Below are 57,671 nucleotides of genomic sequence, written 5' to 3' on the forward strand. Positions count from 1 at the left end.
TACGTCGTCGTAACAGACGACGCGGTCGACGCTGTCGCCGTAGTCCGGACACGGAGGGAACTCGCCGTCCATCTTTCCGTTTCCGTTTCCGTTTCCATCTCCCCCGTCCGTTCTGTTCGGTCCGTCTGCGGAGGCTGTCCCTGGCGTTTCGTCCAGACAACCGGCGACGACCCCGAGACTCGCCGCGCCGAGTCCGAGCACGCGGCGGCGGGTAACTCGTTGCATAGTGTCGCGAATGCAACCCGTCTTGAAGAGGACACGGATAACTGAAAGAACGATTTAACTGTCGCGGTTTCGCGCCCGGTTCCGGCCAGCGCCAGGATCGAAAATCTCCCGTCGGTTCCGGTGCTGTACTCGAAGCGAAGCGAGGCCAGCGAGTTCGTCGTCGCCGATTAGTCGACGATGACGACCGCCGACTCGGTCTCGATCATGTCGCCCTCACCGGAGTAGGTGCGCTCGAGTTCAACGTCGAACAGGTCGCTCTCGAGTTCTTCGCCGGCGACGCGGAGCACGTCGGCGTCGCGGTCGATCTCGTACTCGCCGCTCTCGATGCCGGCGTCGATGTCGCCGACCTTCGAGCCGAACTTCGGGCCGAGCGTCGAGTAGTCGAGGTCGATCGAGGCGACTTCCGTGGTGACCTCGGGCTCCTCCTCGAGCACCGTGAGATCGCGGACGTGCATCACGTTCTGGATGGCGTCCGCGAAGCCGTCGATTGGGCCGTAGACGGCGACGGATTCGAGGTCGGCGTTGAGCGGCAACTGGTGCTCGCTCTTGTAGCGCCGGAGCGCACCGATGACCTCTATCGCGGTTTCGCCGGCCGTGAGGTCGGCCTCGTAGCCTTGCGGGGCGGGCCACTCGCGGGTGTGGATGCTGTCGAGGTCCGTTGCGGACCCGTCCGCATAGACTGCTTGCCAGATCTCCTCCGTCACGTGCGGCAGGAACGGTGCCCAGAGTTCGAGGAACGTCCGGTGGGCTGTCCGCAGCGCGTACTGCGTCGAGGGGTTGTCCTCGCGGCCCTTCGCGATCTCGAGGTAGTCATCGCAGAAGGTGTTCCAGAAGAACGTGCGCAGGCGGTCGCGCGCCTTGGCGAACTCGTAGTCCTCGAACTGCGCGGTGAGTTCGTCGACCGCGTCGTCGAGTTCGGCGAGCAGCCAGCGGTCGATCGGCTCGAGTTCAGCTGGCTCCTCCAGGTCGGTGGGCGCGAGCGTGTCGACGAGTTTCGAGGCGTTCCAGAGCTTGCGAAGGAGTTTTTCGCCCGCGACGATGTCCTGTGTTTGGTAGGGAAAGTCGTCCCCGACGGCGGCGCTCGCCGCCCAGAAGCGCACGGCATCCACCGGGTACTCCGCGAGGACCTCGTCGGGCGCGACGATGTTCCCTTTGGATTTGGACATCTTTTCGCGGTTTTCGTCCAAGATGTGGCCGTTGATCATCGTCGCGTCGAAGGGCACCTCGCCGGTGTGCTCGTAGCACTTAACGACCGTGTGGAACAGCCAGAACGAGATGATGTCGTGACCTTGCGGGCGTAGATCGAACGGGTAGAGTTCCGGCTTGTCCATCGTGAGCGCCTCCGCGTCGGCGTCCCAGTCCCAGCCGGCATTGATGAGCGGCGTCAGCGAGGAGGTCGCCCACGTGTCGAAGACGTCGTCCTCGGGGACGAACTCGTCGTGGCCGCATTCGGGACAGGCGTCGACCGGCGGCTCGTCGGAAAGCGGGTCGACCGGGAGATCTTCCTTCGCGGCCATGATCTCGTGGTCGCACTCGGCGCAGTACCAGACCGGGAACGGAATCCCCGAGTCGCGCTGGCGCGAGATGAGCCAGTCCCACTCCAAGCCCTCGATCCAGTGCTTGTAGCGGGTGAACATCTTCTCGGGGTACCAGTCCATCTCCCGGCCGGCCTCCAGGTACTCCTCCTTGTGATCCAGAATCTCGACGTACCACTGCTTGGAGACGCGGAACTCGACGGGCGTGTCACAGCGCTCGTGGACGCCGACGGCGTGGGTGATCTCCCAGCGGTCGCGCAGGTACCCGTCGTCGTCTAAATCCTCGACGATGGCCTCGCGCGCTTCTTCCGTCGAGAGGCCCTCGTAGTCGCCCGCCAGGTCGGTCATCGTCGCCGACTCGTCGATGGCGACGCGAAGCGGCAGGTCGTGGGCCTGGTACCACTCGATGTCGTTCTGGTCGCCGAAGGTACAGCACATGACGACGCCGCTTCCCTTCTCCATGTCGACGCGGTCGTCCTCGATGATCGGCACCTCGTGGCCGAAGATCGGCACGCGAGCCGTCTCGCCGACGAGTTCCTGATTGTCCTCGTCGTCCGGGTGGACGAAGACGGCGACGCAGGCCGGAATGAGTTCGGGTCGCGTCGTGGAGATGATGAACTCGTCGCGGTCCGCACCGTCACCGACGACGTCGAACGCGATGTCGTTGAAGTGCGAGTGGCGCTCGTCGTCTTCCATCTCGACCTGGGAAATCGCCGTCTCACACTCCGGGCACCAGATCGCGGGGGCTTTCTTGCGGTACTCCCGCTCCTTCTCGTAGAGGTCGAGGAAGGACAACTGGGAGATGCGCTGGACGCGCGGTTCGATCGTCTTGTACGTGTTCGACCAGTCGATCGAGCAACCGAGTCCCTGCATCTTCTCGGTGAACTCGGCCTCGTACTCCGTACAGACCTCGCGGCAGAGTTCTTGGAACTCGCGGCGCTCGTAGTCTTGGTGGCGGATGTCGAGTTCTTTCTCGGTCAGGCGCTCGCTCGCGATCCCGTTGTCGTCGTAGCCGAAGGGAAACAGCACGTCGCCGTCCGCCATCCGCTGGAATCGGGCGGCGAAGTCCTGCAGCGTCGAGCCGTAGAGGTGGCCCATGTGTAGACTGCCGGAGACCGTCGGCGGCGGCGTGTCGATCGCGTAGACGGTGTTCGGATCGCGTTTCGGGTCGCTCTCGTAGGCGTAGATCTTCTCGTCGACCCAGCGGTCTTGCCAGCGTGATTCGACCGTTTCGGGGTCGTAGCCGCCCTCGAGCGACGGCTCGTCGTCTTCGTCCGTCCGTGCGTCCATACTCATGCTCTCACCGCCCGAACCGGGCGTCGGCCGTGCGTCGTCGTGGTGTCGAAGGTGTGCGTACTCATTGCTGAAACCGGTCGTTGCTCGGTGAATACTGGTCGCCGACAATACATCCGTCGAAACGGGGCAGGGATGCGGGGCTACGGGGCCCCTACGAAAATCGCCTCTCGCGGGCCGGCGACCGCGTCGGCCGCGGCCGCGACGATAACGGACATACGTGGCTGTATTCGGGGGAACGGTGTTAGGTGTTTCGTCACTCGATCACTCCTCGGGGGGTGTCGCCTCGGTGTCGCCGGCCACGTGCTCGTCTCCGTTTCGTCCGTCCGCGCTCCCCTCCCCGGCCGCCCGATCCGCGCTCTCGTCGGCCGTCTCGAGGTCGACGACCGCCCGCGAGTCGGTCACGTACCGCAGATCGCCCTCCAGGTAGCCGGCTAACCGCTCGAGCAGTCCGCCGGACCCGTCCCGACCGTCCGCGTCGGCGACCACGATCCGGTCGTGGCTCGTCGGATCGTGGTCGCCCTGCATGACGACGGTGAATAGCTCCCGTGGGGTGACCGGCTCGCCGGCCTCGAGCCGCGAGACGACGCCTGCCAGCGAACTCTCGACTGTCGTTTCGATGTCGAAGCTGACGTCGACCGAGACCCGTTCGCCGCTCTCGGCGGCGAGGTACTCCTCGCTGCTTCTGACCGCCGGCTCGAGGACGGTCTCGAAGGTGGCTCCTGACTCCTCGAGGCCGAGGTAGGCGAACGCGAGCATCGCCCGGAGGCCGTCTCGGAGCGCCCCGTCGGTCGCCACCCCCTCGAACACCTGCCGCCGATCCTTCTCGGCCAGTGTGTGCAAGAATAGGTCGAAGTCGAGCACCGCGGCGCGAATCCGGCGTCGGATCCGGGCCTCGGCGTTTCGCTTCGACTGGTCGTGGCTCATCTCCCGTTCGCCAAGCAGGTAGGCGCGGTCCGCGGGGCTCAAGACGCCGCGGTCGCGGTCGATGTCGGTGTTCATAATTGGAAATGGATTATACAACATCGATTTTCATCCGAATCATTATCAGCGGTCCGGTCCGAGCCGCTGACACCGATGAGCGTGATCGACGAATGAGCGGCGATATCGCCGACAGATATGCGGACTGGATCGTCTCGAACGGTCGACTCGTCGTCGTGCTCGTGTTCCTCCTGACCGCCGTCGTCGCCGCCGGCGCGGCGATCGGTGACCCCGGAGACGGCGGGATCGGCCAGTTCGAGACCGACTCCGAGGAAAACGGGGCACTCAAGGAGATCGAGTCGACCTACGGCACCGACGACGCCGTCGTCGCCCAACTCGTGGTCCGCGACGAGGGCGGCGACGCCCTCACCCGCGACTCGCTGCTCGAGGGACTGCGACTCCAGCAGGACGTTCGCGAGGACGAGGAGCTGAACGCGACGCTCGAGGAGCAGGGGTTCGTCGGTCTCGAGAACGTCATTGGGACGGCCGCGGTCTTCGAGGACCGGGCCGCCGAGGCGGACGGCCCGCCCGATACGAGCGAGCCAACGCTCGAGGAGCAACTCACGGCCCTCGAGTCGCGCTCGGACGAGGAAGTCGAGGCGCTGCTCGCGGACGCGCTCGATCCCGAGCGCGACGCGGGCCGGCAGGGGCAGTCGGCGGGCTCGGAGGAAGCGGACCCCTACGAGTTCCTTCCGACCGACTACGAACCGGGCGCGACCGACGCGGATGCTCGCATCACGCTCCTCTTCCAGGTCGACGACGGCGGCCCGGATGAGGAGCCACGGGCGGCTTACGACGCGCAGGTCGAGATCGCCGAGCAGGTCGACGAGCGCTTCGAGGACGCCTTCCTCTTCGGTGAGGGCGTCACCGACGACGCGTCGTCGAACGCCGTCGGGGACAGCTTCGTGATCATCACGCCCGTTGCGCTCGTCCTCGTGCTGGGCGTCCTCGCGTTCACCTACCGGGACGTCGTCGACATCCTGCTTGCTCTCGTCGGGATCGGCGTCGTCATGGCGTGGCTCGCCGGCGTACAGGGCTGGCTCGAGATTCCCTTCAGCCAGCTGCTGATCGCCGTCCCGTTCCTGCTGATCGGGCTGAGCATCGACTACGCGCTCCACGTCGTCATGCGGTATCGGGAGGCCAGAGCCGGTGTCATCGAAGGGGGCGAGACGTCGGAACGGCCGGCAAGTGGGACCGCAGCGGGTGGCGCGGTCGGATCGCGAGCCGGCATGACGGTCGGCCTCGCCGGCGTCTCGCTCGCGCTCGGGGCCGCCACGGTTTCGACGGGCGTCGGCTTCCTCTCGAACGTCGTCAGCCCGCTTGGAGCGGTCCGGGACTTCGCGGTACTCAGCGCGAGCGGCATTCTCGCGACGTTCGTCGCCTTTGCCGTCCTCGTTCCGGCGTTGAAGGTCGAGGTCGACGAACTGCTCGAGTCCCGGTTCGGCCGAAATCGAGCGAAGCGGCCGTTCGGATCGAAGACGGGCCTCTCCAATCGGGTCCTCTCGCGGGTAGCCGCGGTTCCGCGTCGGGCGTCGCTCGCGGTCGTCCTCGTCGCCCTCCTGCTGGCCGGCGCCGGCGCCTACGGCGCGACGGGGATCGACACCGAATTCAACCAGGCGGATTTCCTCCCCGAGGACGCGCCCGACTGGGCCAAGTCCCTGCCGGAGCCGCTGGCGCCCGATACGTACACGATCAGCGACGACGCCGCGTACCTCGGCGAGAACTTCGCCGAGCGCGGCGAGGGGAGTCAGAGTCAGATTCTGATACGCGGAGACGTCACCGATCCCGACGCGCTCGCCGCGATGGCCGAAGCCGGTAGCGGCGTCTCCGAGGACGACGCGATCGTTCTCCGGCCGGACGGCGAGGCCGCCATCGAGGGACCGTCGACGGTGATCCGCGAGGTTTCCGACGACAACGAGACCGTCGCGGCCGCCCTCGAGGAGCGCGATACGGACGGCGACGACCTTCCCGACGAGGACGTCGCTGGCTTCTACGACGTCCTGTTCGACGTCGCGCCAGACCGCGCGGGCGAGGTGCTCTATCGGGCCGACGGCGTCGAAAACGCGACCGGGACCGCAGACGGCGGGGCCGACTCGTACTCGTCGGCCCGCCTGCTCGTGAGCGTCCAGGGCGACGCTCCCGCGCAGTCGATCGCCGACGACAGCCGCGATATCGCCGCGATGGTCGACGACGCGCCGTCAGTGTCGGCCGTCGCAACTGGCGGGCCGGTGATCACGGCGGTCGTTCAGGATGCGCTGCTCGAGACGCTCGTCGAGGCCTTCGTCATCACGCTGGCGGTCATTCTGGTCTTCCTGACGGCGTTCTACTGGATCCGCCACCGGTCGCTCTCGCTGGGCGCAGTGACGCTGGCACCCGTCGTCGCCGCGCTCGCGTGGCTGCTCGGGACGATGGCGCTGCTCGACCTCCCGTTCAACAGCGAGACGGCGGTCATCACGACCCTCGCGATTGGGCTCGGCGTCGACTACAGCATCCACGTCGGTGAGCGGTTCGTCGCGGAGCGAAATGAACGGAAGTCGCTCGAGGACGCCCTGACAGCGACGATCACCGGCACCGGCGGGGCGCTGCTGGGGAGCGCGGCGACGACGGCGGCGGGCTTTGGCGTCCTCGCGCTGGCGCTTGCCCCCTCGCTGCAACGGTTCGGACTGGTGACGGGGCTGAGCATCGTCTTCGCGTTCGTCGCCTGTCTCACCGTGCTTCCGTGTCTGCTCGCGCTCCGGGAACGACTGCTCGGTCGAGCGCCGTGACTGCGAGCGGAAATCGACCCGACCGCTACCGGGAGCCGTCGTCGGAGTGGGCCCGCACCCACAGTTCGCCGATCCGGGAGAGGCGCGTCCGATAGGACTTGCCGTGTTCCTCGCGCTCGATGTACCCCTTGCCGCCCGGCCCGAGTCGGTCGACGTTGTAGATGACCTTCGAGCGGAAGCTATCGGTGTACTCCTCGTTTAACTCGCGGGCCAGCGACTCCGCGAGTTCGGAGACGGAGTCGAACTCGCCGTCTTCGCCGAGTTTGTAGAGGATCAGTTCCTCGAACGGTTTGACGTTCGAAAAGGAGGTGACGGGAAGTTCGACGATGTGGCTGCCATCGATCTCCTTCGCGCCGATCGTCGTGCCGCGCTCGTCGAACTCCGAGAGGAGCGCACGGGCGCTTTCGAGACGGGTTGTAAGCCGGTCTGCACCGAGGTCGGTGGCGTCGCCCTCGGCATCGATCGTTTCGAGGAGGTCGATCTGCTCGCGCAGTTCCTCGGCGAGTTCGGTTTCGAGGTACTTCTCGGGGGCGGTGTAGTAGGTGTGGATCTGCTCGCGGTCGTCCTCCCGTTCGACCATCAGCGAGTTCGCGGCGGTCGCGAAGGCGAAGCTCACGGTCCGGGGCATCGCGGCGACGTTGACCCAGACCTCGTTGCCGCGGTCGAGTTCGGCGGTGATGCGGTTGTAGGCCTGTTCGAAGGCTTCGTCGTAGTCGTAGACGTCTTCGAGCACGAATCGCTCGGTTTCGGCCCCCAGAAGGCTCCGAAAGTCGGTTTCGAGTTTCTCCGAGAGGTGCCGGGAGTACTCGACGTTGGCCTCGCTGCCGACGGCTCCCTCGAGAAGGATGACGCTGTCGACGTCGATCTGATCGCGGACGAGCGGGGCGATCAGCCGGTCGTAGTCGAAGCCGACCGGGACGATGTGGGTTTGCATGGCCTCGACTTGGGCGGGTTCGCCCCTAACAGTATTGGTGTCCGGCGGAGCCACACTGGTGCGACGGAATCACGCTAGTGCGACAGGGCTATCCACATCGGACTAGTCGTCGGTGTGTTCTTCGGTGCCTTCGCCCCGGCTGAACTCGACGGTCCGAACGAGTTCGGAAATCGTCTCGCGGTCGCGTTCGGGAGCGGTCTCGACGGTCCCGCTTGCGACGGTGATCGATTCGAGCGGGAGGATGCCGCCGGCGACGCCGTAGCTCGTTTCGGTCGGCCAGACGGCGACGTTGGCTTCGGCGTCGAGGTGTGTGAGTCTGGTTCCGTCCGTCGCGTTGTCCGCGCTCTCGGACTCGATTTCGGTTTCGCCCCCGTCACCGCGTTCCCGGTCGCCCTGATCGCTCGCCGAGGCGGGGATCGGATAGGCCACGTCGAGGACGTACCAGCGGCCCGCCTTCCCGTTCGGGCCCTCGAACTCGAGCGTATCCCGGGTGCCGTCGACCGTGAGTCCCTCGTCCGTGAGGGTCTCGACGAACTGCGCTTTCGCCTTCGGCGCGGCTTTCGAGAGCGCGGCGTCGGGTGCGATGCCGACGGTCGACAGCGACGGGGAGATCGACAGATCGACGGCGAACAGCGATCGGAGCGGGATGTCGCTCGGACCGAGCGAGGCGGCGGGCGTCGTTTCAGCCGGCTCGTACAGCGTCGTCTCGGCGGTGATCGACGCCACCAGGACGGTGGTCTGTCCGGTTCGGGTGCCGAGCGGTCGCCAGCTTTCGGCAAGGGCTGCAGGGAGATCGGTTGGCATCGCCCGTGGATACGGGGGTGGGTCCTTTCGGTGTGTCGCTCTCGTCACTCCGCGCCGGTCTCGTTCCCGTCGAAGTACAGCGCGCGCCGTTCGGCCGCCGCCGGCGTCGTCACTAGCGACACCCCGACGGTCGCGCCCAGGCCGAGTGCCATACCGACGACGCCGGCCGTCCACCCCGCGTACGTGCCGGGAACGACCGTCGTAAAGTGACTCAGCAGGTAGAACGTCTGGCTGAGAAGGATTCCGGCGCCGATCCCCGCTCGCGTCGTCCGCCGCCAGTAGAGCGCGGCCAGCACCGGCAGTGCGAGCTGGGCGAAGCCGCTAAAGGCCGCGTCGCCGAGTTCGAACAGCGTCGCCGGGTTCACGAGGCTGACGAGGAACGCCGCCGTCGCGAAGACGACGACGCCGACGCGGGCGAGCAGATCCTCGCGGCGCTCGGACACGTCGCGCGAGCTGAACTCGGCGAGCGGGCGGTAGAGGTCCCGCGTGAAGTACGACGAGCCGGACAGCAACATCGAGTCCGAGGACGACATCATCGCGGCCATCGCGCCGGCGATGACCAGCGCGGCGAACCAGCCTGGGGTGAACTCGGTGAGAACGATAGGGAGGACGTTCCCGTCGGCCGGAACCGTCACGTCGAGGCCGTGCGCCCATGCGCCGATCATGAACGAGGGAACGAACAGGAGCACGCAGAGAATCGGCCAGAGCGCGAACGATCGTTTCAGAACGGTCCGCGACCCGGCGGCGAAAAAGCGCTGGTTGACCTGCGGGAACATGGCGACGCCGAAGCCGATCACGAGCGCCCTCGAAAGCATCCATTGGGGCGTGTAGTGATCGCTTCCGAGCGCGACGTGGGCGGCCGCCTCCGTTTCGAGTGCCGCTGTGGCGCTGGTCGGTCCGCCGATGGCGGTCAAGAGCCAGAGCATCGCGACCCAGGTGACGACGAGCATGAACGCACCCTGCAAGGTGTCGGTCCAGGCGATCCCGCGCATACCGGCGAGGACGACGTAGAGGATCATAAACGCCGTAATCAGCCCTGCGCCAGCCCAGTACGGTATCGCGCCGTCTGTCAGCGTTTCCAGGGCCGTGCCGGCACCGACTTGTTGCAGCATGACGTACGGAAAGAGCCAGAGCAGACTGACGGCCGCGATAAGGCCTCGAAGCAGTCCGGAGCCGAATCGGTCGCCGAGCATCTCGCCCAGCGTAACGTAGTCGTACTGCTGGCCGAGGAGCCACTGTTTGTAGCCGATGACGTACCAGAGAATGGCAAAGATGATGCCGTCCATCAGCCCCATGACCAGTATCCACTCCGGTCCTTCGTGGTAGGCGATGTTCGGGCCGGCGAAGAACGTAAACGCCGAGAGTAGCGTGGCGAAGGTCGTAGAGAGGAGAACGACCGTTCCGAGCGTTCGGCTCGCGAGGTAGAAGTCTGCTGCGGTTCGATCCGTCAGTCGGTACGCGCTGAGTCCGATCAGCAGCGCCAGCACGAGATAGCCGACGATGATCCCGAGTTGTGCCGACAGCGTCACGGTGACTCCCCCCGCCGTTCAGATTCGAGTTCAGCGCCGGTCGGTTTTGGTTTCGATTTCTGTTTTGAGTCCGGACCCGGATACGGTCCGGGTTCGATGCCGATACCGAGTCCCCACGCACGGCGGGCGAACTGCCGGAAGACGACCGACGCGAGTCCCATCCAGCCGACGTGCCACCAGAGCCACACGGGTAAGCCGGCGACGACGGTGCTGTTCCCCCACAGGAACCACGGAATTGCGAGCGCACAGAGGACGATGCCGACCGTGATCCAGCCGACGAGTTCGAGAGATCCCATACCCGCTGGTCGCAGCCTCACCGAGTAATAACTTTCCTTCGACAGCCGGTATTGAAGACAGATGGTCTTCGATACGGTAGGCCGGTTCCCTCTTGCGTTTTCTCGTAGGTAAAATCCCTCTTTCACGTAGGAAAAGGGGTATATGTGTCGGCGAGAGAATGAGAATACAACCGATATGGCCCGTCTGTTTCCACGCCGGAGCGAGACACCCGCCCAGGACGGGCAACCCCGAATCGTCGACCTCGAGGGCGAAGACGCTGACGCGGTGTTCAGCGCGCTGTCTTCGACGACGGCCCGCCAAATCTATTCCTGTCTCGATGGAGAGCCTGGAACGCCGAGTGATATCGCCGAAGCGATCGATTCGTCGATCCAGAACGTTCGCTACCACCTCGAGAACTTAGAGGATGCCGGTCTCGTCGAGGTAGTCGACACGTGGTACTCCTCGCGCGGCAACGAGATGAGCGTCTACGCCACGACCGACGGGCCGTTGATCGTGACGAGCGACGAGTCGACCGGTTCGCGGCTCAAAACGGCTCTCTCGCGCCTTGTCGGCGGAGTCGGCGCGCTCGCCGGCGGAAGCCTACTCGTTCAGTACGGCGTGGCTCGATGGGCCGGAGCATCGTCACCCGGCGGCCAGTCGGCACCGTTTTGGAGTTCGGACGATTCGGGGCCCTCGAATCAGGGCGATTCGACGGGGTCGGATCGGGAGGCCGGCGAACAGGGAAGTGGTAGCGGGGATGGATATCAGGCGGAGTCGACGAACGGTGATGCGGATACCGGCGTCGAAACTGATTCGAACAGTAGCGGCGCCGACGATGCGGACGTTGAGATCGCGGGGACCGACGGCGATCATTCAAACGGAACTACCGGTTCGAACGAAACGACCGACGCGGGCGACGGCGGTACCGGTACCGACGTCACTCCGAACGACTCGCACAACGCCACCGGCGCCGACGCGTCCGATCCGGGCGCGTCCCACGGCGACACCGGAGGCGGCGACGGGGTCATCGCTCACGTTCAAGACTTCGCGACCGATATCGTCGATCACGTGCAGGGGTTCGCAACCGACGTTATGGACCCCCTTCTGACGAACATGCCGCCGGGACTGCTCTTTTTCCTCGGCGGACTCACCGTCTTGCTCGCCGTCACGGCCTACTGGTACTGGTTCTCCCCCCGCCCCGTCCGCTGACCGGACGGCTCGGAATGATCGCCCCTCTGCCGATTCCGCACACAACCCCTCAGTTTATTCATATTTATGTGTGTTGATCGCCGACACGTCGGTCGATCCCCAACCGATCGAACAGCAGTTTCGCATGTCAACAGCTATTTGCCGCTCACGAACCAATTATTCAGTAAACCGGTCTCTGTACGCGTCTCTCGCGTCACCGCGCCCCACGCTGGGGCAGATCTCCCATGGAAGACACCTCGAAATACCTCATTCACGCGGACGTCACGGCTGACGGGGTCGTCGAGCGCAGCGACGTCGTCGGCGCTATCTTCGGGCAGACCGAAGGCCTGCTCGGCGACGAACTCGATCTGCGCGATCTCCGCCAATCGCAGAAAGTCGGCCGTATCGACGTTGAAATCACGAGCACGCAGGGCCAATCCCACGGCAACGTCACCATCGCGACGAGTCTGGACAAAGTCGAAACCGCGACGCTCGCCGCCTCGCTCGAAACGATCACTCGCGTCGGCCCCTGCCGGGCAACCCTCGACGTCAGCGAAATCGAAGACGTACGGGCAGCCAAACGCAAGGAAGTCGTCAACCGCGCGAAGGAACTGCTCCGGACCGGCTTCGACGACTCCGTCATGTCCTCCGAAGAAATCCTAACCGAGGTGCGCCAACACGTCCGCGTCGAAGACATCACCGAATACGAAGGCTTCCCCGCCGGTCCACGTGTCACCGACAGCGACGCCATCATTATCGTCGAAGGCCGTTCTGACGTCCTTACCTTGCTCAAGTACGGCGTCAAAAACGCCATCGCCGTCGAAGGCACGAACGTCCCCGACCCCATCGCCGACCTCACAACTCACCGCACCGTCACCGCGTTCCTCGACGGCGACCGCGGCGGCGACCTCATCCTCGAAGAACTCTCGCAGGTCGGCGACGTCGACTACGTCGCATTCGCCCCCTCGGGCACCTCCGTCGAAGAACTCGACCACCACCAACTGTTCGCCGCCCTCCGGAACAAGGTCCCGTATGATACCGTTTCAGGGCTCAACGAACCCCGAGAAGCCATCGCCGCAACCGACGGCAGTACGAGTCCCGCTCCCGCCCCCGGATCCGATACTGGCCCCGGTCTCAACGGCGAGTCTCCCGTCGAATCCCCCCGCGGTACTAATACTGCATCCACCGCCACCCCCGAAGACACTCCCCGCGCATCTGGAACTCCCTCGTCCGCAAAGGCGGACACCGGTGCCCAGAACACAACCGAGAACGCACTCGCTGAACCCACAACGGCTACCGACTCCTCGACGGCCGAGGACGATGCCGAAACGCACGGCAACGCCGACACAGCGTCCCCGCCCACCCCGAACGTACACACCCGCCAGCCCGACTCTGCGACGGCCGACGACCGGTCGCTCGAAACGGTATACGAACACGCAACGGCGATTATCCGCTCGGACACCGACCGCGTTCGGTTTCTCGATGCCGAGAACGAGACCATCGCGGAAACGGACGCGAGTTCAGTGGGAGACGAACTCGAGGAACTCGAGTCGGTCCCGACGACGGTCGTGTTAGATGGGATCCTCAGTCAGCAGGTACTCGATCTGGCGGCCGATCGAGGTGTCGATCGGATTATCGCGCGGTCGCTGGGGCAGTTTACGAAGCGACCGACGAGCGTACGGATTCACGCGATCGAAGACGTCGCGTCCGAACCGCCGGAGTAGGATCTCGGTGGCGGCTCTTTGGGTTGCGTACGTTCCATTCTATCGGAGACGAACGATGGATGGAGAGATCACGAGCCGGGCATATACGGCTCAACCCGCCGTGAAAGATCCACTTCGCGTCTTCCACCCGTCACCATCCGGTGTCGCTGTCGCAATCGAGTTCAGCGCTCGATGCCGACGGTCGTGGCGTGCGCTTGCAGGGCCGTCTCGGTGTCGACGGTGGCGGTGGCGCGGAACAGGCGGCTGCCGCGCTCGCGTTCGACGCGGACGTTCCGGAGCGAAGCGGCGTCCTCGCGGTCCGTTTCGAGCGCCGCTGCGACGGTGTCGGTCGATAGCTGTGACGGATCGGCGACGACGCCGTAGGTTGCCGTCGTTCGGTCGGCGGAGTGCACCGTCGCGGCGGTTCCGATGGCCTCGGCTGCATCGATAACGGCGAACAGTGCGTCCGTTTCGGACGCCCCGTTGAGTGCGTATTTGAGGAGGGCGCGAGTTCGGCTGTCGAGCGTGCCGGCACCGACGACATCTCCCGACAGCGTCCCTGCGAGTTCGTGGGCGGTTGTCCGGCGTGGGAGGGTCGTTGCCGTCGGTGTCGACGCGGTTGCCGACGCGGACGCCGTTGCTGTTGCCGACAGCGACGACTCGCCCGCACGACTCTCGAGGGCCGCGTCGACGTGCGTGAGGGCGGGCGACTGCGTTCTCGTTCCGGTCGCCGACCGCGCGTCGTAGCCGAGGACGACTGCACCGTCTGCGAGCGCGACGGCGAACTCGTCGTCGACGAACCGTTCGGCGGACCGAGAGGACGGCTGGCCGTCCCCGGACTCTGCAACGGCGGTGAACTCGCGGTCGGTCAGTTCCGCGCGGAGGGCGGATCGGGAGAGCGAGCCGGTGACGACGGCCGCGCCCGCAAGGGGGGTGGCACCTGCAACGGTCGCAGTACCGGTGGCGTGCTCGAGATCGGTGAGTGAGACGCCGTCAAGTCGCCGTTCGAGTTCGGCGATCAGCGGCCTGAGGTGGGTCGGAATGCGGGCGGCCTGGAGGGCGGTGCGGTTGGCACTGGCGGTAAGGGTCGTTCCGGCCGACGAACGGTCGGTTTGACCGGTCGCTTGTGAAGCGGTGCGCGTTGCGGGGCCGGTATTTGCGTTCGAACTAGTCTTTGCGGACGACTGCGTTCGGTCGCTGCCGGCGGCCTGGCCGATCAATGAGAGGCTGCCGAGGGCCGCGGTCGCGCGCCGAACGAATGCACGTCTCGATCCCATACCCGATGTCTCGACCGGACGTATATATACCGGGTGGCGTAGCTTCCGAGCGAGAAAATCCTGCCCATCTCGATTACGGCTCGTCGATCAGTACTGTGGACGGCTATCTCGTCACCAGACACGAGAACGGTGTCAGAACGGTATATTTATCAATTCAGTTACAGAGGTTTTAACTAGGTCGTCGAAATGGAAATCAAGCCAAAGGAGCTGTTTTCCGAGCCGAGCGGGTGGGAATCGGCTCGCATATCGCTTGGAACCGCACTCGCACTCGTTAGTATATACGCCTATTTCGAACTCCTGCATACTAGCGGATTAGTCGCTACGCTTGTGATCGCGTTCGCAGCGGGGCTGTCTGGGATCGCCGAACTGCTTCCGACGGACCAACGGTACGTAGCGAGCGCCTTACGGGTAACTGCAATCGGCATACTCGCGATTCTGGTGATACTGTCGCTACAGAGAGTGGTCTCGTAATAGCTGGGACGAGAGTCGGCAATACGCGGTTGAAGTTACCGGTGTCGTCGGCCCGAGGCCGGGCGGAACGATTCCGCCCGGAATATGGACGATCTTCTCGTCGCTGCCGTCTTCGGTGTGCTACGCGGCACCCGCCGATATCCCTCACCCGAGCACAGCGATCGGGATCACGAGCAGCGCACAGACGAGCGCACCGGTTAACGTCGCAAGGAAGTTAACGCCCTGATTGCCGAGAACCGCCCCTTCGAGGGTCGCTCCAAGCAGGCTGTCCACCGTCATTCCGGCGACGCCTGCTGCAACAATGATCACCGCACCGATGGGATCGACGACGGGAAAGAGGACGTAGCTCAGGCCGGCGACGATGGTCGCACCGAGGAACCCGGCAACTTCGCCCTGCCAGGTGACGCCGCCGTCGGTGCCGGGGTCGACGGGCTCGAGCGTCGTGATCAATCGTGGCGTCTCGAAGACGCTCCCGACCTCGCTCGAGAGCGTGTCGCTCATCGCGGTCGCGACGGAGCCGGCGAAGGCGAAGAGAAAGAGTTCGGCGTTGATCGACAGGAGGGCGGTTGAACTCGCGGCGTAGCCGAGGACGGCGGCGATGGCGACGGCGGCGTTGCCGAGGACGTTACCGCTGCCGCGAGCGCCGTTGTTCTCCTCGGCGACGCCGAGTTCTTCTTTTCGGGTGTAGCGGAACTTGGTCGAGAGGCCGCCGATGCCGAAGAAGGCGATGAGGACGACAAACCAGTTGTAGTCGCCGAGAACGACCGTCAACAGACCGAGGAGGATGCCGGTTATCATGCCGGCGATAGAGGCGGTATCGAGGGCGTAGGAGACGTAGCCGAGCGCGACGGTCACCGCGAGCGCGCCGAGGATTTCGATCGCTCCGAGTTCGGGTTCGAGTTCGGCGAGCAGCCAGAGCAGGAGGCCGACCGAGAGCATGACGACCGGGTCGTCGTAGATCAGGAAGGCGTCGCGAAGAAGGGCGGCGAGGAGCGCGCCGCTTGCGGCGAGAAAGAGGACGGTCGGGAGGCGGGACTCGACGGGGACGTTCGTCAGGGCGTAGACGGCGGCCTGGCCGGCGACGGCAGCGACGGTTGCGACCAGGCAGAATCCGGTGACGGCGGCGATTTCGTTGTCAGTGTTGGTGTCGGTGTCGGTGTCGGTCTCGCTGTCTATCTCTGTGCCCGTCGCCGTCCGAGCGCGGACGAGCCGCTCGGCGAGGTTGCCGTAGCCGACGAGGACGACGGTCCCAACGAAGACGGAAAGCGGCATCGACGACCCGACCGCCAGAAGGCCGAGGACGACGGCCGAAAGGACGAACGTGATGAGTCCGTAGAGGCGGCCGTCCTCGTAGTCGCCGGGGTAGGCAAGCGCCTCGAACGCCGGGCCGGTAACGTCGGTAACGAGAAAGGCACCGAGCAGAACGACGGCCGCGACGCCCGTTGCAATCGCCGGCCCGGCAAGCGGTACGGCAAGCGAGAGCGTACTGAGGGCCGCGAAGACGCCGGCTCGCCGAACGGGTGCTGTCACGATATCGGTGTCTTTCTGTGGCGGTTACTTGAAGGTTCCCGAACACGCTTCTTCCCGTATTTCACCGGCGACAGTTCCTGTTCCTGTGATCTGGGACGAGTGACGCCGTCAACCGGACCCGTAACCTGTATGGCATCTCACAAAGAAGCCGACGTGTGGGACTGTACGAACGGTATCTCGCCCGTCGAATTCGCCAGTACGATGCCGCTCCACCCGAGCACGTCGCGCTCGTCATCACCGAGCGGGACCTCCTCGAACGCGGTGCCTACGAAACGCTCGTCGACTTCTTCGAGTGGGCCTTCGAGTACGCCACTCGACTGACCGTCTACGTCAGCGTCCTCGACGCCGCGGCCGTCCCGGCGCTCCGTCGTGAACTCGAAACGATCGACGCCCCGCGCGACGTTGCGGTCCGCGGCCCCGACGACCGGACACCGGCCGATGCACCCATCCAGATCGGAATCGGTCTCGGCGGCAAACACGAGTTCACGAGCGCGGTCCGGACGCTCGCGGAACGCGTCGACGACGCTTCGCTCGAGCCGGAGGCGATCGATGACGAACGCGTCGAGAACCATCTGGTGTTTCCGTCGGAGCCGGATCTCGTGATCAAGACGGGTGCAGAGCGCCTCTCGGACTTTATGATCTGGCAGTCGGTGTACTCGGAGCTGTACTTTACGGACATCAATTGGCGGGACTTCCGCAAGCGGGATTTCCTGCGAGCGGTTCGGGAGTACTGCAATCGGTCGCGACGGTTCGGCCGGTGAGTCGTCGGACTGCGTCTCCGTATCTACTGGGGGTTGCTCGCCGGGCGGTCAGTACGCGTAATCGGACCGCGTCGAAACGGTCGAGTCACGGGTATCGTCGACGGGAGCGAGCAGGCTCTCTGCGCGCGGGTGATCGAACGCGACGACGGGGTCATCCATTCGTACGATACCCGAGCGTGCATCGTACTCGAGAATGCCGAAATCCTCGAGCTTCGGCAGAACAGTGTGGACGAGTTCGATCTCGATCGACTCGGGGGAGTCGTCGTCCCATCGGGCGAGCGTCTCGCTCAACCAGTCGACCGAAACGGGCGTTTCACACGCCGAGAGGACGTGGAGTGCGATACGAAGTCGGACGTTCGCGAGGAGCGTATAGGCCTCGTCGAGTGACACGTCCGTCAATCGTACGAACCGTTGGACGTCGACGGGAGCGCTGCGAGACGACATTCAGCTACTATTGTCATACTAATTAATAAAATACTTCTGGTTATATAGTTGACGTGTTATCGGTGGTCCATCGCTTCTCCGGCGATAGCTCCGGGGCGGACGGGCGAAACGATATCCGGATCAGTCAGCTGTCCGACTACTCGAATCGAGGCCGTCCCCATCCGTCCCGCTGGCGTCGTCCGATTCGCGAACGGCCGTCGCATCGATGTCGTCCTCGTGTGGGCGCTCGCCCGTCGGCAGCGAGTCGCGAAACCGGTTGACGATCGATTGAGCCTCGGTTAGTTCCGTCTCGCTGACGGCTCCGAGGAGAGCGAGCGCCCGTCGGGCTCGCGTGCGACGCCAGGATTCCGCGCGGTGTTCGTACGTCCGAATTCCGCGCAGGAAGTCCGCCTTCGAGAACTCGGGCCAGTAGGGCGTACAGAAAAAGACGGCCGCCTCGTTGCCGTTTGCGTGCCAAGGCAGGAAATTCGACGTGCGCTCGGCGCCGCCGGTGCGGATGATCAGGTCGACATCCCGGACCGGCTGATCGTACAGCCGTCGTTCGATGGTTTCGACATCGATCTCGTCGGGATCGAGCGCACCCGACTCGACATCGCGTGCGACACCTCGCGTCGCTTCTAGCAGTCGAGACCGACCGCCGTAGGCGAGGGCAATATTGAGGACGAACTGGTCGTAGCACTGTGTTTTGCCCTCGGCGTAGTCGACGGCGTCTCGTACCCGGTCGGGGAGCATCTCAGTTTCGCCGATGACGCGAATACAGACGTCGTTGTTGTGGACGCGGTCGGCATCGGCGAACTCGTACAGTTTGTCACAGAGGAGGTCGAACAGCGCCTCGTTTTCTTCGTCCGCCCGTTCGAAGTTCTCCGTCGAGAAGGTATACAGCGTCAGTTCTTCGACACCGATATCCTGGCACCACTCGAGCACTCGTTCGGTCGTCTCGGCACCGGCGCGGTGGCCGTCGTGGGCGTCTCCGCCGTTCTGTCGCGCATACCGTCGGTTGCCGTCCTGAATCACTGCGACGTGGGTCGGCGCACCGGCGATTTCACGCGAGAGCAATCGCTCGTAAACGGCATCGACGTGCTGACGGAACCACCGCTTCATCGGTTGACGAGACGGTATCGAGGATTATGTGTCTTGTGTGGTATTCTCCGACAGTGAGAGCCTGTCGCTCTGACACACGATCGACCGCAGGGAGTGTGCGGTATCGACCGAGTGGGCTGCAACTGAACCGTGACGGCTATCAGTCCGCACGTTCTCGAGTCGGCCAATGGCTAACGCGATCGACGACGATCTGTACCAGCGAACCAAGGCGCTGCTCGAACCGGGTGACGTTCGACTCAACGGCGCGATCGTTCACACCGAGTACGACGGCAGCGAGGACGTACAGATGATGCAGGCGACGATCGACGCGGGGGACATCATCGCCGAGCATTCCGGATACGATCCGCAGGACTGCTACGTCTACTCCGGCAACGACGACACGGACTTCTCCTCGAACCAGCACCAGGGGCTCACGCTGGAGGACGAGGCGTTCGTCTGGGAGTGCCAACAACTGCTCCGCGAGGGGAGTTTCGACATCGTCATCTACTACGAGGCGAGCGCCGACCACGAGGCGATTCTCGCGGATATCGAGGCGTTGGGCTTCGACGTGACCGGCGTCGAAGGCGAGTAGACGCGGATCGATCTCCGTTTCCAGTTATCGTACGGTACAATCAACATCGCAGACACTTTAGTGTCGTTCCGTTCTACCGTTGCGTATGGGTTCACACGTGAGCGGCGTCGGTTCCTGCATCATCGGTCTCGTCGTTTCGCTCCTCCACCTCTCACCGCCGTACGCAATCCAGCGGCTCGTCGACGGCACTTGATGGTTCCCGCAACTCGAACCGGTCGGCCAAACGCTCATCCTGTACAATTCGGTCGTCGGTGCCGCTACCTTCGTCCTCGGCGTCGTCGGCATCTTCGCGCTCGGCTACCGGGCCGGCGCTGAACTCGAGTTCAGCGCGGAATCTCGCCGGTTGGCACTGGTCGTCGGTCTCGGCGGACTGATCGGGTATGCGCTGCCGATTATCGCCCTAGTCGTCTTGTCGGTGGTCGACGGTGGAACGGCGTTGGGTGGGGTGAGCATGTCCTTATCTCTGTTGCAGATTACCGGGCAAACGATCGGATTCGGAATCCAGTCGGCGCTGATCGGCTTCGCCGGCGCGGCGTTCGCTCACTGGTCCGCGCACCCGGATCGGCACACGGCCGTCGACGTCTGAACTGGCTCCTTCCCGCCGCTCAGCGGTAGATATAAGTCACTACCCGTCAACAATTAGGACGGAAGCCATAACAGGGTACGAAAGTGCCCCGGATGGTGAAGACATCCGAGACGTGGCTTCCAATCGCGGCTGAAGCCATGATTGCGTACATTCTCACGGGATATAAACATCCCGCACGCCTGATGCATCGTCACAAACAGCGAGCAGCGGCGCTATTCACCGAGAGAACGGGACCAACGGGGTGGCAGTCGGTATGACCGACGAGTTCGCGTCGGATCGGTCGACCGCCGAAACGGACAGCGACCCGGGCAATAGTGTCGACCGAGACGACAGCGCCGGTTCGGACGGCCCACGGCGCTGTCCCCGCTGTGACACGCCCATCCTGCGGACCACCGTGATCGGCCCGACCGAGGCGATCGCCGGTCCCTGCGGCTGTCGCGTCGCCCCGCCGGTCCCCGACCGATCCGACTAAGCCACCGCGAGACGAGTTCACCGCGTCGCGGACTGCTCGCGGCGGTGAACTCGGGTCGCGGCGGCCAGCCGAGTTGTCGGCGGGTGTTCGAGACGACCACCACGATCGCCATCGAAACCACCGACACCACCGCCCAACTCGGCCCGCAATCGCGACGCGCGAACACGTGCCGAACGCCGCATCTGAACTCGACTTGAACTCGAACGCGAACGCAGGCTGTGCCCTCACTGTCGACAACGTAATGGACGGTGATTCTACCACTCGACGGAGCATCGAACCGACGTGAGCCGAAGGTATATGCGCCCCTGCCACAAATGTCAATAGTATGAATCTACCCGACCGGTTCCGCGACCTGCCGGCGTGGGCGGCGGTGCTCGCTTCCGTACTCGGGCTCGTGGTCGTCCTGACGGGGCTTTCGATGGTTCTCGGGATCGTGTTTGCGGGTATCGCCGTCGGGATGGAACTCGGGAGCCCCGCACTCGGCGTCCTCGCCGCACTGCTCGGTCTCGCCATCGTCGCCGTTCCGACCATCGCGGTCGTGCTGGCACTGAGAGGCGGTGAGGACGAACGCGAGGGCGGTCACGGTGCACGATATGATGACGCGTCCGACGATCGGGTTGCGACGCTCAGAGATCGATACACGGCCGGCGAAATCGATGACGAGACGTTCGAACAACGGGTTGATGAACTCCTTTCCGGCACGGATGCAACCGCCGCTGGGACCGAACGAGAGTCGAGCAAGCGTCGCAATCACGCCGCCGACCGTGCGGACGAGACGCGGACACCGGAACGAGAGCGGTAACTGAACCGGTACGAACACGTTCGCCAGCGGTCGTTCGATCACCCCGATTGGCTTATGCACCGCCAGTCGTGAGTACTCCATATGACATCCGACGTCGACCTCACGGACCGCGAACGGGCCGTCGTCAACGCCTTTCAGGGCGGCTTTCCCGTCGTCGAGCGGCCATTCGAACCCGCCGCAGCGGCCATGCGCGACCGCGGGGTCGACATCGACGCGACCGAACTCCTCGAAACGATTCGCGACCTGGACGACCGCGGCGTTCTCTCCCGGTTCGGCCCGCTGGTCAACGCCCAGGAGATCGGCGGCACGGCGACGCTCGTCGCGATGCACGCCCCCGAGGACCGGTTCGACGAGATCGTCGAGCGGGTCAACGACCACCGCGAGGTCGCGCACAACTACGAGCGCGAGCACCCGCACCTGAACGTCTGGTTCGTCGTCTCAGTCGCCGAGGAATCGCGTGTCGAGGAAGTGCTCGCCGCGATCGAGAACGAAACCGGACAGGAGACGTACAACCTCCCCAAACAGCACGAGTTCCGCGTCGAGGCGAAGTTCTACGTCGACGGTCCGCTCTCGCCGCACAGCGTCGGCGACTCGAGCGACGCCGGCATCGACTGCTCCGCGCTCGGCCCCGACGTGTCGATGACCGAGACGGCCGCGCTCTCCCCCGCGGCGCGCGACCTCGTCCTCGAGATTCAGGACGGCCTCCCGCTCACCGACACGCCGTACGCGGACGTGGCCGCCGCCATCGAGCAGGATCTCGAGTGGGTCCTCGAGACGACGAAGCGGTTCGAACGAGAGGGGAAGATTCGCCGCATCGGCGTCGTCCCCAACCACTACGCGCTCGGCTACACCGAGAACGGCATGACCGTCTGGAACGTCCCGGACGAACTCGTCCCCGAAGTAGGTCCCGAGATCGCCGGACTCCCCTTCGTCACCCACTGCTACGAACGCCCGCGCCACGAGGGCGTCTGGCCGTACAACTTCTTCGCGATGACCCACGGCCGCAGTGAAGCCGAGAGTCAGCGCCGTATCGAGCAGGTTCGCGAGACGATGGCCGAGTTCTGGGACGTGACCGACGAGGACTGGGACTCGCTGTTCTCGACGCAGATCCTGAAGAAGACCGGGATTCGGCTCGACGAACGCGCCGCGGCGAACACGCGCACGGAGTAACTGCACTCGATGATTCCGCTGCTTCACGACTTTACGGACGCGACGGTGCTCGTCTTCGGCGGCGGCCCCGTCGGCGCGCGGAAGGCGCGCCGGTTCGCTCGGGAAGCCGACGTGATCGTCGTCAGCCCCGCGTTCGCCGACGCGGATTTCGGCGGGGCACAGCGGTGTCGGGCCGCCCCTGACCCGGGCGACGTGGCGGACTGGATCGAGCGCGCGGCTCCCGCACTGACGGTCGCCGCGACCGACGACGAAACGGTCAACGACGCCGTCGTGGCGGCCGCGCGGGAGCGGGGCATTCTCGTCAACCGCGCGGACCGCGCCGGCGGCCGCGAGCCGGGCAGCGTCGTCGTCCCCGCGACCGTCCGCGAGGACCCCGTCGTCGTCTCCGTCGCGACCGGCGGAACCGCGCCCGCGCTCAGCAAGTACCTCCGCCAGGAACTCGAAGCGACGCTCGACGGCGCGGGCGCGATGGCGACGCTCTGCGGCGAGTTGCGGGCCGAACTCAAGGCTCGCGACGTGGCCCCGGCGCGGCGACGCGAACTCGTCACCGATGTCGTCAATTCTCCGGCCGTTTGGACAGCTTTACGTAACGCAGACCCAAAGACACGACAAGTGATCGAGGACGTGTTGGGCGAGAAGTTGCCATCTGCGGGTGATCGTTCGTGATGTCGGCCGGCGTCATCACCGCCGCCCGCGTCACCCACGGGAGCGGGAGCGTCGACGAACTTGCAGCGGCCAGTCCCGACAGTCAGCAGGACGCCGTCACCGACCTCGTCTCGGTCGACGGAATCGAGGAGGCCTACGTTCTCTCGACGTGCAACCGGGTCGAAGCCTACGTCGTCGGCACCGACGCCGCCGTCGGCCGTGCCGCACTCGCGGAACTTTTCTCCGGTATCGACGACGAGGCGCTCGTTCGTACCGACCACGACGAGAGCCTGCGCCACCTGCTCCGGGTCGCGGCCGGCCTCGAATCGGTCGTCCTCGGCGAGGACCAGATCATCGGCCAGGTCCGAACCGCCTACGAGGACGCCCGCGTCGCCGGCGGCATCGGCTCGATGCTCGAATCCGCCGTGACGAAGGCCATTCACGTCGGCGAACGCGCCCGGACCGAAACCGCGATCAACGAAGGCGTCGTCTCGCTCGGCTCCGCCGCGACGCGCCTCGCCGCCACCACGGTCTCGCTCGACGGCGCAACCGCACTCGTCGTCGGTGCCGGCGAGATGGGCCAACTCGCCGCCCGAAGCCTCGCAGATGCCGATATCGATGAACTCGTCATCGCAAACCGGACCGTCTCTCACGCCGACCACCTCGTTACCGAACTCGGCGACCGGACCGGCGCCGAAACGCGCGCCGTTCCGCTCGAATCCCTCGGTACCATCGCGACCCAGGCGGACGTGATCGTGACAGCGACCGGGAGCGACGAGCCGCTCCTCGAACGCCGGCACCTGGCTGGCGACCGGGACGCCATTACTCCGACCGACGCCGGGCGTGTCGTCGTCGACCTCGGCCAGCCCCGAGATGTCGCTCCCGCAACTGACACGCTCGAAACCATCACCGTCTACGATCTCGACGACCTCCAAACCGTTACCGAGGAAACACACGTCAAGCGGGCCGACGCCGCACGCGAAGTCGAGACCATGATCGACCGCGAGTTCGATCTGCTCTGCGACCAGTACAAACGGGCCCGCGCCGACGAGGTCATCGGTGCGATGTACGAGTCCGCAGCGCGAATCAAGGAACGCGAACTCAAGACGGCGATTTCACAGCTCGGGGACGATTCGCTGACGCCGGCACAGCGCGAGGTTATCGAGTCGATGGCGGATGCGCTGGTCAACCAGTTGCTTGCGCCCCCGACCAGAAGTTTGCGCGAGGCGGCGGCCGAGGACGACTGGAGCACGATCAATACGGCACTCCAGTTGTTCGATCCCGACTTCGGCGACGAGGAGGTGCCGTCGCTGTTCGAGAACGCACGGTCCGAAGAGCGCTCGGCGGTGCAGTTCGAGGCGACCGACGACGATTGATGTGTGGCCGGGGCATCGCGGAATCACAACGTCCCCACTGGTTTTCGGAGATCGAGTTCAATTGGGTGTCGGCATCTCGGTGTGCCCGGGATGGATCACGACGACGTGTCACGAAAACTCGCGTGGCACAATCATTATTTGATTGGCCTTCGTTCGGGCGACCATGGCTGATATCCTTTCAGACGAGGAAATCGAGGCACAGCTTCCTGCCGAGTGGGCTCAGGACGACGACGAGATCGTCCGTACGTACGAGTTCGACGACTACCTTCGGGGCGTCAATTTCGCGCAGATGGTCGGCGAAATCGCCGAATCGCAGTTCCACCATCCGGAGATCATCATCCGCTACTCCGAAGTTGAGATCCGGCTGACCTCCCACGAGGAAGGCGGCATTACGGACGACGACATCGAGATGGCGGAACTGATCGAGTCCGAGCGTAACGCCTGAACTCCTGCCAACGCTGTTTGGTTTGTGTCGTACGCGTGCGGTCGCTGGATCTCCGTACCTACCCTCCGTACCCGTATCTGTGTCTGTCCCTGCACCGATACCGAGACTCGAGAGCCGGATCTGGACCTGGACCTGGACCTGGATGAGCCGCCTGAACAGTTGAGTGGCTCCATCGTCTATCTAAACGCGATGCACGGCCAGTACGTCTTCACGGTTCGCGTTCGACTCGAACCCGCGCAGCCGGCTATCTCGCTCGAACCCGGCAGTGAAACGACGACGGTTACCGTCCGCCGTGCGGCACCCGAACCGGGAACCGATGGCTGGCGTTTCTTCCGCGACACGCTCTGGCGCGGCGAAGTTGCCGACGAGGCCCACGTCCGACGGCTCGCCGAAGACTGGCTCGATCTATCCGTTGAATCGGCCTCGTTCAGCGAACTGCGAGTCGATACGGCGTACTTCGACGCCATGAAATCGGCCATCGCGGCCGACCTCGACGCGTTCAACGCTGAGACGGTCTCCGAAGTGCTCTCGAAGTACCTCGGCTCGAGTATCAGAGTGCAGGACGCATAGCCGATCACGCTGTGGGATTCCGACCTGTCGACTGCCACCGTGTCGAATCGACGAGTCAGCAGTCGTTCACGAAATCGGTACACATTTACTCGCCACCCTCGTACGTTTGTGTCCCGATGGTCACCGAGAACGAGTTCGAAGTCGACGCTGCCTCCAGTTCCGCTTCCGCTGCCGCCTCTGCGGCCACCTCTGCATCCGCATCCGCCTCCGCATCTACATCCGCCTTCAACGCCGATGACGACTACGACTTCTGGCTTCTCGATCTCGACGGCACACTCGTCGACGTCGAGTGGTCGTACACCCGGGGCGTCTTCGACCGGGTCGGCGATCGTCTCGGCCGCGAGTTCAGCGATCAGGAAGCGGATATCCTCTGGAGCGGCCTGACCGGGTCTCGCGACCGACAGCTGCTCGAGTGGGGAGTCGATCCAGAGACGTTCTGGGAGGCCTTCCACGCGGAGGAGGACCCGTTGGTCCGCGCCGAACAGACCTATCTTCACGAAGACGCTGCGTTCGTCGCCGAACTCGACGCGCCGGTCGGGCTGGTCACGCACTGTCAGGAGTTCCTCTGTGAACCCGTCCTCGACCACGTCGGCATTCGGGACTGGTTCGATGCGCGACTGTGCTGTACCGAACAGACGGGCTGGAAGCCGGATCCGCAGCCGGTTCAGCAGGTGATGGACGACCTCGGCGTCGGGGAGAACGGCCACCTGGGCGTGCTCGCGGGCGACGGCGCAAGCGACGTGGGCGCGGCCTGGAACGCCGGTCTCGACGCCATTCACGTCGAACGGGTCGGCCACGACCGCCGTGGTCGGTGCGTCCTCGGTGACTATCGCGTCGAGTCGTTCGATGAACTCTTCTAGACGCTCAGCGGGTGAGCGGTGCAGGGGTAGTGGCGTGACATTCGAGTCCGGCTATTGTCGGAAGACGGTGCCAGTATCGGGTCCTGGGCCCGACTACGGTTGCAATTACGGCCACGACTACGATTGCGATTACGAATCCGGCTGCAATTACCACTCCAACGACGACTACGATTGTTCGACATGCTGTAACTCCTCGTTGACCAGCGTTTCGTACGCACGGCGGAACCGCTCGGAGAGCGCCTGATGGGAGATGTCGAGTTCGTCTGCTAACTCCTCCATCGAGATCCGCCGCGGAATTTCGAAGTATCCGTACTCGAGTGCCGCCTCCAGCGCCTCGTGTTGTTCGGGTGTCAGCCGCGTCTCTCCGCTTTCCGAGTCGGCAACGTCGGTGATTCGCCGGAGGTCGACATTGATCCCCATTTCCTTGAGCCGATCATAGGCCTGCGTCAGCGTCTCTCGGTTGCGGAACCGAACTCTGGCTTGCCACCAGCCGTCGGTCCCCCACATTTCGAGGAGTGACCCGCCGTCGATAAGCAATTCTTCACACAACTGGTCGGTTCCCGCTCCGTCGGTGAACTCGACGTCGAACAGTAGTCTGGAGTCCGATTCGACGAGCAGATCGTACTCGATTACGGCTGGATCCACGTCGAACGCACCCGCTGCTCGCTCTCGATCGACACCCGCAACCCAAAGGCAGGGTCGGGTCTTCGAGACCGATGACTCGAGTTCGACAGTGATCTCAGGGGCGTGCTCGAACGCGGTCACGAGGGTCGTCTCAGTGGCTGGAAGCCGAAGCTCGGCTATCGTCGACATCACGCTATGTACAGCACCATCCCCTAAAAATCGCTGTTCAGGCTACCCTGACTGTCTCGTTTGGGAACGTGCGGCCAGTTACGCGCCCTCGTTCGAGGTCTCCGCAAGCGCCGTCTCGAGTTCACGAACGCTCGCCTTCGCCGTCCGATCCGGGTTCGCAAACACTCGCACCGACTGCTCACCGAGCGGGATGAACTCGAGCGAGAGGTGATCCGCCGTCTCGCGCAGTCCGAGGGCGGCGTCGGCCTCGCCTGCAATGACCGTTCGTGCGGGGCTCTCGTGGGCGCGGAGGCCGAGGTCGTATCCGGTGATCGATTCGGCGAGTTCGCGTTGCCCCGCGCCGCGGTCATCGGCGAGTCCGGCGAGTGCCCGTTCGAGACTAACCCGAAGGCCGGAATCGCTGGTGCGGTTGACGAACTGGAGGTCGCGGTCGACCAGATCCGAGAGGCCCTCGATTTCGTCGGGGTTGCCGGGTCGGACGACCAGCCCCCACTCGCGAGTCCAGCCGCCGAGTTCGGTTGCGTCGGTGTCGCGCTCGATCGGGCCGGCGGTGACGGCCACGTCCGGAACGCCGTCGCGGAGTCGGCGGAGACCGGGACGGGAGCCGACCGGGAGGTAGCGGGGGTTCTCCAGGTGATCGAGGAGACGGTTGAGCGTCGGGTCGTCCTCGCCGACGCCGAGGAGCGTCGGCGGGCGAACATCGGGTGAGAACAACCGAACGCGGACCGATTCGCCCGCTTCGAGGTAGTCCGTTTCGGGGCCGACCTCGACGACGCCGTCGGCCTGGGCGAGGCTGGTCGTTGCGCCGCTGCCTTTGTCGACGGGATAGACGAGGGGGGTGTTGTCGCTGTCGTCCACGCTCGAGGCTGCGTCGCCGTCGCCTTCCGCGTTGGGTCCGCGTTGGACGAGACCCACGGGCATCAGGCGAAGCCGTCCCTCCCCGTAGCGTTCCTCGCGACCCATTCGACCGGTGACGGTCGCCGATTCCGGCTCGGGAACCCCCGCGGCCTCGCGGATCGCGGGTGCGACGAACGTTCGAAAGACCATCATCGCGGAGACGGGGTAGCCGGGGAGGCCGACGTACGCGGAGTCGGCTAGCCGCCCGACGAGCATCGGTTTGCCCGGTTTGACGCTGACCCCGTGAAGAAGGAGTTCGCCCTGCTCTTCGATGACCCGGTAGATGACGTCGACCGCGCTCGCGCTGGTCGACCCCGAGGAGAGCACGAGATCGCACTCCGCGGCGGCGTCTCGAAGGACGCGCTCCATTTCGTCCTGCTCGTCGCCGGCGTGGGGATAGAGGACGGCCTCCCCGCCGGCATCCTCGACGCCGGCGGCGATCGTGTAACTGTTGACGTCGTAGATCTCGCCGCGGTCGCTGTCGAGTTCGTCGCCGGGCCGGACGAGTTCGTCGCCGGTGGAGACGATGCCGACCCGCGGTTTACTGCGGACGGGGACCTCGTCGATACCCAGCGCGGAGAGGAGTCCGATGTCCCGCGGCGTGATCCGTGTGCCGGGGCCGAGCGCGCGCTCGCCGGCGGCGACGTCCGCGCCGGCGAACATGACGTTGTCGCCGGGGGCGACGGCGGTGCGGACGAGGAGGGGTGTCCGCTCGCCGTCGTTGCTGCCGGTGTTGTCGACGGTGTCGGTTCGTTCGACGGGAACCATCGCGTCCGCTCCGTCGGGCATCACCGCGCCGGTCGAGATTTCGACCGCCTGGCCGGCCTCGAGTTCGACCGCGGGTTCCTCCCCGGCGTGGACCGAGCCGACGACCTCGAGTGCGGCGGGATCGGCCTCGTCGGCCCCGAACGTGTCCCGCGCGGTGAGCGCGTAGCCGTCCAGGCTCGCTCGGTCGAAGCCCGGCACGTCGAGTTCGGCGTCGAGCCGTGCGACGAGGGTGCGGCCGCGAGCGTCCGTCAGCGGGACGCGCTCGATGCCGCCCTCGAGCGATAGCGAGTCGATCGCCTCGCGCGCCTCGGCCGGCGAGGCGAGATCGCGAAACTCCTTGCGGTTCATAGCGGTCCTTCGCGCGCGGACGGTAAAAACGTCGGTCCGTCGGTCGGTCTGTCGATCGCGGCGCTCCTTACGGATGAGATTCCCAGTTCTCCACCGCGACCGTCTCGCCCGCCGGAATCCCCTCGCGGTCGTCCGGAACGACGACCCAGCCGTCCGCGAGCGCGACGCTCGAGAGCACGCCCGACCCGCTGGCCCGCGTCGGCGTCGCGGCGACCGCGGGTTCGTCCGCGCCCGGTTCGTCGTCGCGTCGCGACAACTGAACTCGGGCGAACGTTCGCGTTCCGGGTTCGCTCGGGATCTTGCGCTCGAGACGGGCCTGGGTCGTCGGATGCGGGTCGGGATCAGTTCCCTCGAACCAACGCAGCGCCGGCCGGAGGAACTGCACGGCGTTGACGATACAGGCGACGGGATATCCCGGTAGCGCGAGGACGGGCGTGTCCTCGACGACGCCGAGACAGACCGGGTGGCCGGGCTTGAGACCGACGCCGTGGACGAGGACCTCGCCGATGTCGTCGATCACCTCCGGGAGGAGGTCGCGTTCGCCGACGGAGGAGCCGCCGGTCGTCACTACGATATCCTTCGTCAGATCGCGCTCGATGGCGACCCGCAACGAGTCGGCATCGTCGGTGACGACGCTGCGGTAGGTCGCCCGCCCGCCCCATCTGTCGACCAGCCGCGAGACGGTGAGGCCGTTCGTCTCGATAACCTCTCCCGGCCCCGGATCGCGCTCGACGAGTTCTTCGCCGGTCGGGATCACGCCGACGGTCGGCGGCCGGGAGACGGTGACCTCACGCCGGCCGACCGACCGCAGGAGGCCGAGGTCCGACGGGCGAAGCCGGTGACCCGCGTCGTAGAGGTGCTGGTTCGCGTCGACGTCCTCGCCGACCGGCGCGACGTTTTCTCCCTCGGCGACGGCGTCCGTCACCTCGAGTTCGGCCGCGGAGTCGAACTCGTCGACGTGTTCGATCATCACGACGGCGTCGGCGCCGTCGGGGAGGGCGCTGCCGGTGTGGACGCGAGCGGCGGTTCCGGGCGTAACGGTCGCAGTCGGTGCGGTTCCATCGTCGCCCCCGCTACCATCAGCGTCGTCGGCGACGCGGAGCAGTTCGGGCGAGCGGTCGCTGGAACCGAAGGTGTCCGCGGCGCGGACGGCGTAGCCGTCCATCGCGGCGCGCTCGTAGTGGGGGACGTTCCGATCGGCCGTGATGGGGGTTGCAAGCACTCGGCCGTCGGCGGTTTCGAGGGGAACCTGTTCCGTCCCGGTGAGCGGCCCGTCACCGTCCTGGCGCGCCGCGACGGCTTCCCTGAGCGTCTCCGTGGCCTCGTCGACCGGGATCCGGACCTTGAACCCGGCCGTCGTGCGATCGTGATCGGCTCCGTTCATACTCGAACGCGGGTTGCGGGACGGCAAAAGCGTAGGGGACGACGCGGTCGTCACGGCTCCGGCGCTACCGATTTCGATCCTGGGTTCGGATCTGGACCGGCGCCCTGGACGCCGCTCGCGCGATGACCGCTACCGCGGGCTTTTTCGTATCGGCGTTCGAACCTGTATCTATGCCAGCGCTCCGCGACGCCCTGCGGGATCTCACCGAGGACGTCTTCTTCGATCTGCTCGAGAGCGACGAGGCGTATCTGCTCGTTCTTGACGTGCCGGGAATCACGGCTGATTCGCTCAGTTGGGCGGTCGAAGACGGTCGTCTCTCGATCACCGGGCAACGCGCGAAAGCCGTTCCGGACGACTATCACTATCTCGAGGAGAACCGCTCGCTGTTCCTCGATGTCGACCTGCCGGTTCCCGACGAGGTCCGTGCGGCCGATGTCGAGGCGAACGCGGTCGTCGAGCGTGGCGTCCTGGAGTTGACCCTTCCCAAAAGCGAACCGGGGAGCGAAGAGACCACGATCGACATTATCGAGACGAATACTGCGGAGGATGAGAACGGAGAGTCCGCCTCAGAGGCTGACGCAGGGACACCGTCGAATAGCACCACCGATACTGATACCGATACCGACACAGACACCGACATCGACACCAATACCGACACGGATACCGGCACTAACCCGAGGTGACCGAGACTGGTCTCCCTCCGTGCGTACAAACGGTTCGTCCTCGTCGCCTGGCAGTTCCTGCCCCTGCTCCTCGCGTATGCACGAGACCGCCACCGATTCCTCCTCTTTGGCCGCTCCCGGTCGGTCGCCCCCGAAACGCGCCGCCATCGGGCGTCCATCCTCCTCGAGTCGCTCCTGACGCTCGGGCCAACGTTCATCAAACTCGGCCAGTTGCTCTCGACCCGCCCCGACGTGCTCCCGCCCGAGTACATCGACGAACTCGCCGCACTGCAGGACGAAGTCCCGCCCGCAGAGTGGGAGAAAGCCCGTGCAGTTATCGAGGCCGAACTCGGACCGGTCGACGAACAGTTCGACTCCTTCGACACGGCGGCGATAAGCGGTGCGAGCCTCGGACAGGTCTATCGGGCGCAACTTCATTCGGAAACGGTCGCCGCCCGCGACGACGACGTTCGCGAGGTCGCGGTCAAGGTCCGCCGCCCCGACATCGAAGAACTGGTCGAAGCCGACCTGCGCGTGATCCGCTGGTCGCTGCCGCTCATCCTGTTCTTCGTCGACGAATCTCGGGCCTTCTCGCTCGAAAACCTCGCCGACGAGTTCTCGAAGACGATCCGCGAGGAGATGGATTACGAGCGCGAAGCCGAGATGCTCGCGGAGATCCGCGGCAACTTCGCCGGCGACGACCGCTACCGGATTCCCGCCGTCATCGAGAGTCACTCCGAGCCGCGAGTGCTGACGATGGAACGCATTCCAGGGACGAAGATCAACGACGTCGCTGAACTCGAGCGGAAGGGAATCGACCGCAGCACGATCGCGGAAAATCTCCAGTGGGCGTACATGCAGATGATCATGGACGACGGCGTCTTTCACGCCGATCCGCATCCGGGCAACCTCGCGGTGACCGACGAGGGGCGGATCGTCTTCTACGACTTCGGCATGTCCGGCCGGGTCGACGACTTCGTCCGGGAGAAGATCATCGAGTTCTACATCGCCGTCGCCAACCAGGATATCGACGGCATTCTCGACGCGCTGATCGAGATCGGCACGCTCTCTCCCGATGCGGATCGCGGCGTGATGGCCGAAGTGATGGAGATCGCGATCCAGGACGCCCGCGGCGAAGACGTCGAACAGTATCGCGTCAACCAGATCGTCGGTCAGATCGAGGACTCGATCTACGTGTTTCCGTTCCGGTTGCCGAAGAACCTCGCGCTCGTCCTGCGAGTCGCGACCGTCGTGGAGGGCGTCTGCGTCACCCTCGATGAGGATTTCGACTTCATCGAGACCGCGACTGACTACCTCACCGAACAAGGGTATCGCGAGGAAACCGCCCGGCAGTACGCCGCCGAAACCGCGGGTCAGATCCGTCGGAGCGGTGAGTCACTGACCCGGATCGCCCCGAAGGTCGAGCGGACGCTCGATCGACTCGACCGGGACGATCTGTACGTTCGCGTCGGTGTCGAGGATTCGGGTAACGTCTTCGATCAACTCGCAAAGCAGCTGATCTACGGCATGTTGTTGACGATGGCGCTGTTCTCGATGGGCGTCCTCTATGCTCTCGAAGCCCCGTGGGCTGCAGTCGTCGCTGCGATCTTCGCGTTCGTGCTTTCGATCCAACTCTATCGGACGTTCCGCGAGTCACGGTCCATTCAAGCAAAACCGCAGTTTACCAGGCAGAACCTCCGACAGCGCCAGCGTGAGAAGTGACGACGGGAACGAGAGGAACGGGCAAACGTACTTTCCGCTGGCCGGTGAGGCCCATCCCATGGATCTGCAGACAGCGGCCGACAACCTCGCCGATCTCCCGCTCTCGATCGACGACGCGACCACCGACAGACTATCGCGGGAGACCTCGAGCGAGTTCACCCGCGTCACGACGGAGTTCACGCTCACCGGTGCCGGCGAGTCCGGCGCTGGCGAGTCAGGCGTCGGCGAGGACGTGACCTACGAGGCCGACGACCACCACACGCTCGCCGAGCACGGGCTTCCCGATTTGACCGGCGAGTTCACGTTCGGAGAGTTCTCCCAGCGACTCGCCGATCTCGATCTGTTTCCGACCGCTCCGGACCGCGAGGTGTTCCGAAACTACCGCCGCTGGGGCCTCGAGAGCGCGGCCCTCGACCTCGCGCTGCGACAGGCCGAGACGACGCTCGCGAGCGAACTCGATCGGTCGCGCGACCCCGTCCGATTCGTCACCAGCACCCGGCTCGGCGAGCCGCCGACGACGGACCGACTCGAGCAACTGCGCGAACGGGTTCCCGGGATCGAGTTCAAACTCGACCCGACTACGACGTGGGATCGAGAACTCGTCACCCGCCTGGGTGAGACGGTCGGCGCCGACGCAGTGCAGATCCTCGACCTCAAGGGCCAGTACGCGGGCACCGCCGTCGACGCCCCCGCTGACCCGGCGCTGTATGAACTCGTCCTCGAGTCGTTTCCCGACGCCGTCATCGAGGACCCCGCGCTGACCGACGAGACGGAATCGCTGTTCGAGGAGTCGGCCGTCCGCGAGCGCGTGTCCTGGGACGCACCGATTCACGGCGTGTCGGATATCGAAGCGCTTCCCTGGGAGCCCGAGTGGTTGAACGTCAAACCGTCCCGATTCGGCTCGGTCGAATCGCTGCTCGGGACGGTCGCCTACTGCGAGGAACGCGATATCAGCATGTACGGCGGCGGTCAGTTCGAACTCGGCGTCGGCCGCGGCCACGTCCAGTTGCTCGCCTCGCTTTGCTACCCGGCGACGCCAAACGATGTCGCACCGGGTGCGTACAACGATCCCACCGTCGGGGACGGCCTGCCACCGAGTCCGCTCGAACCGCCCGCCGCTTCCGCCGGGTTTCGGTGGTGAGCCGACGTCGCTGGTGAACTCGGATTGGCCCGCCGCTCGAACTGAACGTTCTCCGCGCGTTCCGTCCGTTTTTCACCGATTTGACCCCCGCCAGTCAGATCCAGCGGTTCTCGATACTGGGGACGAAAGACACCGGTGACACGTATCGACACTCGAGCCGGCATTCCAAACGGTTTATGGCCGTCGGTTGATTACCCCGGGACATGGCGAAACAGCAGCAAGAAGTTCGCGATCTCCAGGAAGGAAGCTACGTAATCATCGACGACGCAGCCTGCAAGATCAACGCCTACTCGACGGCCAAGCCGGGCAAACACGGCAGCGCCAAGGCCCGAATCGAGGCCCAGGGCGTCTTCGACGGCAAGAAGCGCTCGCTCTCCCAGCCGGTCGACGCCAAAATCTGGGTCCCGATCATCGAGCGCAAACAGGGCCAGGTCGTCTCCGTCGACGGCGACGACATGCAGGTTATGGACTTAGAAACGTACGAGACCATCACGATGCGCATGCCCGAGGATGTCGACGCCTCCCCCGACGAGAACATCGAATACCTCGAGATGGAAGACCAGCGAAAGATCGTCTAATGTTTCCCGGGGCGACTGACGAACGCGAGGAAGCCGACGCGGCGGCCGGCCGTGCGGACGCGAACTTCGTGGTCGTCGGTGCGCCCCTGGACGTATCGACGACCTTTCAGCCGGGGACCCGATTCGGGCCCCAGCGCATTCGGACTTTTGCGGAGCCGTTCGACGACTACGACCACCGGACGGACCAGTACTTTTCCGACCTCGGCGTCGTCGACCACGGCGACGTTCGCGCCTGGGACGACGTTCCGGAGTACCTCGAGTGGCTCGAGGGGGTTTTGCGCGATATCGTCTGGGACGACGCCGTCCCAGTCACACTCGGCGGCGAACACACGGTCTCGCTGGCCGGTGTCCGCGCCGTCGAACCGGATATCGTCGTCTCGCTCGACGCGCACTTGGACCTGCGCGACGACTACGACGGCAATCCGCTTTCGCACGCGAGCGTGATGCGACGAGTACTCGACGACGAACTCGACTCGGTTGATGAACTGTTCGTCCTCGGGGCTCGCGCCGGGAGCGAGGCCGAGTGGGACCGGGCCGAGGCGGCCGACGTGACCGTCGTTCCGCCCGAGGACGTGGCCGACTGGGACCCCGCCGACCGCTTCGAGGGCCGGGACGTGTACCTGAGCGTCGACATCGACGCCGCCGATCCGGGCTACGCACCCGGAACGGGGACGACGGAGCCGTTCGGACTCGAACCGCGCGAACTTCGCGACGTGGTGCGCTCGATTGCACCGCGGGCGACCGGCTTCGATGTCGTCGAAGTCAACGACCGCGACGACGGCCAGGCGGCCTCGCTTGCGGGAAAATTGGTCCGCGAGTTCATCTACGAGCACGCAGTCGCCCAGTCTTCCTAACGACGGGCCGTCGACTCAGAACGGCGCGGACAGATGCGCCTTCGGAACCGCGTTTCGAACCGTGACCAGCGGGTCCACGACCTGGCTGATCTCGAGGCCGCCGACCAGGCTCGCGAACAGGTAGGCGTCCGTCGTGTCGACTTCGTGTTCCGCGGCCAGTAGTTCGATCGCGTCCCGAGTCGCTAGTTCGCAGGCTGCTTCGAGCGCGTCCGCGCTCGCGACCGGTTTCCAGGCCTCGGGGGTTTCGATCAGCGGTCGCTCGAGTTCGATTTCGGGGTCCGAGAGCACCTCGACCGTCACGTCGATGGCCGTTCCGATCTCCGCCCCGGTGCCGCACATCTCGCCGTCGGCCATCGCGGCCTTGCAGTCGCCCATCGCGAGCATGGCACCCGCCTGAAAGACGGGGAAGTACACCGAGTTCCCGGCACACAGGTCGGTCGTGTCGAGGTTGCCGCCGTGATCGTGCGGAACGAGCGTCGTGTGCGATTCGGATTCGGTCGCGACGCCGATCGTACCGACGAGCGGTTCGACCGGAACGTCGGCGTCGATTCCCTCGATGGAGAGCGTCGCGTCGCCCTCGACGGGCGTGATCCGCGACCGGGGTGCTTCGATTCCCTCGTGGCCGTCGAGCAGCCCGAAGCCTTCGATCGAGATTACGCGGCCGCGATCCTCCGTCAGTCGGATGTCGTCGATATCGACCCGCAGCACGTCGCCGGGTTCGGCCCCCTCGACTTCGATCGGTCCCGTCGCGGCGTTTACGTCCTTCGGAACCGACTCGATCACGTCCGACTCCGACTGGACCGCCCCGTCCAGACTATCTCTGGTTTCGACCGTCAGTTGCGCGCCCGACTCGACCGTCGCTATCGGCTCGAGTTCAGGTGTGAACTCGTAGATGGCACCCGTTTCGTGGCTGATCGTTCGTCGTGACATGGGGCGCAATACGAGACGCCGGTAGTAAATGGGGACCCTCGCAGTCGGTGCTCCCGCGGTCGCGGGTCCGACTCCGACTGTGACCACAGGTATATGACCCGTGGCGGCGGTAGGCTACTCGCGGGCGTCGTTCGAACGGATGAGCGGATGAGCCGACGTGTCGCAGTCACGGTGTGGCGGCGACTGCAGCGGAGCGTGCGGTACCGAGATGATGTGATCATGAACGCAACCGATGTCCACGACCGCTGGGAATCACGCTCGGGTGCCTATTCACCCGAATACTACGCGTACTACGGCCCGAACGCAACGAGCGAGGCGATTCGCCAAACGCTGGCTCGTTTCGTCGACCCCGATGCTAGCGTGCTCGAACTCGGCTGTAGTTCGGGCCGCCACCTCGCACACCTTCACGACCACGGCTACGAGAACCTGTTCGGCATCGATATCAACGAGACCGCCTTCGACGTGATGCAACGCCACTCGCCCGACCTGTTCGCCGCGGGAACGTTCTACTGCTGTCCGATCGAGCGCCTGGCTCGCTCCGTCTCGGCCGATCGATTCGACGTGATCTACTCGGTCGAAACGCTTCAGCACGTCCACCCGGACAACGAGTGGGTGTTCGACGAACTCGCTCGAGTGGCCGGTACGACCCTCCTGACGGCGGAGAACGAAGGACAACGTCCCACGCGGGATGACTCTTCGTCCACTCCGCCTGCCGACTCGTCCGCCCGCGAAATCCGCCACGTCGACGGCGTGCCGCTTTACGTCCGGGACTGGACCCAGGTCTTCACCGACCGCGGACTCCACCCGGCCGAGTGCGAGCAAACCGAACTCGAGCGCCACACGCTCCGCGCGTTTCGTGTCGATGCTGCATCGACGCCAGGCGAGCGCTGATGGTGCCGGCTACCCGCTCGTCCGAGTTCAGTCCGTCATCACCGACCGCCGATCACCGATCACTGAGCACCGATCGCCGATCGCGTCGCGCTCGATCGCAAGGATACAAGCCGTCGGCGGCGTAACGCGGGAGTATGAGCATGCAACTCTCGGCGTTCGTCGACCGCCTCGACGAGACGCTCGGAACCGCCGACTACGCCGACCTCGACGCCAGTGCGAACGGCCTGCAGGTCGGTCCCGACAAGGGCACCGTCGAACACGTCGCCTTCGCCGTCGACGGCGTCGAAGAGACCTTCGAGCGGGCGATTGCGGCCGACGCGGACGCGCTGGTCGTCCACCACGGCCTCTCCTGGGGCGGCTTCGACCGCGTCACCGGCCGCACCTACGATCGACTCGCCCCGCTGATCGAGCACGACCTCGCGCTGTACGTCTCGCACCTCCCGCTCGACGGCCACCAGGAACTCGGGAACGCCGCGGGCGTCGCAGGCGCGCTCGACCTCGAAAATCGAACCCCGTTCGGTGAACTCGGTCCCGAGTTTATCGGCCAGCGCGGCACCGCGTCGGAACCGTACACGCCCGCCGAGTTGCGCTCCCGACTCGAGAGCGCGCTCGAACCCGACGGCAACCCCGTTCAGCTGCTCGAGTTCGGTCCCGCCGAGATAGACGACGTTGCGATCGTCACCGGCAGCGGCACCGACTGGCTGGACGAAGCCGTCGATGCGGGCGCGGACGCGCTCGTGACCGGCGAGGGCAAACAGCAGGTGTACCACGAAGCGCGGGAGGCAGGTATTCACGTCGCGCTGGCCGGCCACTACGCGACCGAGACGTTCGGCGTCCGGGCGATACGGGAGCGGGTCGAGGGGTGGGAGACTGAACTCGAGACGAGTTACTTCGACGTGCCGACGGGACTGTAGCCCGGTAAGGGCACCGCACGAGTGTTCCAGGCTGCGGAATCTCGGTGTAGGCCGTCCTTGATCCGCGATGTGACGGCATACGCCGTGAGGAGGCGCTGTAGCGATACCGTACTATTGCCGGTGGTCGGATAGATGCCGCTATCACTGTGCGAGACGCGTTCTCCGTATTGATCGGCTGCTGCGTGCGATGATCGACCGCCAGTATACTGTTTGCTCTCGTGAACGGTCTGCAGCCTGTCGATAACAATAGGTGATGCGTCGCAATTCACTCGCGTTCTCGGGGCAGCTCCCGGGGAAGAAATCACAGAAATCAATGTCTCAACAGATACCTTCCAGACGAGAGTGGTTGCGAAGGGTCACCGTTACGTCCGCGGTGATCGGCGGCGTATCGGGAACTGCCGCAGGTATCGTTGCCGGCGACGATACCGCGGACGATGGCGGCGAGACCACCAGCGAAGCCGATACTGCAGACGCTATCTGTGCTCGTGCACCGCCGATTCGGCTGACCCCTGCGTGTAGCGATACCGACGAGAACGCAGACGGGCCGCTCTTCTGCATCACCAACGACAGCGAGCACGCAGTCTCACTCGAGTGGCGCGCCGTGTCGCCACCCGACGAACGAATCGAGTTCATCGACTGCCAGCGGATTCGCGTCTTCGGCGAGTTCACCGACGTGATCGTCACCGCGACGTTCGTCGGTGCCAGCGACGAAGTCGGAAACGTCATCGAGCCGGTCGGCGCGGTCGACGGCGAGCGGACGATCGACGTGCGCGAACTCGAACAGTTTCCCGACGATGCGATCATCGGCTCCGTCGAGGCGTTCCGGGAGGGACCGGTCGTTCCCGGTATCGGTGCGCTTACGGCGTCGAATCCGCAGTTCGATGCGTGCCAGGAGGGGGTTTTCGGTGAGATAGCGGTCAGTGACGACTCGGATGAGCGGGCGGCCGAGAGCGAGAGCGGCGAGGAATCCGGCCCCGATCCGGCGACGCTCGAGACGGTGACGGTCCCGGCGGGTGCGACGACGTGTTTCACCGCCGATATCGATGCGGGTGACGGTCCGGTCGCAGTGCAGCTGTTTCGAGAGGGCGCGATGATCGCCGATCGATCGAGCGCCACCGCCAACTCGTGTCCGCTTCCAGTTCGTGTCGGACGCGCTGCTCCCGTGACGATGTCGACTCGCCTGTTACAGTCGACACTGGGTGCGTGTGATCCCAGCCGTGAGCGACGCGACGAGTAACCGTCCCTCGATCGTCGTCCCTCGGGATGACTCTCGCGACGCGCCCTCATCGCACGATCGTCGCTTCACTGCTTCGTCGAGTGGATACCCGTCTTCTTCGGACTCCGACCGCCCGTCTCTGATTCCACACGAGCGATACGGTCTGGCCTGGCGTCATCCCGGCGCTATCAGTAGGTCTCGTAGGTCGCCGAACCCACGTCGATCCGAACGAGTGTATTTTCGCCGTAGGCATCCGGTCTCGCGCCGTATTTCTCGTTGATCCGCCGTCTCGCCGCTGTCGTTTCGGCGTCGTCCTCGACAATCGTTGCCGTCCCGAGTAGCATCACCATCCAGCGCGTTCGACCCTCGTCGTCCGCCTGCACCGACAGCGACACGCGCGGATTCTTTCGAATATTCTCCAGTTTTCGGCCCGTCGTCACGAGTTCAACGACGTCGTCTACGTACCGATACCAGACGGGGGCGACGTGCGGGCGTCCCTCGACACAGGTCCCGAGATGGGCCATGAGCGGTTCGCTCTCGAGACGGTCCGCGACTTCTGGGGGGACAGTGGACACGGTTCCGTGACCGACGAGGACGGCCAAAAGCGGTTCCCCGGCGGGTCCATGCCCGTACCCGAGATGTAGTCGCTGACGCGCCACCCGGGCGAAGACGAACCGCAGTTAGGACCGCAGCCGTTGGGCATCCAATCGCACGTAGTGCCAGAGCGTTCCCGTCAACCCCGTTTCGGCGATCCGCCGACCCGAACTCGCGACCAGCACGTCCGGGGCGTAGGCCGTCGGATACCGGCGCGCAAGCCGGCGACTGAACGCCGTATCCTCGTTTGGAACGGTCGGAAAGCCGCCGACATCCTCGAACGCCCGCCGGTGAACGAAACAGTTGAACCCCGGCAATACGGGCCGCTCGAGGCGCGGAAACACGTGGTTGATCGTCGCTTCCATCACCTTCGCCCGCCACGGCCCCGTTATCCGACAGCGCGAACTCGCGGCTGCCAACCCGTTCGCCTCGACGAAGCCGCACATCTCCGTCAGATAGTCCGCCCGGACCCGCGTATCCGCATCGATAAACGCTAGCCACTCGCCGCTTGCGTATTTCGCTCCGATATTGCGCGCCGTCGCGATACTCCCACTATCCTCTTCGACGATCGTCGATCCGTACTCCCGCGCGATCGCGCGCGTCCCGTCGTCCGAGTTCCCGTCGACGACGATAATCTCGAACTCGAGTGCCGTGTCGAGCGCGGCGAGACTCGAGAGCGTGCCGCGGATGAACTCGGCCTCGTTTCGCGCCGGAACGATGATGCTCACGGCAACGCCGGACGGCTCACCGGCAGTGCTATCGGTGTTGGCGGCAGCCAGTTCACTCGAGACGTCGATCATGTCTTGCTCTCGGTTCGCGTGCGCTCGCACCCGGTATTCGACTCGGTATCCTCGCTCTCGTCCACGTACTGCGCTCGATCATCCGCCGTGAGTTTAGTCGTGGCGGTTGTGGCTGGCACCCATACATCATTAACATTTATTATGATTGGGCGTAACGGTCTGCGTACAGATGCCACGTGTACGTGTAGCCGGCCTTCACGCATCCCGTCCCGCCAGATTCGGCCGCCGAACGCTCTCGCCGAACCACATCACACACTCCACCCATCCCGACCGATATGAGCACACGACATCCACAGCCGACTGATTCGACACCGACCGCATCCAGCACTCGATCCGCTACTCGACCGCCCGCTCAAGCCGACTCGACCACACGCTCACAATCGACCACCGCAAGCGATCCGTCGACTACCGAGATCGAACCGCCGTCCGGCGCACCCGCAACCTTCTCCGCCACTCACACCGACCGCCTTCGAAACCTCATCGACGAGTGGAACACCGCCTTCGCCGACGCCCACACCGACCGCGACTGAACTCGATCCAAACCGTCTTGGTCGTCTCCCTCTTACGATCGGCCGGCCGATGACGATACACCTGCTCCGAGCCGGACTCGGCACCCGGTAACGACGAGCCCTATGAGTGCCGAGGCCTTCGGTTTACGCGTAGTATCAGTCAGTTCTCGACCAACAGATCGATCGTGGGTTCTAGTAGCAACCGAGAATAGAGCCGTCAACGGAACCACCCGGAAATTCGTATCTCGACCGTTCAGTTCGGATCAGTAGCCCCTGTGCGACAGGTGTCGCCTTCCGCCCAAACCGTTCCGTCCGGCGGAAGTTTTCAAAGCCCGAATAGCTTCGCTATAACACTCGGCTCCGCCGCCGATTCCATTCGATACATCTCCGGTGGGAACGGTTCCACTGCCGTATTGACCGAAAGCGAGAGTAGCTCACGCTCGAGGGGAACATCGTCGGGCAGCGTTCCGATCGGCTGGCCGTCTTCGTCGATCAGCCGACGGATGAACAGCCCAGAATTGACCTCCCGGAGCTGACCGCGGTCGTCGCGATAGACGTGGAAGACGTAGCAGTTATCGGACTCACCGATAGTCGTTGCCACGTCCCTGTAATCGATCTCGGTCGTCTCGATCGGGGCGTGACCCTTGCAGAGGACGATATCACTGCCGCGTTCCCCGGGGACGAATTCGCGAAACGGATCGACGATCGTGTTCCGCTTCCGTCGCCGCTCCGACCGCAGTTCAGCGATCGATCGGCGCTCGAACAGATATTCGTATGTCGAAATAGGGGGACCGGAATCGCACTCCGCGTACGTCGGTGCAGGGAAATCGCGTTCTCGAACGACCACGCTTCCGGTCGCCAGTTGCCGGACGTTCCACGCGGGAGCTCGTTTCGTCCGATCCGCACCACCGAAGAAGTCGAACCACTCCGATCCAAAGACTGTTGTCCACGGGAGTCGCTCGAGACCGCTCTCCGGAGGGCGGTCAACGGGGAAAATCCGCTTCGGCCGGTCGTCGTAGACGTCGGCGAACGCGTACCAGGGATCGAACCGTTCTGATAACTCGAGGAACAGGGTCACGAGGAGTTCCGTCCGCTCTTCGACCGTCTCTCGAGTATATTCGTCGGTGTCGAATATCCGGGCAGGTGGTCCCCATATTCGGACGGGCGCTGAAACTCGCGTCTCGGTCTCGAAAAGCCGAACGGATAACTGGTACTCGTGATTTTCGGGGCTCCAGAACTTGATTCGTCCACGGCCGACGGAACGGATTCGATCGACGAGAAACTGTAATTCGGCCGTTGTCTCCCAGCCACCGTATCCGACTTCGTCTTGTCTCCAGGTCCCGAAGACGAACTCCTGACTGCTGTCCGTCGATACGGTCGAAAATCCGCTATCCTGAATGCGCCGCACAGCCGACCGGACCGGCTCGCCGGGAAGCTCGTCCAGAAACAGGTGAAGATGGGGGCGTAAGGCGCTCATTCGTGTGGTTTCGTTAGATTGCGTGGTATTATATTCGCAGGTGGTCTCGATGCTGTGTGTGATACAAACAACGCATTCCCAACTAAAAACCTACTGCGGCAGGATCGGTGTACCCGTAAGTCGTTTCTGTTCGAGTGCCGAGGCCGAACTATCCCCGTCCCTCATCCGTGTCGTTCTCTGTGATGTGCTTTCAGCCGCTGGTACCCCTCGTTGTCTCTCACTTTCTTTAGCCACGCCTGATAGATGAGCGCGGCCTCGCGTTTGTCCGGGTCCGCCCAGTACACCGGGTCGCGCTCTTCGCCGTCGACGTACTTTCGACCGCCGGAATACTTCGCGTATCGCATTGCTCGTGTGTACCCCATCTGGAGGTACTTTCGCGCCATGTCCATGCCGACGAAGTCGACGTCGCGTTCGTACTGTCGAAATCGTTCGTAAATCTCCCGCCCACCTTCGTCGGCGGTTTCGCGGTCCGCGTACCCCCACAGCGGCAGGAGTTCGGACTTGTACGGCTGCACCTTGAACACTCCCTCTTCGCCGCGTCCGATCTCGTACCGCTCGGGGTGCGCGCGGTAGTCGACGTCGTCTGCGGCGTCGTCCCGCCGATGCGCCGGGTCACCGTCAGCCGCGTCGCGTTCGTCGTCGGTCACGAGTTCGAGTTCGGTCGGCGGCAACTTTGCGATGTCGGCCTCAGTTCGAGACTCGCGATGATCTCTGCTCTTACTGGTGCTTCGAGACATGGCCTTGAATCATCTAGCGCTTCTTCGAGCCTGTTGACCCCCGCTTCGCATCCCAGCAACGAACTCCGTGCCAGTCGAGAAATTCAGCAATTCAACGCTGCCACTGACGCGAACGATAGTACCTTTCGAGACTTCCGAAGGTACCGAACTTGGGGCTGTACTCTCGGTGGAATTTCCCTCGATATTGTTGATCATGTCGTCTACGCCGTGAAACCACTCGCCCGCAAAGCTCTGTAACCGCCCTTCGAGTAACGGGCAGTAGTAGTAGTGATGTAGTGCTCGAGATTCTTTTGTTCTAGAAGTCGACCCGGTACGGCCTTCGACCGTCCCGCTCACGGAACTGGAACCGACGGTAGACGGCTGTACGAGCGATTTCAAACGCGTACTGAGAGATCGGTATTGCTTTGGGTGCGTGGATGAATCAATCGATAGAACGTCGACGCAAGCCGTCGGGATTCGTGAGTGCTTCGATCGGAGTACCCCACTTATCCGCTTCCAGACTATGAGGATCGATACGACGGAACTTCGAAAGGGACTGTCCGAAACGGGACGGTTCGTACTTTCACACCACGTGCCTGCCGAGTTCTATCGCTGTTATTCGCCCGTCGTCTTCGGTCGCCGAGTTCACGTTTGTGCTCGATGTGCGGGCGTATATCCGGGGATCGGGGCGGGGGTACTTGCCACGTTGTTTGGCCCGGAGGTGGCACCTGCCACCGTCGTGTTTCTGGTTGCGCTTTTGCCGGTCCCATCGCTGATTGATTGGAGCGTAACCACGTTCAGCAGTCGCCACGGGTACAATTCCGTTCGAACGGTGACTGGGTTCTTGCTCGGGTGTGGCTATGGACTGGGCATCGCGCACCTGCTGTTCGAGGCGATGGTTGGTCTCCTCGGAATCGGGGTCGGATATGCGATTCTTGCGGGAATACTGCTGTACTACTCGTGGTGATAGCGGTATCCAACAAGCAGCTATTTAAGACGAGTGTGTGAAAAACGGGCGAGAGCGGAATGAAGCACTGTAGCAACTGTGGGGAGCAACTCGACGACGGAGCGGATGTGTGTCCCCGCTGTGGGGTCGATCAGACGACGCCTCTCGATGGCGGGCCCGATCGGCCTGGTGGCGAAAAGTACTGTGTCGAGTGCGGTGAGCGGATACATGCACAGGCGGAGATTTGTCCGGAGTGTGGCGTTCGACAGCCCTCCTATCGCGGATCCGGTGTCAGTTCGGATCGGCTCGCAGCAAGTATTTTGGCGCTGCTCCTTGGAACGCTTGGCGCACACAAGTTCTATCAGGGAAACGTCAAGCTTGGCGTCATCTACCTGTGTTTCTTCTGGACGGGAATTCCTGGGCTTCTTGGCATTGTCGAGGGCATTCTGATGTTGGTCGCCGACGATATCGAATACGAAGAGAAGTACGCCGACGGAAGCCTGCTCGGGATGTAAGCTTCGCCTCTTTCGACTATCCGCGTGGAATCTGGTGAGACAGTCCCAGTAGCAACGGTAGCTCACTACCGATTTCTTTGAAGTCTGTCTGTATCGCCCGAAGAGAATACCGCGCTACCGCGCTCTACGACTATTTTAACGCGCAGCGTTCCATTGCCGACACACGGTTCGACGATCGACGAAAATTCGATCGAAAAAACACGAGTTATTTGTCCGGAGGACAGTCGTTGAGATGACTTTCCCAATCAATTATGTCTGGCAAGTACGACCTTATCATCGTCGGAGGCGGTATCAGCGGGGCATCGCTGCTGTATGCGACCGCGAAGTTCTCCGATATCGACTCTATCGCGCTCATCGAAAAGGAATCGGAGACCGCGGCGATTAACTCGAACCACACGAATAACTCGCAGACGCTTCACTTCGGCGACATCGAGACAAATTATACGCTCGAGAAGGCCGAGGAGGTAAAGGAAGGGGCGGAACTCCTTGCGGGGTATCTGGAGAATCACGACGCCGACCGCGAGATGCACGACAAGCGAAGCAAGATGGTTCTCGGCGTCGGCGACGAGGAAGTCGCACAGCTCGAGCGGCGTTACGAGGCCGAAGGCTTCGGCGATCTCTTCCCGAAACTCCAACCGATCGGCCGCGAGGAAATCGCCGAGTACGAGCCCAAAGTCGTCGAGGGCCGCGATCCCTCGAAGGATATGCGCGCACTGCAGACGCCGGACGGCTACGTCGTCGACTACGGTGCAACGACGAAGTCGTTCGTCGAACAGGCCCGCGAGGAACCCAACGTCGACATCTACAGCGGCACGAAGGTCACGGACATCACGCCGACGCTCGACGGCTACACTATCGCCACGACCAGCGGCCGCTTCGACTGTGATGCGGCCGCCGTCGCCGCCGGCTCGCACAGCCTCCAGATCGCGAAAGAACTCGGCTACGGCCAGGACAAGGTATTGCTCCCCGTGGCGGGCAGTTTCTTCCTTGCAGACGATCTGCTCAACGGGAAGGTGTACACGCTCCAGATGAAGAAACTCCCGTTCGCCGCCGTCCACGGCGACGCGGACGTTCACGATCCGAGCATCACCCGCTTCGGCCCCACTGCGAAACTGGTTCCCGCCCTCGAACGCGGCCGTCTTTCGACGGTACGGGACTTCTTCGACGTGTTCGGGTTGAACGTCGCGGCGTTTCTCAGCTACGCCAATATCCTTTCGGACCGGATCCTTCTCCCCTACGTTCTCCGAAACCTCGTCTACGACCTCCCCGCAGTCGGGCCGCGCGAGTTCCTCCCGCACGTCCAGAAGGTCGTCCCGAGCGTCGAACTCGAGGACATCGAACGGGCGAAGGGCTACGGCGGTGTCCGACCTCAGATCGTCGATACCAAGCGCAAATCCCTCGATATGGGCGAAGCAAAAATCGTCGGCGACGACATTCTGTTCAATATCACGCCGTCGCCGGGCGCGTCCACCTGTCTGCAAAACGCACTGCAGGACACGCAGACACTCCTCGAGTTCCTCGACGACGAGTACGAGTTCGACGAGGAGGCGTTCCGCGCGGAAACGATCGACAACTTCCCCCGTCAAGCATAAGACGCCGAGCGGTCTGCAAACTGCCACTCTTCTCTACCACCAAGGGCCCGAACCGCGCATTGTGTTTCGGTCGATCCGGTGTCTCTGTTACTTATAGCGTGGCCGTGGTGAACAACAGTAGCTGCCATGAGTGGAGACACCGAAGACGATCACACTGACTCCAGTCACGACGAACTCGGGGACGAAATCGACACCGATATTTCGACGATGAGCGCTGTCCTCGGGGACACTTATCGAGGCGAATTGGATCGCGAGACGACCTGGCGGTCGAGACTCGACCAGACGACGACCTGGAGCGTCACCGTGATGGCTGCGATCCTCACCTGGGCGTTCTCGAGTGGCAACAATCCACACTACATTATTCTGATCGCCGTCCTGGTCGTAACGACGTTTCTGATGATCGAAGCCCGGCGCTACCGTGACTACGACGTCTACCGATCGCGTGTCCGCCTGATTCAGCAAAATCTCATCGCGGACGCGCTCGATCCCTCGGGTGAACTCGAACACGAAGACTGGCGACGAAAACTGAGCAACGACTACCGAACGCCCACGGTGAAAATCACGCTCGTCGAAGCCCTCCGAAACCGACTTCGGCGAATCTACCTCGCGCTGTTACTCATCTTGTTACTCGCCTGGGTTTTCCGGATTACCGCATTCGCAACTGGAGACGGCTTTCTGACTGTGGCCAATGTTGGGTCCCTGTCAGGTGTCATCGTGACGGGGGTCGTTGGCGTCTTCTATAGTATCGTACTGATCGTTTCACTGTGGCCCCGTGAACGTGAGGCGATGGGCGAGTTCAGAGACGGCGATGTGGGTGATTGGAAGGAGACGTAGTAATCATAGTTTCCGAAGAGCGTTCTTCACTGACAGGCGTCTCTCGCTTGGTGGCACGGGTAGTCTGCTCTTGTGCTCTCCTCATGTAATAAACCACATACCACTATACAAAATGAGCGATGAAGTACACTCACAGCTTCGGGATGTCGATTGCTACAAACCAATAGTGTACGAACAAGTCACGAAGAAATGGTCCTCTCATAGATCCTTATCTTTTAGATGCCCTTCAGTGGAACTGCCGCTCACTACACGTGCGATTGATCGCTTTTATCTGAACAGCGCTGGATCGCGAGTCTTATCTTGGAGTCAAAAAATTCTACATGCCTCCACAAAATATTCATATCTTAATTAAATGAACTCATCCATGGAGCGACGAACGGTGCTCGGGGTGGCGGGCGTGGTCGGAAGTTCGATACTGGGTGGATGCCTCGGTGCGTTTACCGACGGCGGCTCCGGTACCGGGTACCAGTGGCGCTACGACACGGGTGGTGAACTCGACGCCGTATCGCAGGGCGTGGTATTCGCTCGGGAGCGTTCCGACGGGCAGATCGTCGCACTTGATGCCACGACCGGCGAACGCCAGTGGGCGTACGGGGAAGTAGGAGGGATGGACGCCTACTCGGAACTCGCCGTCACGGAAACGGGCATCTACTTCGGCTACTGCACCGACGACGACTGCATCGGCCTGTACGCGCTCGATAGAGATGGCAAAGAGCGGTGGCGTGACGACACGGTGGGTGCCGGGCGAAACAGCCCGTTCGTTGTCGAGGGAATTGTCTACGTCGCCAGTGACGTCGGCGTCGTTCGAGCATTCGACGCGGAGACTGGCGAGGCCCTGTGGACCGACGGGGTCGACGAATCGGACAATATCACCAGCGGTTCCGGAATCGTCGACATCGCCGACGCCGTCTACGTTGAGAAAAACGCTGTTCTCGTCGCGCTCGACCGGGACGAGGGGGGTACACGCTGGCGATACGACCCCGGTGACGGAAACGAGCAGATCATCGATGCGACGGTCTCGAACGGCGTCGCGTATGTCGTGACCGGAGGGTGGGTTGCCGCGGTCGTCGACGGCGACGAGTTGTGGCGTCAGACCTTCGAGGCGGACGATGTGCAGACGGAGATTACGGGAATCGCATCGGACCGTCTGTTCGTGCTCGCTAACACCGATCGATACGAGTCCTATCTGTACGCGTTCGACATCACGACCGGTGAGCGAGACCTAGTGTCGGAATCACTCGAGCATCCGAATGAGGAGTCTGATCCGTTCGTGGACGTCCACGACGGGGTGGTGTACGTCGGCACGGACCGACTCCGTGCCCTCGAGGCGGAGACCGGCAGCGAACGGTGGAGTGTGACGGTCGACGGCGGCCCGATCTGGTCGATGACCTTCGTCGAAGAGAACGGGGCGGGAGATCACACTGCGTTCGTCCGCGCCGGAAAGAACCGACTCACCAGTGTCGACCTGGGCGGCGAGAGAACGTGGGAAGGGTCCGTCGACGGAACGATCCGGAACTATCTGGTTGGCGAATCCGTGTTCGTGGCGACGGACGAAGGAATCTACGCACTATAACGGTAGGACTCCTGATCAATCGACGCTATCGATAACTGCGGTACTGCACGCCGGTGATCGGTCGGACCACCGCTGACCTGTTATCAAACTTCAGAGTGGCCTAGTAACACCTCGTACGCCTGGAGCCGATTCAGTACTCAGACGAAAACCACGCTTGAGGCCACAGCACTCGTACTCTCCGCGAAATCTTGCGTGGGGAGCCGTCGTTTACTGTCTATCACCGGTCATCGCTGAACTACACCGGCCGATCCGGATACAAATTCTCAAATCGGGCTAATTTCTCTCTAATCTCGTAGCGGTGATAGATCCCGAAACCGTGACACTTCGGATCTGGCATGGGCCCCACACAGCGTCGCCATCACCGGTTGGCATAATTTCGGCTACTGATGATAGACAGAAATGGCTCCTAATGCGCAGTCTCACACGGAATTTAAACTATCGAATACGGACCGCCACAACCAGCATAGTCGGCTATAGCTGCTCGCTACGGGGTGCGTTGGATTATCGAGTCGCTTCAGCGACGAACTCTTTGACAATTCGCATTTCAGCCCGTTGAAGTAATTTGCTCATCGAGGATTTATTGATGTCAAACGTCTCTGCTAACTCAACGAGCGTACAGCGCCGAGAAGTCTCATAGTACCCCCGCTCGACTGCTTCGGTAAGGACCTGCCACTGGCGCTCCGTGAGCAACTCGCCCGGATCATGTGTGTGAGTAACCGATACGATTTCATACGGAATGCCAACTACTGATAATTCGTCTAAGTACTCTGAGAGCCCGTCCTGTGACCCTAGCAGTTCGGCCGAAAACCATCCGTCCTGAAGGATAACAGGGTACTGTGGAACAGTTCCGGACGTGAGAAGGACGTCGTATGACTCCGTCATCCGACTCGTGAATTGAAGTAACACTATCTGATCGTCCTCATGGATGACTTCGTACGAGTTCACTTGCGACGCGTCTTCGAAATGGTGATCGAGTGGTTCTCGACCGGTATGCTGTACTTCGACGATCCCAAGGAGACCCTCGCCCGCCGGAATGGTCGTTAGTACTTTGAATAGTGCGTCTGGCAACTCGGTTGAGAGAGTTGCCAACCAATCCTCTGCTGCCGCCGCATCGAGCTTCAACCGTAGGTGAGGCATCTTGTACCGGGATTGGTTCCGATCGCACTTAAATACGGAAACCGGTTTCCGGATGAGACTACGATAGGCGCGCGACTACTAGAATACACACATGAAATCGCGAGACGACAGTGAGCGAGAGATAACGAGTTCTCAATTCGATCTCGAAGGAACCACTGCAATCGTAACAGGTGCCTCGAGTGGAATTGGCGAAGTAGTCGCCGAGCGATTCGCCGCTGCGGGAGCCAACGTCGCGATCTGCTCGCGGGACCAGACGCATGTCGATCCCGTTGCCGAGCGAATCGAAGAGGTAGGCGGCAAGGCGCTTGCTGTCGAATGTGACGTGACCAACCGCGAAGCAGTGGAGGCCCTTGTCACCGCGACGGTCGACGAATTCGGCTCGGTGGATACCCTGATAAATAATGCCGGGACGAGGTTCATGACGGATTTCGATGCCATTTCGGCGGATGAGTGGAAGACGGTCGTCGATGTCAATCTCCACGGAACGTACCACTGTACGCAGGCAGCCGGCGAGTATCTTAAAGAGGGCGGTGGAACAGTACTTAACATCGGTCTCTCTAGCGCTGCAAGTCAGCGGGGAACGCCGCATCTGAGCCACTACAGCGCCGCAAAAGCGGCCGTGATCAATCTCACGACGACGCTTGCTTACGAGTGGGCGGGTGACAATGTCCGGGTTAATTGCATCGCCCCGGGATTCGTCGCAACGCCAGCTGTCGAGTCGGGAATGGGCATCTCTGCGGCTGAAATCGACCGTCACGAGGTCGAACGCCGGATTGCTCTTCCAAAAGAGATTGCTGATATCGCACAGTTCCTCGCGAGTCCCGCCTCGTCGCACATCGTCGGCGAAACGATCACCGTAGATGGCGTTCCGCGAATCGAAGAACCACCCTGATTGGTCACGAGTGAAACCGACTGCTCAGATGCCGCAGTGATACTAGTTGATGGAAGAAACGGTGACGCGTCGTTCGATGATGATCAACGGTGTCTCGAACGCGTGGATCGCTGCAAATCAGCGGCTCTTGGTGACTACTACGCGTCGTATCGCTCCCGAATTATCACTGATCGAGGAACAGACCGACAAGATGCGAGCGTTGCGCGCGGGTAACTGAAACGATTGGTGACTGAAGACCGGCCAATAGCGGACCCGAGAATGGGCGTGACCGTATCAGGGGTTGTTAGACACCGTTCTCATGCTGACTGGCAGGTCGGTTGCTGCGGTGGCTGAACCGAGTAACGGATCTTTCTCCGTTGCTCGAAGCGACCCCGCCTCGCTCTCCTGCAAAGACGAACGCGAGGGGTAGTTCGTTCCACAGACACCACTGCAATCATATCATATATCAAACTATGTTCCAAATTACACAGATCGAGTTCAATAGCCGTCTACCAGTTACTAATTCAACACCCACGAGAGTACACGACAAGCAGTTCGTCGGCAAGTGAGTTCCAGACAACTGAGACGAGTTCAGATCTCCCTCGCTACGGGAACCGCTGAAAGTCAGTGCACCTAACCGCACGATGGCTGTGCGATCGGTTTATAGACGGTTTCGGTTGTTACGATAGCCCGAAACGGCGCTCACTCACAATCACAGCCGCCCTGATCGAGCAGGTCTCTGATGGTATACTGCTGTTTGCAGTCCTCGCAGGTTACCGTCACGTTGACGAGGACGTTGAACTCGCCGATGTCGAGTACGTCGCCTCGTTCGAGCTGTGCAACCGTGTCTTCTGTCACCGCGGCAGTCCGGTTTCGGAGGGCTCCGAGTTTATCCCGGCTCCGTTCGAGTCGCTCCTCGTCACTCGGTGATTCGAGTGTCGTTTCGAGACAATCCGTCAGGTGATTATAGACCGTCTGGTGGGAGACGAAATTACTCTCTACCTCCTCGACCGGGATGGAATCTCGCTCGAGTTCTTTTCTCGTCTGCACACGGGTCCCGCTACTGACGTCGTCACCGGTCAGGAGTCGATAAGTGTTTTCGACCTCACCGTCCTTGTACTGGAGCCCCGCTTCGTCGAGGGCCGCTTCGAGCACGCGCTGATTGACGTGCGTTGCGAGATCGCGCGTGCTGTATCGTTCGTCCGTTCTATCGGTCCAGTAGCTGACGAGTTCATCGTCGAGTCCGTTCAGGTCGTACTGGGCCGTGATACGACCAACTTTGCAGCCACACGATGAACTCGCCGCTGTATCGAGAGTGCGCTCGGTCACTACTAGTGCGTAGTCGAGTCGGTCTAAAAAGCGTTCCGACCGTAGTATTTACACCAATACGGGCGTAATCGTCCCTGTTCACGGGGTGTGGTCGCTGCGTAATTCTCCGGTGGTTTTGCACGAAAGACATCGGCAGCGAACATAGATACTAGCTGGTGGACAATTCTACCCATACATAAGAATAATTATGTGATGTTTGAGCCATGGCCAGCAGGCCGGGGTTTACATTCGTAGGATTGTAAATCTCGAACGGAACTCAAACGCAGTCGGCGGATTATGAGCGTAGCGATTGTCGATCTCGAGCGGTAGCGGCGTTCAGTCGTGTTGCGACGTCGTGGTGATGAGTTGACTGGTAGGCAATGGCTCTTTCTCTTCTTCTTGCCTCTGTCATCTCTGTCCAGAGCCCGCGTCTCTTCGTGTCCCGACTCCAGTAACACCTGAAACGGTTTCCATACCGATCGGACACCCCTCGCGCGATCGGGTATGCAGTGACCTTCAGTGGCTACTGTCCCGTGCGACGAGTGCAACTGCAGCAAACACCAGACCCCAGTCGATTCGAGTGTCGTTTGCAGTCCTCAAAGAAATCGCTCTCATATCTGACTTCGTCGGCCGGTATTCTCGGTAGTGCGCGTACGCAGGTGTCTCTCAGCGCGGGGAGCGTTTATTCTAGCGACGAAACCACGTGACACCTCGCAACCGCGGACGAGTTCTATTTCATAGTCTCAAACCGACTATTCGTTTTCCGGACCGAGGTTCCGTGTATCACGTCTTGAACGGCGAATTAGTGCCCACGTGTGTATCGGTGACGAAGTGCACTTGCCCGTCGGTGGGGCAAACGTCCGCAACGGTTACCCCTCGGCTTGCGAGGCCATCGGGGCCGTCACCGAGCGTATCGGCTGAACGATGGACAATTTCAAAGACACGTAGCTAGCTCAGAGCCTTTCGGCCGGCATCACCGCGCAGGACGACTGAACCGTCCGGTTGGGCGAAACTGCTGACCAGGATTTCCGTTCGCGGCCGTTTGATAATCGCAAATACTTAACCATCCCATTGCGTAGACGCGGGTATGACAGCCGGTTCGACCGGGAACGACGGGCCGCGCCGGATCAAATCGGTGCAGACAGCGACCGACGTTATCGACGCCATTAAACAGCAACAGGGCGGCACGCTGGCCGAAATCACAGCAGATCTCGAACTGACGAAGGCGACCGTTCATACGTACCTCCAGACGCTCGTTGACTGTGGCTTCGTTACCAGAGACGGCGACCAGTATCGACTCGGGTTTCAGTTCGTGACGATCGGCGAACACGTCCGGAACGAAACCGATCTCTACATGGCCGGTCACAACGAGGTCGACGAACTCGCGGAACGGACCGGGGAGTATACACATCTCATCGCCGAGGAACGTGGCCGCGAGGTCGTCCTTTACGAGAGCCGGGGCGAGTTCGCCGTTGCGATGGACTATCATTTGCGGATGCGAGAGACGCCCCAGCATTTACACGATACTGCGGCTGGGAAGGCGATTCTCGCTCACCTCCCGGTAACGCGGCGGGACGAAATCATCGCGAATCTGGAGTTCGAACGCCAGACGGCGAATACGATTACGGACGCCGCCGAGCTACGGGAGACGCTTGCGGATATCCGGGACCGCGGATACGCGCTCAACGACGAGGAGGAGATTCGGGGGATGCGAGCGGTCGGCGCGCCGGTGCTCGGCCCGACCGAAACCGTCGTCGGATCGGTGAGCGTGACGGGACCAACGAGCCGACTCCAGGGAGACCGGTTCCATTCGGCGGTGCCAAAGCAGGTCATCGAAACCGCGAATCTGATCGAGGTCACCCTCGAAACGGCACAGTTCGACCGGTAAGCGACGGATCGGCGTGGTACGAGTTCATCGGGCCTCGTTCAGTTTTCCGGCGAGGGCGAACCTGTAGAGAGAAAAAAGATATATGATTGTGCCCCGGAGTCGTTCGTACGATGGATATGGTTGCGATCGAGCAGGCAAGCGTATTTCGGTGCGGTAACGTCGCGAATAGAGACGAGTTCAACGCAGGGCTGAACCGATGACGGGTGACCACGACGGGACGACTGCCCGAACGGTCCGCGTGCTCGGTGCGCCCCTCGATCTCGGTGCGAACCGGCGCGGAGTCGATATGGGTCCCTCGGCGATTCGATACGCGGATATCGAGGCTGAACTCGCTGCTGCCGGCATTAACTGCACCGATGCCGGCGATCTGAGTGTCCCGCGACTCGAGACGAGCTCGGCAACCAGCGGGGAGACGACGCGGAACGCGAACTATCTGGACGAGATCGGGCAAGTAACCGAAACGCTCGCGACCGAGGTCGCCGGGACGATCGACGAGGGTGCGGTACCGCTCGTCCTGGGCGGGGACCATGCAGTCGCGATGGGATCGATGTTCGGAGCGGCACGCAACGCCGAGGACGGTATCGGGGTCATCTGGTTCGACGCCCACGGCGACTACAACACGCCCGAGACCTCCCCGAGCGGGAACGTCCACGGGATGCCGCTCGCTGCGGCCCACGGTCGCGGCGAGTTCGCCGATGTCGAGTGGGCCGACACCCCGGCTGTGAGCGAGGAAAACACCGTCCTCGTCGGGATTCGAAGCCTGGACGACGAGGAGCGGGTGGCGCTTCGCGAAAGCGAGGCGACCGTCTTCACCATGCGCGAAATCGACGAGTGCGGCATTACTGCCGTCGTCGAGGATGCACTCGAAATCGCAACTGACGGCGTCGACGGGATTCACGTCAGCCTGGACCTCGACTGGCTCGACCCGACGGTCGTTCCGGGGGTCGGCACGCCGGTCCGTGGCGGCGTGAACTACCGCGAAGCCCACGCGGCGCTCGAACTCGTCGCCGAGCGCGATCGTGAGTCCGATTTGCTGCGGTCGATCGACGTCGTCGAAGTGAATCCGATCCTCGATCGGGACAACCGGACTGCCGAAGTCGCGGCTGAACTCGCTGCGAGTGCTTTCGGGAAGCGAATTTTGTAGTGTCTCCTCCTTTCCGCCACTTTTTCCTGCTTTCCTTTTCTTTCCTGCTTTCTTCCCGCGACTGTTGTGTGCGTTTCGGGTACGGAATCCGCGTGTTTTAAGCACCCTGGTGAGTACACTCAAGGCATGCAACGTGAGACAGCGGTGCCGAACGTCCAGCAACTGCCGGGACCGGTCGCCTCCGAGTGGGTCGAGTACCACCAGCAGTCGGCTGCGACGAGTACGTACGTCTACGACTTCGTCTGGGATAGTACCGCCGACGCCGAGGGACCCTTCTGTACGGATCCGGACGGCAACGTGCTCCTCGATTTCACGAGTCACGTCGCCGCCGCACCGCTCGGGTACAACAACCCGCTGATCGCGGACAAACTTCGAGAGTTCGATCTCGTCGACCCCCTGAAAATCGCCGGGCAGGACTTCTACGTGAGCACCGGCGGGACGCCCGAGGAAGCCGAGCTGCCGGGGCCCGCCCATCTGATGGACAAACTGACCGAGATCACGGCTCACTACGACATGGATACCGTCTTCCTCTCGAACTCCGGCGCGGAGGCGGTCGAGAACGCGCTGAAGGTGTGTTACGATCACTGCGAGCAGCCGAAGTACGGGCTGACGTTCGAGGGCGCGTTCCACGGACGGACCCTCGGCGCGCTCTCGTTGAACCGCTCGAAGGCGGTCCACCGGCGGGACTTTCCCGAGCTCAGCGGCATCCACGACGTTCCCCACAGCCTCGAGGGGGTCGAGCGCCTGCGAGAGAAACTCGATCCCGACCACGGCCACATTCCACCCGAGCAGGTCGCCTTCCTGATCCTCGAACCGATCCAGGGCGAGGGCGGCTACCGCGTCCCCGACGGCGAGTTCATGCGCGCGGTCGACGACCTCTGTACCGAACACGACATTCCGATCATCGCCGACGAAATCCAGTCCGGCGTCGGTCGCACCGGCGAACTGTGGGCGTCGGATCACTACGAGTTCGAACCGGACGTGATCACGGCCGCGAAGGCGCTTCGCGTCGGCGCGACGATCTCCCGATCCGAACTCTTCCCGGACGAGGAGTCGCGACTCTCTTCGACGTGGGGTGCCGGCGATATCATCGCCTCCATGCAGGGGACGCTCACCCTCGCCGCGATCGAGGAACACGATCTGCTCGCCCACGCCGAACGACAGGGCGAGGCGCTACTCGAGCGACTCGCCGATCTCGAGGCGGCACACGAGGCCGTCGTCGACGTTCGCGGCCTCGGACTTATGACGGCGGTCGAGTTCGATACGGCGGACCGCCGCGACGAAGTCGTCGATGCAGCGCTGCAACGCGGTTTGCTCACGCTCGGTTGCGGGACGAAGACGCTTCGCTTGCTCCCGCCGCTCGACGTTCGCGATCGTGAACTGGATATCGCAGTCGACCTGCTCGGTGAGGCCGTTGCTTCGGTCGAGCCTGTTTCGTCGGCGAACTGAACAGCCGGTATCGGTGATTGATTCGGTAGTTCCTCGTCGCTCACCGGTTTCACGTTCGATTAGGGATTGTGGTTGCTACAGGTGTCGGTGACCGCTACCTGTCGCTGACTGCTCGAGAGCGGTCGAAACGGGACCACGTCTCGATACGACGCCTCGGAACACCTACTGGAGATTTCTCTGTGACAAACACGGCTTTGGTCTGGAAACACCGTACTTGACACCCGAAAAAACATCCCCACGTATTCGATCTAGCAATTTGACCATCAGATAGCTAGAAGAAATCGAGATCCCGCTGCCGACCAGTAATTTCGTTCACACTCTCCACGAACAGTACTCGGATCGATGATCTCCACGAACTCGTGGCACATTTGCTCCACTCGGCACGCGAACCGACACGCGGTAGTCGTCGAGGTCATGTGTCTCGGCGTCAGCCATCCGTCGGGTGACGACCCGAAGTGTCTTTCATCGAGTGCAACGCGATCTGATTGCGCCCCGTCTGTCGGCCGCAACTCGTCTTTCCGTACCCTGTGGGTCGTCGATCTCGCTCGTTTAATACAAAATATAAGACGAAAACAGCATCTTATTTAGGCGAGGAATACCCTTAGAGTACTAAGGTGAATACTCGCTATGGATACGGAGATCACTCGTCGACGGGCCGTCATTGCAACTGCTGCCGTCTCGGTCGGTGGAATTGCATTCGGCGGTATTGCAGCCACTCGCGTGCTTGATGGCGGGGATTATGAAGCCGCATCGAAAACGTTCACCGCGACCTACGATGTCGACGAGGTTTCGATCGAGAATAGCCTTTTTCCTGAAGAACCACAGTATGGTCCACAGTAATCAGACTCGATCCACGCTGTAAGACGAGTGTGACCGAGACCAATGT

At 63.0% G+C, this 57,671-nt stretch carries 53 protein-coding genes and 1 pseudogene; 33 read left to right on the forward strand and 21 right to left on the reverse strand.

Annotation, left to right across the window (positions count from 1 at the left end; all coding sequences use genetic code 11):
• The 3 genes and pseudogenes from C481_RS05075 to C481_RS05085 all read right to left on the reverse strand — a co-directional run.
• Positions 1–225: pseudogene (locus tag C481_RS05075) on the reverse strand (hypothetical protein); the annotation flags it as partial.
• 167 nt (positions 226–392) lie between these two features.
• Positions 393–3,164, reverse strand: a complete 2,772-nt coding sequence (locus C481_RS05080; protein ID WP_006108041.1) for a valine--tRNA ligase — start codon at positions 3,162–3,164, stop codon at positions 393–395.
• A 153-nt stretch (positions 3,165–3,317) separates the two neighbouring features.
• On the reverse strand, positions 3,318–4,055 hold the full coding sequence (locus C481_RS05085; RefSeq protein WP_006108043.1) for a hypothetical protein: 738 nt from the start codon (positions 4,053–4,055) through the stop codon (positions 3,318–3,320).
• A gap of 92 nt (positions 4,056–4,147) precedes the next feature.
• Between C481_RS05085 and C481_RS05090 the strand changes: the two genes are divergently transcribed.
• The gene (locus C481_RS05090) at positions 4,148–6,799 is read left to right on the forward strand and encodes an efflux RND transporter permease subunit (RefSeq protein ID WP_049904452.1); all 2,652 of its coding nucleotides are present in this window, start codon (positions 4,148–4,150) and stop codon (positions 6,797–6,799) included.
• A gap of 25 nt (positions 6,800–6,824) precedes the next feature.
• Here the strand turns inward: C481_RS05090 and C481_RS05095 are convergent, their stop codons facing one another.
• The 4 genes from C481_RS05095 to C481_RS05110 form a co-directional block, all read right to left on the reverse strand.
• Positions 6,825–7,733, reverse strand: a complete 909-nt coding sequence (locus tag C481_RS05095) for an HFX_2341 family transcriptional regulator (protein ID WP_006108045.1) — start codon at positions 7,731–7,733, stop codon at positions 6,825–6,827.
• 102 nt (positions 7,734–7,835) lie between these two features.
• Complete coding sequence (locus C481_RS05100; RefSeq protein ID WP_006108047.1) at positions 7,836–8,537, reverse strand: hypothetical protein; 702 nt, start codon at positions 8,535–8,537, stop codon at positions 7,836–7,838.
• Between the two features lie 44 nt (positions 8,538–8,581).
• Entirely contained in the window at positions 8,582–10,066 is a 1,485-nt protein-coding gene (locus C481_RS05105; protein ID WP_006108049.1) for a sodium:solute symporter family protein, read from the reverse strand.
• On the reverse strand, positions 10,063–10,362 hold the full coding sequence (locus tag C481_RS05110; protein ID WP_006108051.1) for a DUF3311 domain-containing protein: 300 nt from the start codon (positions 10,360–10,362) through the stop codon (positions 10,063–10,065). Before C481_RS05110 ends, C481_RS05105 begins: the two co-directional genes overlap by 4 nt.
• Before the next feature lie 175 nt (positions 10,363–10,537).
• Here C481_RS05110 and C481_RS05115 point away from each other — a divergent pair, with 175 nt between their 5' ends.
• Positions 10,538–11,551, forward strand: coding sequence for a helix-turn-helix domain-containing protein (locus C481_RS05115; RefSeq protein ID WP_006108052.1), 1,014 nt, complete (start codon positions 10,538–10,540; stop codon positions 11,549–11,551).
• Between the two features lie 224 nt (positions 11,552–11,775).
• Entirely contained in the window at positions 11,776–13,254 is a 1,479-nt protein-coding gene (dnaG, locus tag C481_RS05120) for a DNA primase DnaG (RefSeq protein ID WP_006108053.1), read from the forward strand.
• Between the two features lie 161 nt (positions 13,255–13,415).
• On the opposite strand, the gene C481_RS05125 is transcribed toward dnaG, so the two are convergent.
• Together C481_RS05125 and C481_RS05135 are read right to left on the reverse strand one after the other, a co-directional pair.
• On the reverse strand, positions 13,416–14,510 hold the full coding sequence (locus tag C481_RS05125; RefSeq protein WP_006108055.1) for a hypothetical protein: 1,095 nt from the start codon (positions 14,508–14,510) through the stop codon (positions 13,416–13,418).
• 615 nt (positions 14,511–15,125) lie between these two features.
• On the reverse strand, positions 15,126–16,511 hold the full coding sequence (locus tag C481_RS05135; protein ID WP_006108058.1) for a DUF92 domain-containing protein: 1,386 nt from the start codon (positions 16,509–16,511) through the stop codon (positions 15,126–15,128).
• Positions 16,512–16,666: 155 nt separating this feature from the next.
• Here C481_RS05135 and C481_RS05140 point away from each other — a divergent pair, with 155 nt between their 5' ends.
• Entirely contained in the window at positions 16,667–17,272 is a 606-nt protein-coding gene (locus C481_RS05140; RefSeq protein ID WP_006108060.1) for an undecaprenyl diphosphate synthase family protein, read from the forward strand.
• Positions 17,273–17,320: 48 nt separating this feature from the next.
• On the opposite strand, the gene C481_RS05145 is transcribed toward C481_RS05140, so the two are convergent.
• Both C481_RS05145 and uppS read right to left on the reverse strand, forming a co-directional pair.
• Positions 17,321–17,716 (reverse strand): DUF7344 domain-containing protein, encoded by a 396-nt coding sequence (locus C481_RS05145; protein ID WP_006108062.1) that lies wholly within the window; start codon positions 17,714–17,716, stop codon positions 17,321–17,323.
• A gap of 120 nt (positions 17,717–17,836) precedes the next feature.
• Positions 17,837–18,817, reverse strand: coding sequence for a polyprenyl diphosphate synthase (gene uppS / locus C481_RS05150; protein WP_006108064.1), 981 nt, complete (start codon positions 18,815–18,817; stop codon positions 17,837–17,839).
• 166 nt (positions 18,818–18,983) lie between these two features.
• Between uppS and C481_RS05155 the strand changes: the two genes are divergently transcribed.
• The 10 genes from C481_RS05155 (at position 18,984) to C481_RS05205 (ending at position 26,314) form a co-directional block, all read left to right on the forward strand.
• Complete coding sequence (locus C481_RS05155; RefSeq protein WP_006108065.1) at positions 18,984–19,388, forward strand: DUF5778 family protein; 405 nt, start codon at positions 18,984–18,986, stop codon at positions 19,386–19,388.
• Positions 19,389–19,839: 451 nt separating this feature from the next.
• On the forward strand, positions 19,840–19,974 hold the full coding sequence (locus tag C481_RS22915; RefSeq protein WP_275040056.1) for a hypothetical protein: 135 nt from the start codon (positions 19,840–19,842) through the stop codon (positions 19,972–19,974).
• A 253-nt stretch (positions 19,975–20,227) separates the two neighbouring features.
• Positions 20,228–20,446, forward strand: coding sequence for a hypothetical protein (locus tag C481_RS05165; RefSeq protein ID WP_006108067.1), 219 nt, complete (start codon positions 20,228–20,230; stop codon positions 20,444–20,446).
• A gap of 325 nt (positions 20,447–20,771) precedes the next feature.
• Complete coding sequence (locus C481_RS05175; RefSeq protein ID WP_006108069.1) at positions 20,772–21,248, forward strand: SHOCT domain-containing protein; 477 nt, start codon at positions 20,772–20,774, stop codon at positions 21,246–21,248.
• A gap of 81 nt (positions 21,249–21,329) precedes the next feature.
• Complete coding sequence (gene ahbB / locus C481_RS05180; RefSeq protein ID WP_006108070.1) at positions 21,330–22,418, forward strand: siroheme decarboxylase subunit beta; 1,089 nt, start codon at positions 21,330–21,332, stop codon at positions 22,416–22,418.
• A gap of 9 nt (positions 22,419–22,427) precedes the next feature.
• Entirely contained in the window at positions 22,428–23,084 is a 657-nt protein-coding gene (locus C481_RS05185) for a precorrin-2 dehydrogenase/sirohydrochlorin ferrochelatase family protein (protein ID WP_006108071.1), read from the forward strand.
• Positions 23,081–24,439: a glutamyl-tRNA reductase gene (hemA, locus tag C481_RS05190; protein WP_049904445.1), complete on the forward strand. Its 1,359-nt coding sequence runs from the start codon at positions 23,081–23,083 to the stop codon at positions 24,437–24,439. Before C481_RS05185 ends, hemA begins: the two co-directional genes overlap by 4 nt.
• A 163-nt stretch (positions 24,440–24,602) precedes the next feature.
• Positions 24,603–24,884 (forward strand): 4a-hydroxytetrahydrobiopterin dehydratase, encoded by a 282-nt coding sequence (locus tag C481_RS05195; RefSeq protein WP_006108073.1) that lies wholly within the window; start codon positions 24,603–24,605, stop codon positions 24,882–24,884.
• Between the two features lie 189 nt (positions 24,885–25,073).
• Entirely contained in the window at positions 25,074–25,454 is a 381-nt protein-coding gene (gene lwrS, locus C481_RS05200) for an LWR-salt protein (RefSeq protein ID WP_006108074.1), read from the forward strand.
• Between the two features lie 116 nt (positions 25,455–25,570).
• Positions 25,571–26,314 carry an HAD family hydrolase gene (locus C481_RS05205; RefSeq protein WP_006108075.1) on the forward strand — a complete coding sequence of 248 codons (744 nt, stop codon included), beginning with the start codon at positions 25,571–25,573 and terminating at the stop codon, positions 26,312–26,314.
• Between the two features lie 165 nt (positions 26,315–26,479).
• On the opposite strand, the gene C481_RS05210 is transcribed toward C481_RS05205, so the two are convergent.
• The 3 genes from C481_RS05210 to C481_RS05220 form a co-directional block, all read right to left on the reverse strand.
• Positions 26,480–27,127 (reverse strand): helix-turn-helix domain-containing protein, encoded by a 648-nt coding sequence (locus tag C481_RS05210; protein WP_006108076.1) that lies wholly within the window; start codon positions 27,125–27,127, stop codon positions 26,480–26,482.
• A gap of 78 nt (positions 27,128–27,205) precedes the next feature.
• A complete protein-coding gene (locus C481_RS05215) occupies positions 27,206–29,140 on the reverse strand; it encodes a molybdopterin biosynthesis protein (protein WP_006108077.1) in 1,935 nt (644 codons plus the stop codon).
• 67 nt (positions 29,141–29,207) lie between these two features.
• Positions 29,208–30,524 carry a molybdopterin molybdotransferase MoeA gene (locus C481_RS05220; RefSeq protein ID WP_006108078.1) on the reverse strand — a complete coding sequence of 439 codons (1,317 nt, stop codon included), beginning with the start codon at positions 30,522–30,524 and terminating at the stop codon, positions 29,208–29,210.
• 170 nt (positions 30,525–30,694) lie between these two features.
• Here C481_RS05220 and C481_RS05225 point away from each other — a divergent pair, with 170 nt between their 5' ends.
• The 5 genes from C481_RS05225 to speB all read left to right on the forward strand — a co-directional run bounded on the left by C481_RS05225 (position 30,695) and on the right by speB (position 35,481).
• On the forward strand, positions 30,695–31,207 hold the full coding sequence (locus C481_RS05225; RefSeq protein ID WP_006108079.1) for an Hsp20/alpha crystallin family protein: 513 nt from the start codon (positions 30,695–30,697) through the stop codon (positions 31,205–31,207).
• A gap of 63 nt (positions 31,208–31,270) precedes the next feature.
• The gene (locus C481_RS05230) at positions 31,271–32,908 is read left to right on the forward strand and encodes an ABC1 kinase family protein (protein ID WP_049904446.1); all 1,638 of its coding nucleotides are present in this window, start codon (positions 31,271–31,273) and stop codon (positions 32,906–32,908) included.
• A gap of 58 nt (positions 32,909–32,966) precedes the next feature.
• On the forward strand, positions 32,967–34,049 hold the full coding sequence (locus C481_RS05235) for an enolase-like domain-containing protein (RefSeq protein WP_006108081.1): 1,083 nt from the start codon (positions 32,967–32,969) through the stop codon (positions 34,047–34,049).
• A 203-nt stretch (positions 34,050–34,252) separates the two neighbouring features.
• On the forward strand, positions 34,253–34,627 hold the full coding sequence (locus C481_RS05240) for a translation initiation factor IF-5A (RefSeq protein WP_006108082.1): 375 nt from the start codon (positions 34,253–34,255) through the stop codon (positions 34,625–34,627).
• Positions 34,627–35,481, forward strand: coding sequence for an agmatinase (gene speB, locus C481_RS05245; RefSeq protein ID WP_006108083.1), 855 nt, complete (start codon positions 34,627–34,629; stop codon positions 35,479–35,481). Before C481_RS05240 ends, speB begins: the two co-directional genes overlap by 1 nt.
• A 15-nt stretch (positions 35,482–35,496) precedes the next feature.
• On the opposite strand, the gene C481_RS05250 is transcribed toward speB, so the two are convergent.
• Positions 35,497–36,411 (reverse strand): acetamidase/formamidase family protein, encoded by a 915-nt coding sequence (locus C481_RS05250; RefSeq protein WP_006108084.1) that lies wholly within the window; start codon positions 36,409–36,411, stop codon positions 35,497–35,499.
• 219 nt (positions 36,412–36,630) lie between these two features.
• Here C481_RS05250 and C481_RS05255 point away from each other — a divergent pair, with 219 nt between their 5' ends.
• The 3 genes from C481_RS05255 to C481_RS05265 all read left to right on the forward strand — a co-directional run bounded on the left by C481_RS05255 (position 36,631) and on the right by C481_RS05265 (position 39,453).
• Positions 36,631–37,302: a class I SAM-dependent methyltransferase gene (locus tag C481_RS05255; protein WP_006108085.1), complete on the forward strand. Its 672-nt coding sequence runs from the start codon at positions 36,631–36,633 to the stop codon at positions 37,300–37,302.
• A gap of 140 nt (positions 37,303–37,442) precedes the next feature.
• Positions 37,443–38,216, forward strand: coding sequence for a Nif3-like dinuclear metal center hexameric protein (locus C481_RS05260; protein ID WP_049904453.1), 774 nt, complete (start codon positions 37,443–37,445; stop codon positions 38,214–38,216).
• Between the two features lie 346 nt (positions 38,217–38,562).
• The gene (locus tag C481_RS05265) at positions 38,563–39,453 is read left to right on the forward strand and encodes a hypothetical protein (RefSeq protein WP_241434654.1); all 891 of its coding nucleotides are present in this window, start codon (positions 38,563–38,565) and stop codon (positions 39,451–39,453) included.
• 167 nt (positions 39,454–39,620) lie between these two features.
• Here C481_RS05265 and C481_RS05270 read toward each other — a convergent pair whose 3' ends face one another.
• Positions 39,621–40,034: a pyridoxamine 5'-phosphate oxidase family protein gene (locus C481_RS05270; protein ID WP_006108088.1), complete on the reverse strand. Its 414-nt coding sequence runs from the start codon at positions 40,032–40,034 to the stop codon at positions 39,621–39,623.
• A gap of 78 nt (positions 40,035–40,112) precedes the next feature.
• Entirely contained in the window at positions 40,113–40,826 is a 714-nt protein-coding gene (locus C481_RS05275; protein WP_006108089.1) for a glycosyltransferase, read from the reverse strand.
• 275 nt (positions 40,827–41,101) lie between these two features.
• Here C481_RS05275 and C481_RS05280 point away from each other — a divergent pair, with 275 nt between their 5' ends.
• On the forward strand, positions 41,102–41,356 hold the full coding sequence (locus tag C481_RS05280; protein ID WP_006108090.1) for a hypothetical protein: 255 nt from the start codon (positions 41,102–41,104) through the stop codon (positions 41,354–41,356).
• 304 nt (positions 41,357–41,660) lie between these two features.
• On the opposite strand, the gene C481_RS05285 is transcribed toward C481_RS05280, so the two are convergent.
• Together C481_RS05285 and C481_RS05290 are read right to left on the reverse strand one after the other, a co-directional pair.
• The gene (locus C481_RS05285) at positions 41,661–42,812 is read right to left on the reverse strand and encodes a hypothetical protein (RefSeq protein WP_006108091.1); all 1,152 of its coding nucleotides are present in this window, start codon (positions 42,810–42,812) and stop codon (positions 41,661–41,663) included.
• A 161-nt stretch (positions 42,813–42,973) separates the two neighbouring features.
• Complete coding sequence (locus C481_RS05290; RefSeq protein WP_275040057.1) at positions 42,974–43,459, reverse strand: DUF4385 family protein; 486 nt, start codon at positions 43,457–43,459, stop codon at positions 42,974–42,976.
• A gap of 592 nt (positions 43,460–44,051) precedes the next feature.
• Between C481_RS05290 and C481_RS05295 the strand changes: the two genes are divergently transcribed.
• The 5 genes from C481_RS05295 (at position 44,052) to C481_RS05315 (ending at position 48,988) form a co-directional block, all read left to right on the forward strand.
• Positions 44,052–44,495 (forward strand): DUF2085 domain-containing protein, encoded by a 444-nt coding sequence (locus tag C481_RS05295; protein WP_006108093.1) that lies wholly within the window; start codon positions 44,052–44,054, stop codon positions 44,493–44,495.
• Between the two features lie 59 nt (positions 44,496–44,554).
• Positions 44,555–44,989, forward strand: coding sequence for a TM2 domain-containing protein (locus tag C481_RS05300; RefSeq protein ID WP_006108094.1), 435 nt, complete (start codon positions 44,555–44,557; stop codon positions 44,987–44,989).
• Positions 44,990–45,240: 251 nt separating this feature from the next.
• Positions 45,241–46,581 carry an FAD-dependent oxidoreductase gene (locus C481_RS05305; protein WP_006108095.1) on the forward strand — a complete coding sequence of 447 codons (1,341 nt, stop codon included), beginning with the start codon at positions 45,241–45,243 and terminating at the stop codon, positions 46,579–46,581.
• A gap of 126 nt (positions 46,582–46,707) precedes the next feature.
• Entirely contained in the window at positions 46,708–47,415 is a 708-nt protein-coding gene (locus C481_RS05310; RefSeq protein WP_006108096.1) for a DUF2270 domain-containing protein, read from the forward strand.
• A 364-nt stretch (positions 47,416–47,779) separates the two neighbouring features.
• Entirely contained in the window at positions 47,780–48,988 is a 1,209-nt protein-coding gene (locus C481_RS05315) for an outer membrane protein assembly factor BamB family protein (protein ID WP_006108097.1), read from the forward strand.
• A 501-nt stretch (positions 48,989–49,489) separates the two neighbouring features.
• Here the strand turns inward: C481_RS05315 and C481_RS05320 are convergent.
• Positions 49,490–50,125 carry a helix-turn-helix domain-containing protein gene (locus C481_RS05320; RefSeq protein WP_006108098.1) on the reverse strand — a complete coding sequence of 212 codons (636 nt, stop codon included), beginning with the start codon at positions 50,123–50,125 and terminating at the stop codon, positions 49,490–49,492.
• A gap of 91 nt (positions 50,126–50,216) precedes the next feature.
• Between C481_RS05320 and C481_RS05325 the strand changes: the two genes are divergently transcribed.
• A complete protein-coding gene (locus C481_RS05325; protein WP_006108099.1) occupies positions 50,217–51,017 on the forward strand; it encodes an SDR family NAD(P)-dependent oxidoreductase in 801 nt (266 codons plus the stop codon).
• Positions 51,018–51,698: 681 nt separating this feature from the next.
• On the opposite strand, the gene rdfA is transcribed toward C481_RS05325, so the two are convergent.
• Positions 51,699–52,325 carry a rod-determining factor RdfA gene (gene rdfA, locus C481_RS05330; protein ID WP_006108100.1) on the reverse strand — a complete coding sequence of 209 codons (627 nt, stop codon included), beginning with the start codon at positions 52,323–52,325 and terminating at the stop codon, positions 51,699–51,701.
• Between the two features lie 1,066 nt (positions 52,326–53,391).
• On the opposite strand from rdfA, the gene C481_RS05335 reads away from it, so the two are divergent.
• From C481_RS05335 to C481_RS22105, 4 genes are all read left to right on the forward strand, one after another.
• The gene (locus tag C481_RS05335; protein WP_006108101.1) at positions 53,392–54,192 is read left to right on the forward strand and encodes an IclR family transcriptional regulator; all 801 of its coding nucleotides are present in this window, start codon (positions 53,392–53,394) and stop codon (positions 54,190–54,192) included.
• Positions 54,193–54,388: 196 nt separating this feature from the next.
• Positions 54,389–55,336 (forward strand): arginase, encoded by a 948-nt coding sequence (gene rocF, locus C481_RS05340; RefSeq protein WP_006108102.1) that lies wholly within the window; start codon positions 54,389–54,391, stop codon positions 55,334–55,336.
• Between the two features lie 126 nt (positions 55,337–55,462).
• Complete coding sequence (locus tag C481_RS05345; protein WP_049904448.1) at positions 55,463–56,785, forward strand: class-III pyridoxal-phosphate-dependent aminotransferase; 1,323 nt, start codon at positions 55,463–55,465, stop codon at positions 56,783–56,785.
• A 627-nt stretch (positions 56,786–57,412) separates the two neighbouring features.
• Positions 57,413–57,625: a hypothetical protein gene (locus tag C481_RS22105; RefSeq protein ID WP_006108104.1), complete on the forward strand. Its 213-nt coding sequence runs from the start codon at positions 57,413–57,415 to the stop codon at positions 57,623–57,625.
• Positions 57,626–57,671: the final 46 nt, after the last annotated feature.

Origin of the sequence: Natrialba asiatica DSM 12278, assembly GCF_000337555.1 — an archaeon.
In the GTDB taxonomy this organism is placed as follows: domain Archaea; phylum Halobacteriota; class Halobacteria; order Halobacteriales; family Natrialbaceae; genus Natrialba; species Natrialba asiatica.

Bases quoted from the DNA above. Each gene is read 5' to 3' on its own strand.
- C481_RS05280 (WP_006108090.1), top strand. From the start codon at position 41,102: ATGAGCACACGACATCCACAGCCGACTGATTCGACACCGACCGCATCC.
- C481_RS05155 (WP_006108065.1), top strand. From the start codon at position 18,984: ATGGCTAACGCGATCGACGACGATCTGTACCAGCGAACCAAGGCGCTG.
- rocF (WP_006108102.1), top strand. From the start codon at position 54,389: ATGACGGGTGACCACGACGGGACGACTGCCCGAACGGTCCGCGTGCTC.
- C481_RS05110 (WP_006108051.1), bottom strand. From the start codon at position 10,362: ATGGGATCTCTCGAACTCGTCGGCTGGATCACGGTCGGCATCGTCCTC.
- C481_RS05300 (WP_006108094.1), top strand. From the start codon at position 44,555: ATGAAGCACTGTAGCAACTGTGGGGAGCAACTCGACGACGGAGCGGAT.
- C481_RS05205 (WP_006108075.1), top strand. From the start codon at position 25,571: ATGGTCACCGAGAACGAGTTCGAAGTCGACGCTGCCTCCAGTTCCGCT.
- C481_RS22105 (WP_006108104.1), top strand. From the start codon at position 57,413: ATGGATACGGAGATCACTCGTCGACGGGCCGTCATTGCAACTGCTGCC.
- C481_RS05305 (WP_006108095.1), top strand. From the start codon at position 45,241: ATGTCTGGCAAGTACGACCTTATCATCGTCGGAGGCGGTATCAGCGGG.
- C481_RS05210 (WP_006108076.1), bottom strand. From the start codon at position 27,127: ATGTCGACGATAGCCGAGCTTCGGCTTCCAGCCACTGAGACGACCCTC.
- C481_RS05100 (WP_006108047.1), bottom strand. From the start codon at position 8,537: ATGCCAACCGATCTCCCTGCAGCCCTTGCCGAAAGCTGGCGACCGCTC.
- uppS (WP_006108064.1), bottom strand. From the start codon at position 18,817: ATGAAGCGGTGGTTCCGTCAGCACGTCGATGCCGTTTACGAGCGATTG.
- C481_RS05085 (WP_006108043.1), bottom strand. From the start codon at position 4,055: ATGAACACCGACATCGACCGCGACCGCGGCGTCTTGAGCCCCGCGGAC.
- C481_RS05090 (WP_049904452.1), top strand. From the start codon at position 4,148: ATGAGCGGCGATATCGCCGACAGATATGCGGACTGGATCGTCTCGAAC.
- C481_RS05315 (WP_006108097.1), top strand. From the start codon at position 47,780: ATGGAGCGACGAACGGTGCTCGGGGTGGCGGGCGTGGTCGGAAGTTCG.
- C481_RS05260 (WP_049904453.1), top strand. From the start codon at position 37,443: ATGCAACTCTCGGCGTTCGTCGACCGCCTCGACGAGACGCTCGGAACC.
- C481_RS05285 (WP_006108091.1), bottom strand. From the start codon at position 42,812: ATGAGCGCCTTACGCCCCCATCTTCACCTGTTTCTGGACGAGCTTCCC.
- C481_RS05115 (WP_006108052.1), top strand. From the start codon at position 10,538: ATGGCCCGTCTGTTTCCACGCCGGAGCGAGACACCCGCCCAGGACGGG.
- C481_RS05195 (WP_006108073.1), top strand. From the start codon at position 24,603: ATGGCTGATATCCTTTCAGACGAGGAAATCGAGGCACAGCTTCCTGCC.
- ahbB (WP_006108070.1), top strand. From the start codon at position 21,330: ATGACATCCGACGTCGACCTCACGGACCGCGAACGGGCCGTCGTCAAC.
- C481_RS05310 (WP_006108096.1), top strand. From the start codon at position 46,708: ATGAGTGGAGACACCGAAGACGATCACACTGACTCCAGTCACGACGAA.
- C481_RS05220 (WP_006108078.1), bottom strand. From the start codon at position 30,524: ATGAACGGAGCCGATCACGATCGCACGACGGCCGGGTTCAAGGTCCGG.
- C481_RS05275 (WP_006108089.1), bottom strand. From the start codon at position 40,826: ATGATCGACGTCTCGAGTGAACTGGCTGCCGCCAACACCGATAGCACT.
- C481_RS22915 (WP_275040056.1), top strand. From the start codon at position 19,840: ATGTCCTTATCTCTGTTGCAGATTACCGGGCAAACGATCGGATTCGGA.
- C481_RS05325 (WP_006108099.1), top strand. From the start codon at position 50,217: ATGAAATCGCGAGACGACAGTGAGCGAGAGATAACGAGTTCTCAATTC.
- C481_RS05145 (WP_006108062.1), bottom strand. From the start codon at position 17,716: ATGTCGTCTCGCAGCGCTCCCGTCGACGTCCAACGGTTCGTACGATTG.
- C481_RS05235 (WP_006108081.1), top strand. From the start codon at position 32,967: ATGGATCTGCAGACAGCGGCCGACAACCTCGCCGATCTCCCGCTCTCG.
- C481_RS05215 (WP_006108077.1), bottom strand. From the start codon at position 29,140: ATGAACCGCAAGGAGTTTCGCGATCTCGCCTCGCCGGCCGAGGCGCGC.
- C481_RS05295 (WP_006108093.1), top strand. From the start codon at position 44,052: ATGAGGATCGATACGACGGAACTTCGAAAGGGACTGTCCGAAACGGGA.
- C481_RS05255 (WP_006108085.1), top strand. From the start codon at position 36,631: ATGAACGCAACCGATGTCCACGACCGCTGGGAATCACGCTCGGGTGCC.
- C481_RS05175 (WP_006108069.1), top strand. From the start codon at position 20,772: ATGAATCTACCCGACCGGTTCCGCGACCTGCCGGCGTGGGCGGCGGTG.
- C481_RS05250 (WP_006108084.1), bottom strand. From the start codon at position 36,411: ATGTCACGACGAACGATCAGCCACGAAACGGGTGCCATCTACGAGTTC.
- C481_RS05125 (WP_006108055.1), bottom strand. From the start codon at position 14,510: ATGGGATCGAGACGTGCATTCGTTCGGCGCGCGACCGCGGCCCTCGGC.
- speB (WP_006108083.1), top strand. From the start codon at position 34,627: ATGTTTCCCGGGGCGACTGACGAACGCGAGGAAGCCGACGCGGCGGCC.
- C481_RS05320 (WP_006108098.1), bottom strand. From the start codon at position 50,125: ATGCCTCACCTACGGTTGAAGCTCGATGCGGCGGCAGCAGAGGATTGG.
- C481_RS05335 (WP_006108101.1), top strand. From the start codon at position 53,392: ATGACAGCCGGTTCGACCGGGAACGACGGGCCGCGCCGGATCAAATCG.
- C481_RS05095 (WP_006108045.1), bottom strand. From the start codon at position 7,733: ATGCAAACCCACATCGTCCCGGTCGGCTTCGACTACGACCGGCTGATC.
- lwrS (WP_006108074.1), top strand. From the start codon at position 25,074: ATGCACGGCCAGTACGTCTTCACGGTTCGCGTTCGACTCGAACCCGCG.
- C481_RS05185 (WP_006108071.1), top strand. From the start codon at position 22,428: ATGATTCCGCTGCTTCACGACTTTACGGACGCGACGGTGCTCGTCTTC.
- dnaG (WP_006108053.1), top strand. From the start codon at position 11,776: ATGGAAGACACCTCGAAATACCTCATTCACGCGGACGTCACGGCTGAC.
- C481_RS05345 (WP_049904448.1), top strand. From the start codon at position 55,463: ATGCAACGTGAGACAGCGGTGCCGAACGTCCAGCAACTGCCGGGACCG.
- C481_RS05240 (WP_006108082.1), top strand. From the start codon at position 34,253: ATGGCGAAACAGCAGCAAGAAGTTCGCGATCTCCAGGAAGGAAGCTAC.
- C481_RS05165 (WP_006108067.1), top strand. From the start codon at position 20,228: ATGACCGACGAGTTCGCGTCGGATCGGTCGACCGCCGAAACGGACAGC.
- C481_RS05225 (WP_006108079.1), top strand. From the start codon at position 30,695: ATGCCAGCGCTCCGCGACGCCCTGCGGGATCTCACCGAGGACGTCTTC.